General features: G+C 72.1%; 53 protein-coding genes and 2 tRNA genes. 15 read left to right on the top strand and 40 right to left on the bottom strand.

The window, feature by feature from the left end:
• Positions 1-209 precede the first annotated feature (209 nt).
• Positions 210-1,139 (top strand): sulfotransferase, encoded by a 930-nt coding sequence (locus ACFHWE_RS11915; RefSeq protein WP_416601180.1) that lies wholly within the window; start codon positions 210-212, stop codon positions 1,137-1,139.
• Here ACFHWE_RS11915 and ACFHWE_RS11910 read toward each other — a convergent pair.
• Both ACFHWE_RS11910 and ACFHWE_RS11905 read right to left on the bottom strand, forming a co-directional pair.
• Positions 1,130-1,741 carry a TetR/AcrR family transcriptional regulator gene (locus ACFHWE_RS11910; RefSeq protein ID WP_416601178.1) on the bottom strand — a complete coding sequence of 204 codons (612 nt, stop codon included), beginning with the start codon at positions 1,739-1,741 and terminating at the stop codon, positions 1,130-1,132. The genes ACFHWE_RS11915 and ACFHWE_RS11910 overlap by 10 nt on opposite strands.
• An 82-nt stretch (positions 1,742-1,823) precedes the next feature.
• Positions 1,824-2,348, bottom strand: coding sequence for a RidA family protein (locus tag ACFHWE_RS11905; protein WP_416601175.1), 525 nt, complete (start codon positions 2,346-2,348; stop codon positions 1,824-1,826).
• An 82-nt stretch (positions 2,349-2,430) separates the two neighbouring features.
• On the opposite strand from ACFHWE_RS11905, the gene ACFHWE_RS11900 reads away from it, so the two are divergent.
• Entirely contained in the window at positions 2,431-2,592 is a 162-nt protein-coding gene (locus ACFHWE_RS11900; RefSeq protein ID WP_416601172.1) for a hypothetical protein, read from the top strand.
• 22 nt (positions 2,593-2,614) lie between these two features.
• On the opposite strand, the gene ACFHWE_RS11895 is transcribed toward ACFHWE_RS11900, so the two are convergent.
• Positions 2,615-3,442, bottom strand: coding sequence for an aldo/keto reductase (locus tag ACFHWE_RS11895; RefSeq protein WP_416601269.1), 828 nt, complete (start codon positions 3,440-3,442; stop codon positions 2,615-2,617).
• Between the two features lie 328 nt (positions 3,443-3,770).
• Between ACFHWE_RS11895 and ACFHWE_RS11890 the strand changes: the two genes are divergently transcribed.
• Positions 3,771-4,364 carry a Dps family protein gene (locus ACFHWE_RS11890; RefSeq protein ID WP_416601169.1) on the top strand — a complete coding sequence of 198 codons (594 nt, stop codon included), beginning with the start codon at positions 3,771-3,773 and terminating at the stop codon, positions 4,362-4,364.
• A gap of 52 nt (positions 4,365-4,416) precedes the next feature.
• Here ACFHWE_RS11890 and ACFHWE_RS11885 read toward each other — a convergent pair whose 3' ends face one another.
• The 3 genes from ACFHWE_RS11885 to ACFHWE_RS11875 are packed head-to-tail and all read right to left on the bottom strand — an operon-like array spanning position 4,417 to position 7,101.
• Complete coding sequence (locus ACFHWE_RS11885; protein ID WP_416601166.1) at positions 4,417-5,286, bottom strand: ABC transporter permease; 870 nt, start codon at positions 5,284-5,286, stop codon at positions 4,417-4,419.
• Positions 5,279-6,049: an ABC transporter ATP-binding protein gene (locus ACFHWE_RS11880; RefSeq protein ID WP_416601163.1), complete on the bottom strand. Its 771-nt coding sequence runs from the start codon at positions 6,047-6,049 to the stop codon at positions 5,279-5,281. Before ACFHWE_RS11880 ends, ACFHWE_RS11885 begins: the two co-directional genes overlap by 8 nt.
• An 8-nt stretch (positions 6,050-6,057) precedes the next feature.
• On the bottom strand, positions 6,058-7,101 hold the full coding sequence (locus ACFHWE_RS11875) for an ABC transporter substrate-binding protein (RefSeq protein ID WP_416601160.1): 1,044 nt from the start codon (positions 7,099-7,101) through the stop codon (positions 6,058-6,060).
• 223 nt (positions 7,102-7,324) lie between these two features.
• Here ACFHWE_RS11875 and ACFHWE_RS11870 point away from each other — a divergent pair, with 223 nt between their 5' ends.
• On the top strand, positions 7,325-9,811 hold the full coding sequence (locus ACFHWE_RS11870; RefSeq protein ID WP_416601157.1) for an ATP-dependent Clp protease ATP-binding subunit: 2,487 nt from the start codon (positions 7,325-7,327) through the stop codon (positions 9,809-9,811).
• 22 nt (positions 9,812-9,833) lie between these two features.
• Here the strand turns inward: ACFHWE_RS11870 and ACFHWE_RS11865 are convergent, their stop codons facing one another.
• Positions 9,834-10,025, bottom strand: a complete 192-nt coding sequence (locus tag ACFHWE_RS11865) for a hypothetical protein (RefSeq protein WP_416601155.1) — start codon at positions 10,023-10,025, stop codon at positions 9,834-9,836.
• Positions 10,026-10,260: 235 nt separating this feature from the next.
• Here ACFHWE_RS11865 and ACFHWE_RS11860 point away from each other — a divergent pair, with 235 nt between their 5' ends.
• The 3 genes from ACFHWE_RS11860 (at position 10,261) to ACFHWE_RS11850 (ending at position 13,073) form a co-directional block, all read left to right on the top strand.
• On the top strand, positions 10,261-11,307 hold the full coding sequence (locus tag ACFHWE_RS11860) for an NAD(P)-dependent alcohol dehydrogenase (RefSeq protein WP_416601152.1): 1,047 nt from the start codon (positions 10,261-10,263) through the stop codon (positions 11,305-11,307).
• Positions 11,308-11,406: 99 nt separating this feature from the next.
• Positions 11,407-12,030, top strand: coding sequence for a hypothetical protein (locus tag ACFHWE_RS11855; RefSeq protein WP_416601150.1), 624 nt, complete (start codon positions 11,407-11,409; stop codon positions 12,028-12,030).
• Positions 12,027-13,073, top strand: a complete 1,047-nt coding sequence (locus tag ACFHWE_RS11850; protein WP_416601147.1) for a PrsW family intramembrane metalloprotease — start codon at positions 12,027-12,029, stop codon at positions 13,071-13,073. The genes ACFHWE_RS11855 and ACFHWE_RS11850 overlap by 4 nt, the downstream gene beginning before the upstream one ends.
• Here the strand turns inward: ACFHWE_RS11850 and ACFHWE_RS11845 are convergent.
• From ACFHWE_RS11845 to ACFHWE_RS11825, 5 genes are all read right to left on the bottom strand, one after another.
• Positions 13,070-13,840 (bottom strand): pyrimidine reductase family protein, encoded by a 771-nt coding sequence (locus tag ACFHWE_RS11845; RefSeq protein WP_416601143.1) that lies wholly within the window; start codon positions 13,838-13,840, stop codon positions 13,070-13,072. The two genes, ACFHWE_RS11850 and ACFHWE_RS11845, sit on opposite strands and share 4 nt — an antisense overlap.
• Positions 13,828-14,520 carry a hypothetical protein gene (locus ACFHWE_RS11840; RefSeq protein ID WP_416601141.1) on the bottom strand — a complete coding sequence of 231 codons (693 nt, stop codon included), beginning with the start codon at positions 14,518-14,520 and terminating at the stop codon, positions 13,828-13,830. Before ACFHWE_RS11840 ends, ACFHWE_RS11845 begins: the two co-directional genes overlap by 13 nt.
• A complete protein-coding gene (folP, locus tag ACFHWE_RS11835; protein ID WP_416601138.1) occupies positions 14,517-15,377 on the bottom strand; it encodes a dihydropteroate synthase in 861 nt (286 codons plus the stop codon). The genes ACFHWE_RS11840 and folP overlap by 4 nt, the downstream gene beginning before the upstream one ends.
• 72 nt (positions 15,378-15,449) lie before the next feature.
• The gene (locus ACFHWE_RS11830) at positions 15,450-16,469 is read right to left on the bottom strand and encodes a glutathione S-transferase family protein (protein WP_416601135.1); all 1,020 of its coding nucleotides are present in this window, start codon (positions 16,467-16,469) and stop codon (positions 15,450-15,452) included.
• A 138-nt stretch (positions 16,470-16,607) separates the two neighbouring features.
• Entirely contained in the window at positions 16,608-17,276 is a 669-nt protein-coding gene (locus ACFHWE_RS11825; protein ID WP_416601132.1) for an esterase/lipase family protein, read from the bottom strand.
• A gap of 452 nt (positions 17,277-17,728) precedes the next feature.
• Here ACFHWE_RS11825 and ACFHWE_RS11820 point away from each other — a divergent pair, with 452 nt between their 5' ends.
• Together ACFHWE_RS11820 and ACFHWE_RS11815 are read left to right on the top strand one after the other, a co-directional pair.
• The gene (locus ACFHWE_RS11820; RefSeq protein WP_416601129.1) at positions 17,729-18,346 is read left to right on the top strand and encodes a class I SAM-dependent methyltransferase; all 618 of its coding nucleotides are present in this window, start codon (positions 17,729-17,731) and stop codon (positions 18,344-18,346) included.
• Positions 18,343-19,650, top strand: coding sequence for an alkene reductase (locus tag ACFHWE_RS11815; RefSeq protein WP_416601126.1), 1,308 nt, complete (start codon positions 18,343-18,345; stop codon positions 19,648-19,650). Before ACFHWE_RS11820 ends, ACFHWE_RS11815 begins: the two co-directional genes overlap by 4 nt.
• On the opposite strand, the gene ACFHWE_RS11810 is transcribed toward ACFHWE_RS11815, so the two are convergent.
• The 4 genes from ACFHWE_RS11810 to ACFHWE_RS11795 form a co-directional block, all read right to left on the bottom strand.
• On the bottom strand, positions 19,592-19,879 hold the full coding sequence (locus ACFHWE_RS11810) for a LapA family protein (RefSeq protein WP_416601123.1): 288 nt from the start codon (positions 19,877-19,879) through the stop codon (positions 19,592-19,594). The genes ACFHWE_RS11815 and ACFHWE_RS11810 overlap by 59 nt on opposite strands.
• A gap of 275 nt (positions 19,880-20,154) precedes the next feature.
• Positions 20,155-20,421, bottom strand: a complete 267-nt coding sequence (locus ACFHWE_RS11805; RefSeq protein ID WP_416601121.1) for a hypothetical protein — start codon at positions 20,419-20,421, stop codon at positions 20,155-20,157.
• 548 nt (positions 20,422-20,969) lie between these two features.
• Positions 20,970-21,043, bottom strand: a tRNA-Pro gene (locus ACFHWE_RS11800).
• Between the two features lie 71 nt (positions 21,044-21,114).
• Positions 21,115-21,774, bottom strand: a complete 660-nt coding sequence (locus ACFHWE_RS11795) for a dienelactone hydrolase family protein (protein WP_416601118.1) — start codon at positions 21,772-21,774, stop codon at positions 21,115-21,117.
• Between the two features lie 180 nt (positions 21,775-21,954).
• Here ACFHWE_RS11795 and ACFHWE_RS11790 point away from each other — a divergent pair, with 180 nt between their 5' ends.
• Positions 21,955-22,560: a class I SAM-dependent methyltransferase gene (locus tag ACFHWE_RS11790; protein ID WP_416601115.1), complete on the top strand. Its 606-nt coding sequence runs from the start codon at positions 21,955-21,957 to the stop codon at positions 22,558-22,560.
• Positions 22,561-22,598: 38 nt separating this feature from the next.
• Here ACFHWE_RS11790 and ACFHWE_RS11785 read toward each other — a convergent pair whose 3' ends face one another.
• From ACFHWE_RS11785 to ACFHWE_RS11775, 3 genes are all read right to left on the bottom strand, one after another.
• Positions 22,599-23,591 carry a coiled-coil domain-containing protein gene (locus ACFHWE_RS11785; protein WP_416601112.1) on the bottom strand — a complete coding sequence of 331 codons (993 nt, stop codon included), beginning with the start codon at positions 23,589-23,591 and terminating at the stop codon, positions 22,599-22,601.
• 322 nt (positions 23,592-23,913) lie between these two features.
• Complete coding sequence (locus tag ACFHWE_RS11780; protein WP_416601109.1) at positions 23,914-24,900, bottom strand: NADPH:quinone oxidoreductase family protein; 987 nt, start codon at positions 24,898-24,900, stop codon at positions 23,914-23,916.
• A 68-nt stretch (positions 24,901-24,968) separates the two neighbouring features.
• On the bottom strand, positions 24,969-26,186 hold the full coding sequence (locus ACFHWE_RS11775; RefSeq protein WP_416601106.1) for an acetyl-CoA C-acetyltransferase: 1,218 nt from the start codon (positions 26,184-26,186) through the stop codon (positions 24,969-24,971).
• A gap of 155 nt (positions 26,187-26,341) precedes the next feature.
• Here ACFHWE_RS11775 and ACFHWE_RS11770 point away from each other — a divergent pair, with 155 nt between their 5' ends.
• Positions 26,342-26,944 carry a TetR/AcrR family transcriptional regulator gene (locus ACFHWE_RS11770; protein ID WP_416601103.1) on the top strand — a complete coding sequence of 201 codons (603 nt, stop codon included), beginning with the start codon at positions 26,342-26,344 and terminating at the stop codon, positions 26,942-26,944.
• A gap of 11 nt (positions 26,945-26,955) precedes the next feature.
• On the opposite strand, the gene ACFHWE_RS11765 is transcribed toward ACFHWE_RS11770, so the two are convergent.
• Both ACFHWE_RS11765 and ACFHWE_RS11760 read right to left on the bottom strand, forming a co-directional pair.
• Positions 26,956-30,159 carry a carboxyl transferase domain-containing protein gene (locus ACFHWE_RS11765; RefSeq protein ID WP_416601100.1) on the bottom strand — a complete coding sequence of 1,068 codons (3,204 nt, stop codon included), beginning with the start codon at positions 30,157-30,159 and terminating at the stop codon, positions 26,956-26,958.
• Between the two features lie 161 nt (positions 30,160-30,320).
• Positions 30,321-31,601 (bottom strand): ROK family protein, encoded by a 1,281-nt coding sequence (locus ACFHWE_RS11760; RefSeq protein WP_416601097.1) that lies wholly within the window; start codon positions 31,599-31,601, stop codon positions 30,321-30,323.
• A 193-nt stretch (positions 31,602-31,794) separates the two neighbouring features.
• On the opposite strand from ACFHWE_RS11760, the gene ACFHWE_RS11755 reads away from it, so the two are divergent.
• From ACFHWE_RS11755 to ACFHWE_RS11745, 3 genes are all read left to right on the top strand, one after another.
• Positions 31,795-33,285, top strand: a complete 1,491-nt coding sequence (locus ACFHWE_RS11755; protein WP_416601094.1) for a C-glycoside deglycosidase beta subunit domain-containing protein — start codon at positions 31,795-31,797, stop codon at positions 33,283-33,285.
• Between the two features lie 173 nt (positions 33,286-33,458).
• Entirely contained in the window at positions 33,459-34,991 is a 1,533-nt protein-coding gene (locus ACFHWE_RS11750) for an MFS transporter (RefSeq protein ID WP_416601091.1), read from the top strand.
• Entirely contained in the window at positions 34,988-36,556 is a 1,569-nt protein-coding gene (locus ACFHWE_RS11745; RefSeq protein WP_416601089.1) for a GMC oxidoreductase, read from the top strand. Before ACFHWE_RS11750 ends, ACFHWE_RS11745 begins: the two co-directional genes overlap by 4 nt.
• 183 nt (positions 36,557-36,739) lie before the next feature.
• Here the strand turns inward: ACFHWE_RS11745 and ACFHWE_RS11740 are convergent, their stop codons facing one another.
• From ACFHWE_RS11740 to ACFHWE_RS11685, 12 genes are all read right to left on the bottom strand, one after another.
• Complete coding sequence (locus ACFHWE_RS11740; RefSeq protein ID WP_416601086.1) at positions 36,740-37,744, bottom strand: sugar phosphate isomerase/epimerase family protein; 1,005 nt, start codon at positions 37,742-37,744, stop codon at positions 36,740-36,742.
• A gap of 41 nt (positions 37,745-37,785) precedes the next feature.
• Entirely contained in the window at positions 37,786-38,940 is a 1,155-nt protein-coding gene (locus tag ACFHWE_RS11735) for a Gfo/Idh/MocA family protein (RefSeq protein WP_416601083.1), read from the bottom strand.
• Positions 38,937-39,335, bottom strand: a complete 399-nt coding sequence (locus ACFHWE_RS11730) for a C-glycoside deglycosidase beta subunit domain-containing protein (RefSeq protein ID WP_416601080.1) — start codon at positions 39,333-39,335, stop codon at positions 38,937-38,939. Before ACFHWE_RS11730 ends, ACFHWE_RS11735 begins: the two co-directional genes overlap by 4 nt.
• A 39-nt stretch (positions 39,336-39,374) precedes the next feature.
• Positions 39,375-40,403 (bottom strand): sugar phosphate isomerase/epimerase family protein, encoded by a 1,029-nt coding sequence (locus ACFHWE_RS11725; protein ID WP_416601078.1) that lies wholly within the window; start codon positions 40,401-40,403, stop codon positions 39,375-39,377.
• Between the two features lie 16 nt (positions 40,404-40,419).
• The gene (locus ACFHWE_RS11720) at positions 40,420-41,520 is read right to left on the bottom strand and encodes a sugar phosphate isomerase/epimerase family protein (RefSeq protein WP_416601075.1); all 1,101 of its coding nucleotides are present in this window, start codon (positions 41,518-41,520) and stop codon (positions 40,420-40,422) included.
• Positions 41,517-41,906, bottom strand: a complete 390-nt coding sequence (locus ACFHWE_RS11715; RefSeq protein ID WP_416601073.1) for a C-glycoside deglycosidase beta subunit domain-containing protein — start codon at positions 41,904-41,906, stop codon at positions 41,517-41,519. Before ACFHWE_RS11715 ends, ACFHWE_RS11720 begins: the two co-directional genes overlap by 4 nt.
• A 75-nt stretch (positions 41,907-41,981) precedes the next feature.
• Positions 41,982-43,526, bottom strand: a complete 1,545-nt coding sequence (locus ACFHWE_RS11710) for a GMC oxidoreductase (RefSeq protein ID WP_416601071.1) — start codon at positions 43,524-43,526, stop codon at positions 41,982-41,984.
• Positions 43,523-44,338, bottom strand: coding sequence for a TIM barrel protein (locus ACFHWE_RS11705; RefSeq protein WP_416601070.1), 816 nt, complete (start codon positions 44,336-44,338; stop codon positions 43,523-43,525). The genes ACFHWE_RS11710 and ACFHWE_RS11705 overlap by 4 nt, the downstream gene beginning before the upstream one ends.
• A gap of 125 nt (positions 44,339-44,463) precedes the next feature.
• Complete coding sequence (locus ACFHWE_RS11700; RefSeq protein WP_416601068.1) at positions 44,464-45,300, bottom strand: carbohydrate ABC transporter permease; 837 nt, start codon at positions 45,298-45,300, stop codon at positions 44,464-44,466.
• Between the two features lies 1 nt (position 45,301).
• Positions 45,302-46,264: a carbohydrate ABC transporter permease gene (locus tag ACFHWE_RS11695; protein WP_416601065.1), complete on the bottom strand. Its 963-nt coding sequence runs from the start codon at positions 46,262-46,264 to the stop codon at positions 45,302-45,304.
• A gap of 43 nt (positions 46,265-46,307) precedes the next feature.
• Positions 46,308-47,597 (bottom strand): ABC transporter substrate-binding protein, encoded by a 1,290-nt coding sequence (locus ACFHWE_RS11690; protein ID WP_416601062.1) that lies wholly within the window; start codon positions 47,595-47,597, stop codon positions 46,308-46,310.
• A gap of 130 nt (positions 47,598-47,727) precedes the next feature.
• Positions 47,728-49,017 (bottom strand): C-glycoside deglycosidase beta subunit domain-containing protein, encoded by a 1,290-nt coding sequence (locus ACFHWE_RS11685; protein WP_416601059.1) that lies wholly within the window; start codon positions 49,015-49,017, stop codon positions 47,728-47,730.
• Between the two features lie 256 nt (positions 49,018-49,273).
• On the opposite strand from ACFHWE_RS11685, the gene ACFHWE_RS11680 reads away from it, so the two are divergent.
• Positions 49,274-50,215 (top strand): LysR family transcriptional regulator, encoded by a 942-nt coding sequence (locus tag ACFHWE_RS11680; protein ID WP_416601056.1) that lies wholly within the window; start codon positions 49,274-49,276, stop codon positions 50,213-50,215.
• An 86-nt stretch (positions 50,216-50,301) separates the two neighbouring features.
• On the opposite strand, the gene ACFHWE_RS11675 is transcribed toward ACFHWE_RS11680, so the two are convergent.
• From ACFHWE_RS11675 to ACFHWE_RS11645, 7 genes are all read right to left on the bottom strand, one after another.
• Positions 50,302-50,375, bottom strand: a tRNA-Pro gene (locus ACFHWE_RS11675).
• Positions 50,376-50,466: 91 nt separating this feature from the next.
• Complete coding sequence (locus tag ACFHWE_RS11670) at positions 50,467-50,964, bottom strand: DUF523 domain-containing protein (protein ID WP_416601053.1); 498 nt, start codon at positions 50,962-50,964, stop codon at positions 50,467-50,469.
• A gap of 76 nt (positions 50,965-51,040) precedes the next feature.
• A complete protein-coding gene (gene der, locus ACFHWE_RS11665) occupies positions 51,041-52,480 on the bottom strand; it encodes a ribosome biogenesis GTPase Der (RefSeq protein ID WP_416601050.1) in 1,440 nt (479 codons plus the stop codon).
• A 173-nt stretch (positions 52,481-52,653) separates the two neighbouring features.
• Positions 52,654-53,349: a (d)CMP kinase gene (gene cmk / locus ACFHWE_RS11660; RefSeq protein ID WP_416601047.1), complete on the bottom strand. Its 696-nt coding sequence runs from the start codon at positions 53,347-53,349 to the stop codon at positions 52,654-52,656.
• Positions 53,350-53,424: 75 nt separating this feature from the next.
• Positions 53,425-54,561: a prephenate dehydrogenase gene (locus ACFHWE_RS11655; protein ID WP_416601044.1), complete on the bottom strand. Its 1,137-nt coding sequence runs from the start codon at positions 54,559-54,561 to the stop codon at positions 53,425-53,427.
• A 66-nt stretch (positions 54,562-54,627) separates the two neighbouring features.
• The gene (gene aroH, locus ACFHWE_RS11650; protein ID WP_416601041.1) at positions 54,628-54,990 is read right to left on the bottom strand and encodes a chorismate mutase; all 363 of its coding nucleotides are present in this window, start codon (positions 54,988-54,990) and stop codon (positions 54,628-54,630) included.
• Between the two features lie 119 nt (positions 54,991-55,109).
• On the bottom strand, positions 55,110-56,100 hold a 991-nt coding region (locus tag ACFHWE_RS11645; protein ID WP_416601040.1), incomplete at its 5' end, for a pseudouridine synthase.

Raw genomic sequence — 56,100 nt, 5'->3', positions numbered from 1 at the left:
CCGTGCCGGGCCGACCCGCACCGGACCGATGACGGAAGCCCACCGCGCCCGAAACATCCGGTTCGGGCCGGCGTGCGGCATTCGTGACCCAGGGCACACCCCATCGTTGCCGCGGGCACCGTACTGTCTCCTTCCGCGCCGCCTCCGGGCGGTGCGGCGCGTCCGAGGGGTCGGGCGTGGACGAGACACGTGTGCGAAATGCCCTACCGATGCACACCACATGCCCCAAAGGTGCGAAAATCGACACTGCCATGAAGCAGCAGCCGTCCTACATCCTCGTGGTCAACGGGACCAAGGTGGAGCGCCCGGTGTTCGTCCTGGGCGCGCCCCACTCCGGAGTCCCCGAGATCGCCAGCACCCTGTCCCACGCACCGGGGTTCCACCTCGGTTCCGGATCCCCCGGGGTGCTCAACGCCGTCTACGCCGTCGCCCGGCGCCCCTCCCTGGCCCAGGAGAAGGTCTCGGGGACCGCGAGCCTGCTCCGCGAGGCCTACGCCGAGGCCTGGCAGTTGACCCCCCTGACCTGTCCCCGGTGCCCCGGACCGGGTGCGGGTGTGCCCGCCAACACCTCCGGGGAGCCCTGCGAGCACAGCGCCGGGGTCCGGCGGTACGGGGACGCCGGGCCCGATCTGCTGTTCTGTGCCAGCGCCCTGCACGAGGCCTTCCCCGACGCCCTGTTCGTCCAGGTCATCCGGGACGGCCGGGACGCCGTCGCGGCCATGCTCGACGACGAGGTCGCCCTGGCCTGGCTCAACCCCAGCGCGGCCAGGATCGAGCACGAGTTCCCCAACCACTTCTTCGGTCTGGGGGAGGAGGCCGACCTGGCCGCGTTCCGGGACGGCTCCAACGCGGTCAAGTGCGCGATGCGCTGGCGCGGTGCCGTGCGGATGCACGCGCGCCTGCGCGGGGAGATCGGCGAGGACCGGCTCATGACCCTGCGCTACGAGGACGTGCGCGGCGGGGAGGTGGCCGCCGCGCAGCGGCTGCGGGAGTTCACGGGGGCGCGTGTGTCGGCCACGGACCTGGTGGACCCCGCCTCGTGGGGGTCGGGTGCCTGGCGCGACCGCCTGACCCGCCAGGAGGCCGGGGAGGTCGGGGAGGTCGCGGGTACCGAGCTGTCCCGGCTCGGCTACACCTGAGACGGGACTTCGACGGCGATCCCGTGGGCGCCCATGAGGGTCTCGGCGGCATCGCGGGCCGTCCGTGTCGCGTCGGTGTCGCCCAGGACGCTGCGGGCGACGACCGCGCCCTCGTGCAGCATGGCGAGGGCCTCGGCCAGGCGCTCGGGGGCGGCGGCACCGGCCTGTTCGACGAGGTCGGTGAGGAGCGCTCGCAGCCGCAGCTTCTGCCCCACGGCCACCTCCCGGCCCGGGTGGTCGGGGTCGGACAGTTCGGCGTAGGCGTTGACCATGGCGCAGCCGCGCGGGTTCTCCCCGTCCATCCAGGCGTAGAGGGCGTCGAAGGTGGCCAGCACCCGGGCGCGCGGGGTTCCGGCGCCCGCCACATGGCGGGCGAGGTAGTCCTGCCACCGCTCGTCCCGGGCGCGCAGGTAGGCGACGACCAGGTCCTGTTTGGAGCCGAAGCGGTCGTAGATGGTCTTCTTGGTCACGCCCGCCTCCTCGGCGAGCAGTTCCATGCCGACGGTGTTGATGCCGCGCGTGTAGAAGAGCCGGCCGGCCACGTCGAGGACCCTGCGCGCGGCGGGTGTCAGCGGTCTGGCTTCGGCGGCGGTGGCGGTCATCGGGGCCGTCCTTCGAATGGTGCTGGTGGTGCCCGGTGACTATACCAATCGGTATACGCCGCTACCGTCCCGCCCCCGCAGGTCAGGCACGGCTGCGCTCGGGCACCCGCTCCGCGGGCGGCTGCGCGACCAGGGTCTCCTCGACCGCCTCCACCATCCCCAGGGCCTCGGCGTCCTCCTCCAGCACCTCGTCCACGTCCTCGGGCACCACCGCCGTGCACACCAGCTCCACGAGGGCGTCGGCCTCCAGCAGCTCGGTGACGCCCACCACGCTCATCGGCGGGTAGTAGCGCCCCATGTGGCGGCGGTAGACCGAGCCCAGGGTGGGCAGGTTGGCCCGGTAGGCGGTCATGGACGTGGTGTACACGCACATGTCGACCACGTGACCGGGCTCGGCCCCCGCCGAGCGCAGCGCCTCCACCATGTTGGCCAGGGCCTGGTCGAACTGCTGCACCACCGTCTCCCCGACCACCGAGCCCGAGGGCCGCAGCGGAAGCTGCCCACCCACGTGCACGGTGCGGCCCGGCGCGGCCAGGAGCGCGTGTGAGAAGCCCACCGGCTCCGGGAGGGACATCGGGTTGACGATCCTGTGCGGTGTGCGGTCCATCGCGGTCCTCCGTGGTCCGGCGCCCCGTCCGCCGCCGTGGACCGGCCGGACCGCGGCCGTCCGCAGCCGCTACGATGGGCGCATGTCGCTTACTTTCCTGCTGTCGGCCGCCGCCCTGGTCGCCGTGCTCGCCGTCTTCGCCGCGATCCTCGTCGGGGGCGCCGTCTACGTCGGCCGGATCCGCCGCAGGGGGCCCGAGACCGTGCTGGTCGGCGCGCGCAAGCGGCGCGACCTGCGCGACTGACGCTCCGCGCGGCCGGTCGGCCCTACCGCCCGTCGAACTCGTCGGGGTGCGGGCCGAACCTCTTGTCCTCGTCGATCCCGTCGATGCGGTCCATGTCCGCCTGTGAGAGTTCGAAGTCGTCGATCCGGAAGTTGGACTCGATCCGCTCCGGGGTCACCGACTTGGGGATGGCCACGTTGCCGAGCTGGATGTGCCAGCGCAGCAGCACCTGGGCGGGGGTGCGCTCCATCTGTTCGGCGATGTCCACGATCACCGGGTGCTCCAGCAGGTAGCCCCGGCCCAGCGGGCTCCACGCCTCGGTGGCGATGCGGTGCTCGGCGTGGAACTCGCGCAGGGCCCGCTGGTCGAGCAGCGGGTGCAGTTCGATCTGGTTGACCATGGGGATGATGCCGCCCTCGTCCATGACCCGCTCCAGGTGCGGGCGCTGGAAGTTGGACACCCCGATGGCGCGGACCCTGCCCTCGGCGTACAACCGCTCCAGGGCCCGCCACGTGGGGACGTACAGGTCCCGCGCGGGCAGCGGCCAGTGGATGAGGTACAGGTCCAGGACCTCCAGGTGCAGGTTCTTCATGGTGGTGTCGAAGGCCCGCAGAGCGTTGTCGTAGCCGTGGTCGTCGTTGGCCAGCTTGGACGTGACGAACACGTCCTCGCGGTCGAGTCCGGCCCGGCTCAGGGCCTCCCCCACCCCCCGCTCGTTGCCGTAGCCGGCGGCCGTGTCGATACTGCGGTAGCCCGTCTCCAAGGCGACCGCGACCACGTCGACCGCGTCCTCGTCCGACACCTGCCATACCCCAAAGCCCAACTGCGGCATGCGAACGCCGTTGTTCAGCGTCACGTCGGGAAGCGTCATCTTCAATCCCCCGTCGGCCCTGGCCTGTCCCGGCTCCTCCAGCGGCGGCACCACCGTGCCCTGTCCGCATCCTGCCACGCCGTACCCTGCCAGGCGTTGAGGCTGCGCCGCGCCGGAGCGGGGTTTTTCGGCTCCGCCCCTCCACCGCCCCTCCCGGCGCGCCGACGACACGCCCGGGAGCGCCCGCAGGCCACGGCCTCGGAGAAGCCTTGCCCGCCGATGGCGCGCGCTTTCTCCTCCCGCGAAGGTCGGTGTCCGACACTGGCGTGTGGGGTGCGTGCCCGCGCACTCCGAACCGGTCCACCGACGACGGAGGGGGAGGTCCGCAGTGACCACAGCGGAGAACACCGGTACGGCGCCCAGACCGCGCAGCAGCCAGCCCTGGCTGCACCAGAAGGGGAGGGAGATCCAGGAGTTCGGCACCGTCCGCCAGCTCCCGATCGGCCTGTCCTACAACACGCGGATGTACTCGTGCCAGCGGCTGAACCAGGTCCTGGCCGACACACAGATCCTGCACGGCCTGTACAAGAAGCACCACTGGCTCATGCGCGGGCACACGTTCTACCAGTTGCACCTGCTCATGGACAAGCACGCCGACGAGCAGACCGGGCTGATCGACGACATCGCCGAGCGCGTCCAGACCCTCGGCGGGGTCGCCATCGGCGACCCCAGGCACGTCGCGGAGATCACCCGTATCCCGCGTCCGCCGGACGGTGTCGAGGAGGTCCCCGCGATGCTCTCCCGGCTGTTGGAGGCGCACGAGGCCATCCTGGAGGACTGCCACGAGGCGGCGGCGCGCTGCCAGGAGGCGGGCGACGACGGCACCAACGACCTTCTGGTCTCCGGTGTCATCCGCCGCAACGAGCTCCAGGCCTGGTTCCTGGCCGAGCACCTGGTGGACACGCCGCTCGTGCACTCGTAGGCACCGCGCCGGGTCCGCGCCCCGCTGCGGGGCGTGGACCCGGCGAGTCCCATCAGGCGGTGGCCAGGCCCCACCGTCGGCGCAGGGAGCGGTCGGCCCAGTTGAAGAACACGTCGATGACGATGCCGATGGCCAGGACGATGATGACGTAGCTCAGCAGCAGTTCGGCGTCGTTGAGCTGCCGGGCCTGGCTGAGCGCCCATCCGATGGAGTTCTGCTGGTCGATGATCACCAGCAGCTCGCCGGCCATGAGGGAGCGCCAGGCGAAGGCCCACCCCTGTTTGAGGCCGCTGACGAACATCGGCAGCGCGGCGGGCACGATCAGCAGCCGGTACCACTGGAGGCCGCGCAGCCCCATCGCCTGCCCGGCGCGTTTGAGCGAGGGCGAGACGTAGTCGATCCCGGTGACCAGGCCGCCGGCGATGGACGGGGCGGCCCCCAGCACGATCACGAACATGATCGCCGACTCGCTGATGCCGTAGAGCAGCATGGCGAACGGGAACCACACGATCGAGGGCATGGTCTGCAGGCCGGTGATCAGCGATCCGATGGCAACGCGCAGCGGCTTGATCTGGGAGACGGCGAGCCCGAGGACCAGGCCGATCGCCAGGGCCAGCGCGAACCCGGTGAGGGCGCGCCGCAGGGTGACGCCCACCGCGGCCCAGAACTCGGCGCCGGTGACCTCCTGGAACAGGACGGGCAGGACCCGGTCGGGCCCCGGGAAGACCCACTCGGAGCGCCATCCCGACCACACGACCAACTGCCAGGCGGCCAGGACCACGGCGACCGCGAGCAGTTTGGGCCAGGCGGCGGCCCAGACCCGGCGGGCCGTGTGGGCCGCTCCGCGTTGGGCGCTCTCGGGTCTGAGTTCGAGGGCGTCCAGGCCCTGGACCTGCCGGTCCCGGGTGTCGGTGTCAGGCATGGCGCGAGACCTCCTGGCGGAGCCGGTCGGTGATCACGGCGGCCTGGGTGGCGATCGGCGCGGAGTCGATGCGCCGGGGGCGCTCGGCCTCGATGGCGAACTCGTCGATGACGCGGCCGGGGCGGCTGGAGAGCAGCACGACGCGGTCGCCCAGGCGCACTGCCTCGCGCACGTTGTGCGTGACGAACAGGACGGTGAGGCGCTTCTCCCTCCAGATGCGCTCCAGTTCGTCGTGGAGGATGTCTCGGGTCATGGCGTCCAGGGCGGCGAAGGGCTCGTCCATGAGCAGCACGTCGGCGTTCTGGGCGAGGGCGCGGGCCATGGCCACGCGCTGGCGCATGCCGCCGGACAGTTCGTGGGGGCGCTTGCGCTCGAACCCGGTCAGCCGCACCAGGTCCAGGAGTTCGGCGACACGCCGCCTGCGCTCGGCCCTGGGGACGCGGTCGACCTTCATGGGGACCTCGATGTTGGCGCCCACGGTCAGCCACGGGAACAGTGCGGACTCCTGGAACATCATCGCCACCTTGTGGCCGCCGGCGTCCACGCTGCCCGTGGTGGGGCGGTCGAGTCCGGCGACCATGGAGAGCAGGGTGCTCTTGCCGCACCCGGAGGCGCCCACGATGGACAGGAACTCGTGTTCGGCGACGGAGACGGACATGCCGTCGATGGCGGTCACGGCCGCCGGTCCCCGTCCGAAGACCTTGGAGATCGTGTCGACCTCCACGGCGCTGGTGCGCAAGGGTGCCTCGGTGGTGATGGTCATGGGCCGTTTCAACCTTCCAGCACGGAGACGGGGTCGCGGCCGTCCTCGGCGAGGATGGCGTTGAGCGTGTCCAGGGCGTAGATTCCGGTGAGGTCGACGGGGTCGAGCAGGCCGACCGCCTCGGCGCGCTCGGCGCCGGTGTACAGCGACGGAGCGACGGGGTCCACGGTGAAGTCGATCCGCCCGAAGGCCGCCTCGGTGACCTCGGGCGACAGCCGTGATCCGGTGATCGCCTCAAGGTGGTCGTCGACGGCCGCCCGCACCTGCTCGGGGTGGCCGTTGATCCAGTCGACGGTGTCGATGTGGCCGCGCAGCAGGTCCTCCGCCAGGTCGGGGTGGTCCTGGAGGAACGCGGTTCCGGCGATCAGGTGGGCGGTGACGAACGCGCCGCCGCTCCAGGTGTCGGCCTCGTCGACGAGCAGGTGGGCGCCGGTCTCGGTGAGCAGGCGGCTCAGGTGGGGCTCGGGGACCCACGCGCCGTCGATCTCGCCGAGTTCGAGGGCGTTGACGATCTCGGCCGGGGTCTGGGGGAGGATGGAGAGCTCTCCGCCTCCGGCCGCGTCGGTGTCCCAGCCGCGCTCGCGGGCGAACCAGCGCAGGGCCACGTCCTGGGTGTTGCCGAGCTGGGGGCTGGCGACGGTGCCGCCGCGCAGGTCGTCGACGCCCTCGATCCCCTCGGCGGCGACGAGCCCGGCCCCGCCGGAGGCCGCTCCGGCGATGATGTGCAGGGCCTGGCCCTCGGACTGGGCCCAGCCGTTGACGGCGGGGTTGGGACCGACCAGGGCGACGTCGACCTCGCCGGAGAAGACGGCGTTGATCGCGTCCGGGCCGGCGTTGAAGACGCGGGTGTCGAAGGCGACGCCCTCCCCCAGGGCGTCGGCGTAGGCGCCGGTCTCGACGCCGACCAGGGCGGGGGCGTGGGTGAGGGTGGGGAAGTAGCCGAGGGTCACGGAGGGGCCGTCGTCCTCGCCGGGCGCTCCGCAGCCGGCCAGGGCCAGTGCCAGGACGGCGCACGCGGCGAGCGCGCGCGTGGCGGGCGCGGGCGGTCGCATCAGTGGTGGCCCCTTTCCGGTTCGGACGTCCGCCTGAAACTCTACTTAATGAGTAGGTTTTGTGGAAGCTGAACGCGGACCCCCGCGCACCCCGAAGGAGTGATCCCTGTCACCCGGAGCCCGCGAACCGTCCGGCAACGGGCCGCACCGCCACCACCGGCAACACGCAGATCATCACCTAAAGTGATCATACGACCACTTCACGTACAGGGAGCGACGCTCGATGACCAACGACCCCTCCGGCGGCGAGGCCGGATCGTTCGACGAGTTCCTGTCCCGCTTCTTCGGGGCCCGGGGCCCGATCCACCGCGTGGACCTGTCGAAACTGATGAGCCCCGAGGCCCGCGAGGTCACCGACGCCGCCGCCCGGCGGGCCCTGAACTCCGGCGGCGCCGACGTCGACAGCGCCCACCTGCTCTGGGCCCTGCTGCACTACGAACCCACCCGCGTACTCGTGCAGAGCACCGACGCCGACGTCCAGGAGCTCACGGCCGTCATCGAACAGGCCGTCTCCCAGGCACCGAGGGCGGTCCGCGGATCGGCCCGGCTCACCCCCGCGGCCAAGCGCACCCTCCTCGACGCCTTCCAGATCGCCCGCGCCGCCGAGAGCCCCAGCATCACGCCCGAAACCCTGCTGTTCGCCCTCGCCGTCAACGCCGACAGCCCGGTCGGGCAGGTCCTCCACGACTCCGGGGTCACCCCCCGCAAGCTCCAGGCGGCGGCCGGAACCCCCGCCGCCCCCGCCGAGCAGGAGGCCGAGCCCTCGGAGACCCCCACCCTCGACGAGTTCGGCACCGACATGACCGCGATGGCGCGGGAGGGGCGGCTGGACCCGGTCGTGGGGCGCGAAGACGAGGTCGAGCAGTGCATCGAGGTCCTGGCCCGCCGCCGCAAGAACAACCCCGTCCTCATCGGCGACCCCGGAGTGGGCAAGACCGCCATCGTGGAGGGCATCGCCCAGAGCATCGTCGACGACGACGTGCCCGAGACCCTGCACGGGCGCCGCCTAGTCCAGCTCGACCTGGCCGGAGTGGTGGCCGGAACCCGCTACCGGGGCGACTTCGAGGAGCGGCTGACCAAGATCGTCGACGAGATCCGCGAACAGGCGGGCCGCCTGCTCGTGTTCATCGACGAACTGCACACGATCGTGGGCGCAGGCGCGGGCGAGGGGGCCGTCAACGCCGGGAACATGCTCAAGCCCGCGCTCGCCCGCGGAGAGCTGCACATCATCGGCGCGACCACCGTCGACGAGTACCGCAAGAACCTGGAGAAGGACGCGGCCCTGGAGCGCCGCTTCCAGCCGATCCTGGTGCCCGAGCCGTCGGTGTCGGACACCGTCGAGATCCTGCGCGGCCTGCGCGACCGCTACGAGGCCCACCACCAGGTCCGCTTCGGGGACGCGAGCCTGGTGGCCGCCGCACAGATGTCGGACCGCTACGTCACCGACCGCTTCCTTCCCGACAAGGCCATCGACCTCGTCGACCAGACCGGGGCCCGCGTCCGGCTGCGCGCCAAGGGCTCCGGCTCCGCGCTGCGCGAATTGGAGCACAAGGTCAGGAAACTGGAGGAGCGCAAGGACAAGGCCGTCCAGGACGAGGACTACGAACTGGCCTCCTCCCTACGCGACGAGATCACCCGGCACAGGGGCACCGTGCACCAGGCGCGCGGCACCGGATCGTCGGTGCCCGAGGTGGGCGCCGACGACATCGCCGAGGTGGTCTCCCGCAACACCGGGATCCCCGTCGCCCAGCTCACCCGGGAGGAGCGCGACCGGCTCGTCCACCTGGAGGAGGACCTGCACCGGCGCGTCATCGGCCAGGACGAGGCGGTCACCGCGGTCTCGGAGTCGATCCGCCGCTCACGCGCCGGGCTGGCCGACCCCACCCGGCCCGTGGGCAGCTTCCTGTTCCTGGGGCCCACTGGCGTGGGCAAGACGGAACTGGCCCGGGCGCTGGCCGAGAGCCTCTTCGGCAGCGAGGAGTCCATGGTCCGCATCGACATGAGCGAGTTCCAGGAGCGGCACACCGCGAGCCGCCTGGTCGGCGCGCCCCCCGGGTTCGTGGGCTACGAGGAGGCCGGGCAGCTCACCGAGGCGGTGCGGCGGCACCCGTACTCGGTGCTACTGCTGGACGAGGTGGAGAAGGCCCACCCAGACGTGTTCAACCTGCTGCTCCAGCTCCTAGACGACGGCCGCCTCACCGACGGGCAGGGGCGCACGGTCGACTTCAGCAACACCGTGGTGATCATGACGAGCAACCTCGGGTCGGAGACGATCACCGGCGGCGCCCCGATGGGCTTCACCGATGAGGGCCTGATGGACACCGAGACCGAGCAGCGGGTGCTGCGGCGGCTGCGCGAGGAGCTGCGGCCCGAGTTCATCAACCGCATCGACGAGGTCATCGTGTTCAAGCCGCTGGAGTCCGGAGAACTCGCCCAGATCACCCGGCTGATGCTCAAGCGCACCGAGGAGCGGCTCGCCGAGCAGGACATCGCGGTCCGCTTCACCGACGCCGCGGTGGACTGGATCGCCCAGCACGGGTACCAGCCCGCCTACGGTGCCCGGCCGCTGGCCCGCACGATCCAGCGCAACGTCGGCAACGAGCTCTCGCGCCGGGTCCTCGACGACCGGATCGCCCCCGGGGACAAGGTCCTCGTGGACGCCGACACCGAGGACGAGCGGCTGCGGATCGCGACCGTCGACGCGTTCTGACCGCGCGGCGCGCCCGCGGGCCTCAGATGGGTTCCGGTTCGGGCTCCGGGGTCGGCCCCGGCGGCGGAGGGACCGGTTCGGGGATCGGCGGCTCCGGATGGGGCGGCGGCGGGTCCGGTACGGGCGGCGGGTCCGGCATCGGCGTCGGGGGGAACGGGTCCGGCGGCATCGGATCCGGCTCGCGGAGGGTGCCGTCCCGGGTTCGGGCGGTCATCTCCGTCCTCCTTCCCTGCGCGGGCGGGGCGCGGCCCGCGGCCGAGACGGTCGGCCACGGGCCGGATGTCAATGCATCTACCCGGCATGAGCCTGTGGAACCGTGCACCACCGACACAGGCGCCCCGGCGCCGCAAGGTCAAGGACAAAAGCACCGGTGCGGGGTCGTGCGTTGGTGCGAACGGGGGCACGCCCTACCCGACGCACAGGCAACCGACGTGTGCAGGGGGTCGCCGATGCAAGCCGTGGTCTTCGAGAACTACCAGCGCTTCCCCGTCCTGGCCGACGTCCCCGTGCCCGAACCGGGCCCGGACGAGGTCCTGCTCCGCGTGGCCGGGGCGGGGGCCTGCCACTCCGACGTCAGCGTCTACCGGCACTTCGAGCAGGGGCAGCCCGGCGCGCAGAAGCCCCCGTTCGTCCTCGGACACGAGACCTCGGGGTGGGCCGAGCGGCTCGGGGACAACGTCTCGGGCATCGACCCCGGGGCCGCCTACCTGGTCTACGGGCCGATCGGCTGCGGCCACTGCCGTGCGTGTGCGCGCGGCGAGGAGACCTACTGCGAGAACGCCGCGTCCCTGCCCTACCTGGCGGTCGGCCTGGGCCGCGACGGCGGCATGGCCGAGTACGTGACGGTCCCCGCCCACCACCTCATCCCGCTGGGAGACGCCGACCCGGTGCACGCGGCCCCGCTCGCCGACGCCGGACTGACCCCGTACCACGCGGTCAAACAGGCCCTGCCGCACCTGGCCGGCGGCGGACGCCACGCCCTGGTGATCGGCCTGGGCGGCCTCGGCCAGATCGGCGTGCAGATCCTCAAGGCGCTGACGGGGGCGACCGTCATCGCCACCGACCTCGACGCCAAGGCCCGCGACCTCGCCGAACGGTACGGCGCGGTCACCGTCGCGGGAGGCGAACGGCAGGTCGAGGAGGTCCGCGAGATCACCGGTGGGCGGGGCGTCGACGCGGCCTTCGACTTCGTGGGCACGACCGGCACCATCGCCGCCGCGGCCTCCTCGATGGCCCCCAAGGGCCGCCTGAGCGTGGTGGGGATCGCGGGCGGCACCCACGAGTTCTCGTTCTTCAGCAACCCCTACGAGTCCTACGTGACCAACACCTACTGGGGCACCGTCGGCGACCTGTGGGAGGTCGTGGACATGTACCGGGCCGGGCAGATCCGCCCGGAGCTGGAGCTGTTCGCCATGGACGACGCCCTGGACGCCTACCGCAGGCTGGAGGAGGGTGAGCTGTCTGGACGCGCCGTGGTGGTTCCCGACCCGGACTGACCGGGGTGAAATCCCGGCAAAAACCCGCCAAGACCTCCTTTCCTGCACACTTCGCACCGGTACGGGTGCTTCGCTTGGGGTGAACGAGGGGGAGGCGCGTTGAGCGGAGGAACCGAGCCCGCGACGGGCGCCGGGACACGGAGAGACCACCAGGCCGTCGGCCGGTGGGCCGCCCTGGCCGCGGCCACCGGGGTGGCGGCCTTCCTGGTCGTGGCCTGGCCGGTCGCCAACTGGATCCTGCCCGGGTCCGAGCCCGTCCCGGAGGGCAGCGCGATGCCCGTGGGGGCCTACGGCGGCTACGAGGCCTCCCTGACCTTCGACCAGGCCGGGTGGGCGCTGCACCCCGGGGCCAGCACCGCCGACCGGACCTACTACTTCACCCGCGGGCCGGTGGAACTGACCCTGAACTCGGTCGTCCCGACCGAGCAGGAGCCCCCCGACGAGACCGAACTGTGGGACGGCATGGGCCGGATCATGCGCGCCGAGGACCCGTCCGCACGGCTCGCCGCCCCCGACCCCACGACCTCCGACGACGGGACACCGGGCCTCACCGGCACCCTGCACAGCGACGACGGGCCGGGGATCGCCTCACTCTTCCCCTCCCCCGGCGGCGACTTCGCCGTGGAGGTGGTCCTGGGCGGGGAGGACACCACCCCCGCCGACCTGGCCGCGGTCGGCAGCGTGGTCCGGTCGGTCACCTTCACCGAGGAGGGCGACCGTTGAGCCCCACCCGCCGCGAGAGGCACGCCGACACCGGTCCGGCCGCCAAGCACAGAGCCGTCCCCGCACCGCGCGAGCCCGGCGACACACCGCCCGGCTCCGCGCCCCGGCACGCCCTGCCTTCCCGTCTCCGGCCCCGCGCCTACCCTCCCGGCACCCGGCTTCCCGCCCTCACCGCGGCGGCCGTGCTGGCGGCGGCGTGCGCGGTCGGCTCAGGGTTCCTCCTCTACCAGCTCTTCGGGCACGCCCGTGCCTTTCCCGCCGCGACGGCGCTCGCGGCCGCCCTCGGCCTGGCGACGCTGGCCTTCGGCTTCTGGATCCTGCGCCGGATCCGGCCGGGGGGCGCCCCCGACACACCGGCCGCCGCCGTGGCGGTCGCGACCGGACTGACCGCCGCGACGAGCGCGGGGATCGTCGCCAACGGCGGACTCGGCGCCCTCTGGTCGACACTGCTGGGCCTGGAGTTCAGCGGGGTGTGGGGGGCCTCGCTCACCGCACCGCTGAACGAGGAGCTCCTCAAACTCTCGGGGATCGTGCTCGTGGCGCTGGTGTTCCCGCACGCGCTGCGCGCTCCCGTCGACGGGTTCGTGCTGGGCGCCCTGGTCGGGCTCGGTTTCGAGGTCACCGAGAACCTCATCTACGCGCTCCAGTCCGTGACCTGGTCGGGGGCGACCGACCCGGTACTGACCGCCCTCCAGTCCACCGTCGTACGGGTCGGGCTCACCGGGCTGGGCTCGCACTGGGCGATGTCGGCCGTCGCCGGAACCGCCGTGGGCCTGCTCGCCGCCGCCGACTGGCGTCCGAGCCGCCGCCGCGCCGCCGGGGCCGCCCTGCTCGTGCTGCTCGCGATGGGCCAGCACTGGCTCCTGGACTCCCCCTTCCTCCAGGGCGGCGTCCTCACGGTCCTGGTAAAGGTTCTGCTGATCTTCGCCGCCACGATGGCCGTCTACGCGGCGGCGCGCACCGCCTACCTGCGGCGCGTCCGCCGCATACCGGCCGCGGAGGCCCCCTCGGCACCCGAACGCGAGCGGGACGACACAGTTTAGGGGCGCATCCAGCGGTGCAGGAGGGTGCCGTCCCGCTCGACGACCAGGCGCGGCACCAGGGCCCGGTCCACACCGGCGCCCACGGTGATGCGCTGCTCCACACCCGCGGTCAGCCGGGGCACGACGGTCAGGCACAGCTCGTCGAGCACGTCGGCGGCGGCGGCGTCGCGCAGCAGGCGCGGACCGCCCTCGCACAGGACGCGCGGCAGGCCCCGCGCGCGGAGTTCGGCGACGGCGGCGGGTAGGTCGACACCGGTGTCCCCGGCCACGATCACGCGTTCGGGGCCGACGGTGCGCCGCGCCCGCTCCAGCGCCTCCCCGCCCGCGCCCGCGCAGGTCACCAGCAGGACGTCGCCGTGTCCGGGGACGTCCGCGGCGAGCAGGGGCGGCACCCGGGCGGCACCGCTCACCACGGCCGTCACCGGGCACTCCGTCCGCCCCTCGGCGGCGGCGCGCTCACGGAAGGCGGGCGAGCGCGGTTCGGTCCGCCGGTAGCCCTCGGTCCGGGCCGTTCCCGCACCCACCAGGACCACGTCCGCCAGATCGCGCAGGAGCGTGTAGACGACCAGGTCGGCGGGGGTGTTGATGGAGGCGGTCCTGCCGTCGTTGCCCGCGGCCGCCCCGTCCAGGGTCGCCACCATGTTGGCGCGCGTCCACGCCCGGGCCGTCGTGTCGGGGTAGGCGTAGAGCCGTTCCAGAGCGCGGCCGTCCAGGACGTCGCCGGGGGCGGCCACGCCGGGGGCGATGTCATTCATCAGCAGTCGCACGACCACACCGCCACGAAGTAGGTGATGCCGAAGGGTGCGTCGTGGTAGAGCGGTTCCGGGCGGGGCACGGCGGTCCCCTCGGCCACGGCGGCGGCCATCACCTGGAGCGCGGCGCGCCCGCCCACACGCTGCTCATCCGCCTGCCGGGGGTCCACGTCCAGCAGGGCACGGGCGTCCCCGGCGGCCAGGGCCTCGCCCACGACCCGGTCGACGTCGACGGTGGCGCCCTCCAGGTGCCCGGGGGCCATGACGCCCCAGCGGGTCCCGCCGTCGCCCATGACGAGCAGGCCGACCCGGGGCGCGCGCCGGGCCAGGGTGCGGCCCAGCGCGGCGATCTCCCCGGCGGGGGCGTCCCAGGCCACGGTGGCCGTCTCCACGGGGACGCCGTGGTCGACCGCGCGCAGGAGCCGGTGTGCGACCGCCAGGCTCAGGGGGAGGAGCCGCTCCCCCTCCGCCCGGGGCCGGGCCGCGTACAGGTGCGCCGGGTCGCCGCCGGAGGCGCCCTCGCCGGAGGCGTCGCCGCCCCCCACCACCACGACCACGTCCAGGTCGGGGACGGACAGGAGCGAGGACACCGCCGACACGCACACCCCGCGCAGATCGGCCGCGGCGTCCTGGATTCCGGTGAGCTCGCGCATGAGCAGCGGCGGATGCGGGCACACGGCGGTCGCGACGATCACGCGAGCCCCCGTACCGCCCGCGCGGGGGGCCGCACTCCGCGGATCGAGGCCACCATGTCGAGGACCTGGCGGGTCTGGGCGACCTCGTGGACGCGGTAGACTTGTGCTCCGTGCCAGGCGGAGACGGCGGTGGCGGCGAGCGTGCCGGGCAGCCTCTCCCCCAGCGGGGCGTCGAGCGCCTCCCCCACGAAGTCCTTGTTGGACAGGGCGACGAGCACCGGCCAGCCGGTCGCCGTCATCTCGTCGAGCCTGCGGGTGAGCTCCAGCGAGTGCCAGGTGTTCTTGTTGAAGTCGTGGGCGGGGTCGATGAGCACGGAGGCGGGGTCGACCCCCAGGGACACCGCGCGTTCGGCGAGCCCGACCGTCGCCTCGATCGCGGCGCGCACCACGTCGTCGTAGACGGGACGCACCGGGCCGGTGCGGGGTGTGAGGCCGCCGGTGTGGGTGCACACCAGGGCGGCCCCGTACTCGGCGGCGACCTCGGCCAGGCCGGGGTCGTAACCGCCCCAGGAGTCGTTGAGCAGGTCGGCGCCGGCCTCGATCGCGGCACGCCCCACCGGAGCGCGCCAGGTGTCGACGCTGATGACCAGGTCGGGGAACTGGGCGCGGACGGCCGCCACGAAGCCGACCGTGCGGCGCATCTCCTCCTCGGCGTCGACCTCCTCGCCGGGTCCGGCCTTGACGCCCCCGATGTCGACGATGTCGGCGCCCTCGGCGACCGCTCGGCGCACCCGCGCGAAGGCGGGCGCGTCCTCCCAGGTGGCACCATGGTCGTAGAAGGAGTCCCGGGTCCGGTTCACGATCGCCATGACCAGCGTCTCGTCCGGGCCGTACTCGCGCCCCCGCAGTCTCAGCACTCGGTATCCGCCTCCCTGGCGCCCACACTAGGCCACCGCCTCGCCGGAGCGCGCCGGGGGCCGCGGGGACCGTCAGCCGAGGTCGGGGACGCGCTCACCGGCGGGCACCGGGCCGGGGGCGGTGCCGTCGCCGAAGGGGGTTCCGCCGAGTTCCTCCCGGTGGTGCGGGGTGAGCCAGTTTCGGGGGTCGGGGCCGACGGCGACGATGCCGGACGGGTTGATGGCGGTGTGCACGTGGTAGTAGTGCACGCGGATGTGGTCGAAGTGCGTGGTGTCGCCGAACCCGGGCGTCTGGAACAGGTCGCGCGCGTAGGCCCACAGCGCCGGGTACTCGATGAGTTTGCGCCTGTTGCACTTGAAGTGGCCGTGGTAGACGGCGTCGAAGCGCACCAGGGTGGTGAAGAGCCGGATGTCGGCGATCGTGACGCGGTCCCCGACGAGGTAGCGGCGGCCGGTGAGCCGCTCCTCCAGGGCGTCCAGGCGGGTGAAGACGGCACGGACCGCGCGGTCGTAGCGGGCCTGGTCGGGGGCGAACCCGGACCGGTAGACGCCGTTGTTGAGGTCGCGGTAGACACCGCGGCCGACCTCCTCGATCTCCTCGCGCAGCGCCTGCGGGTACAGGTCCGGCGCCCCGGCGCGGACCAGGCCGCCCCACTCGGTGGCCATGTCCAGGCCGAGCCGGTCGTAGTCGTTGGAGACCAGGTGGCCGCTGGGCACGTCCACGAGGGCGGGGACGCTGACACCGCCGTCGTATCCGGGGTCGCGCGCCAGGTAGGCCTCGCGCAGCGCGTGGATGCCCAGCACCGGGTCGCGGTCTCCCGGGCTCCCGGTGGCCTCGGTGAAGACCCAGTGGGGGTCGCCGTCGATGATCTCCTGCCTGGGGTCGGTGACCGCCAGTGGCAGGGCCTGCTCAAGGCCCGTCAGTCGGCGCACGATCGCCACCCGGTGCGCCCAGGGGCAGGCCCGGTTGACGACCAGGCGGTAGCGGCCCGGTTCGGCGCGGCGGCCGTAGCGGCCGTCTGCGGTAACCCGGTCGTCGAAGGCCGCCGGGTCGCGCTTGATCTCCTCGGTGGGCATCCTGTTGGCGCGCATGTCCGTCCCCCCGTCGTTCACGGCCCGGCCGGAGCCGGGCTCACGGCCCCACAACCGTACACACCGGGCGGGCACGGTACGGGCCCCGGACCCGGCAGCACTCCGGATCCGGGACCGTCCGCCGAGGGGCGGGACCGGTCAGGCGAGGGTGTCGCGCACGTCGTCGGACACACCGTTGTCGCTGACGAACGAGATGTGGCTGACGCAGCCGACCGAGTTGTTGTCGGCACCGGTGATGCTGACGCTGGCGGAGGGCAGGACGATGAAGTCGCAGAAGGACCGGAAGGTCGTGTAGGAGACGTCGCCCGGGGTCGGGTCGCCGCCGTTGAGCTGGTCCAGGAAGTCCGAGCCGCGGACGACCTCGGCGCAGCCGGGGGCGGTCTGCACACAGGGCAGCTCCACCCAGGAGCCCTCGTTGGGGCCGGCGAGCGAGACCCAGTTGTCGACGGTCTCGGTCCCGCCGAGGAACTTCACGTACCAGCGGGAGGACAGGCTGCCCATGGAGTGGGCGACGATGTCGACCTTCTCGGCGCCGGTCTCGTCGAGGATGTCGTCCACCTCGTCGGCGATCAGTTCGGCGGTGGTGACGTTGGAGGCGTTGTAGTCGTAGGTAATGGCGTAGAGGCGGTCGCGGTCCCAGCCGTCGTCGACGAAATCGTCGATCATCTCGTCCCAGTTGCTCGCGTTGCCGCTGTAACCGTGGACGAAGAGGACGGGGTTCCGCTCATCGGCCTGGGCCGCCATCGGGGTGAGGACGGCGAAGGCCAGGGCCAGGGCGGCCGCGACGGGCGCGAGGGGAGAGCGCATCGTCGAATCCCTTCTTCACTGGGGGGTTGGGGCGCTTTGAGTATCCGTGGCGGGTTCGCACCCGCGCATCCGGTGAGTGACGGGCCGTGTCGCGGCCAGACGTGCCAGGGGGTCGACCGGGAGCGCCCCCCGAACCGGACAGTTCGGCGTCCGGATCGGTGGTTCCACGGGTCCAGGCGCGCGAAGGGCGCACCGGTGTACCCGATGCGCCCATTACGTCTCCGGCCGACCCTATCGATAGAGCGGCCCGCCTCCGCGTTGCGTGCGAAGCGGGCGGCCGGTGAGCAGCGGACCTCCCGATTGTGGTACTCGCGCATATCCCTCATGGCGTACCGGCCTCCACGGTTGCCATAACCGCAACCCAGCTCGTACTCCCGTACCTCCCTGCCGAATCTGGAGGGGACTGGCGGTACAGCCGCGGACGTGTAATAGAACGGATACTCCGAATGCCGGTGTACGACGCAGACTTCTGGGAGAACCACTACCGGGCCCTGGACCCGGAGTGGGGCACCACACCCAACGAAGCGACCGTATCCACGATCCGGACGCTCTTCACCGAGCCCGGCCACGCACTGGAACTGGGAGCCGGCCATGGAGGGGACGCGCTATGGCTGGCCGACGAGAAGTGGACGGTCACAGCGCTGGACGTGGCACAGACCGCAGTCGACCGCATCGCGGCACGCGCCGCCGGACGGGGCCTGTCGAACCGGGTGAGGGCCGCCCAGTGGGACGCCACAGTTCAAGCGGTGCCGACCGGTCCTTTCGACCTCGTGCTCAGCAGCTTCTTCTACGCTCCCGACCGGAACGACATCTGGCGGCATGCTGCCGAGACGGTCAAGCCTGGCGGCGCGCTCGTCATCATCGACCACGGTTCGAGCGCTCCGTGGTCATGGAGCACGCGCTCGCATGTCCATCCGACGCCGACCCGACTCGCGCAAGCCCCTGGCCTCGGCCCCGCTTGGAGCACTGCGCTTCTCGATTCGGCCACGCGTAAGGCCAACGGACCGGGCGGCCAGCAGGCCGAAGTCATCGACACGATCGTGGCGATGCGCCGGGAGGACTCGCGATGACCAAGGCGTCGGCCTCGAAACTGTGGCAGCCGCTCACCATGGGAGGCACCACGCTCCGGAACCGTCTCGTGCTGTCTCCGATGACCCGGCGGCGTGCCGCAGCAGACGGAACGCCCACAGCGCTCATGGCCGAGTACTACACCCAGCGCGCGGGGTTCGGCCTGATCGTCACTGAGGGCCTCTACCCCGGCCCGGAAGGTCGCGACCCGAACCAGCCCGGACTCACCGGCAGCACCCACACGCATGGCTGGTCAGCGGTCACCCGATCCGTGCGGGCCCACGGAACACCGGTCTTCGCGCAACTCATGCACGCGGGCCGAGTCACGAGTCCCAGCATCACCGGCATCGACACGGTCCTCGCTCCCTCAGCCGTCGCCTACGACGACCACCACGGCCACCACCCCGGGCGCACGATGCCGGAGGCCACGGCAGCCGACATCACCCACCTCGTCCAAGCGCACGCCGAGGCTGCACGCCGCGCTCGCAGGGCCGGCTTCGACGGTGTCGAGCTGCACGCCGCCAACGGGTACCTCCTGCACCAGTTCCTCGCCCCATCGACGAACCTTCGCACCGACAAGTACGGCGGCTCTCCCCGGCGCCGAGCCCGATTCGTCACCGAGGCCGTCGAGGCGGTCGCGGATGCGATCGGCGCGAATCGAGTCGGCATCCGCATCTCGCCGGGAGCGAACATCCAAGGCTCCCTGGAGACCGATGAACAGGATGTCTCGGCCACATACACGGCACTGCTCGAAGGCCTCGAAAGCCGACCGCCCGCCTACGTCAGCATGATCCATCCGACGGTCAAAAGCGGGTTCGTCCAGGAACTGCGGCGTAGATCAGGCACCCACATGATCGCCAACACCGGGTTCTCACAGGTCACCGACCGCCATACCGCCCTCGAAACCGTGGATGCCGGACACGCCGACGCGGTCGCCGTCGGGCGACCCGCGATCTCCAACCCCGATCTCGCCCAACGCCGGCGTCATGACCGACCGGAGACCGCGCCGATCACGGAGACCTTCTACACCGGTGGTGCACGTGGGTACACCGGCTACCCGACGGACGGGGTCGGCGAAGCGCGTCCGGTGAGACGGCCCAGCAGTGAACACCCACGCCATCGGCTTCGGGCCGCCGGAAGCCCGGGACTCGAACCTGGACGTCGTCTCGACGCCACGTGCCGCGAACGCCTCCCGGCATGTGTGCGGCCGGACGCGGATGCCGCCGGCCCAGCACCCGGCCAGAGCTTCAGCGCTGGGCGGCCTTGCGCTGCTTGCGGGCCGAGGGGCGCAGGAGCAGCCCGATGACCAGGCCGACCAGGACGGCACCGCCCAGCGTGGCCCACAACGGAGCGGACAGGGACACGACCAGGACCTGGATCTGCACCGCGTCCCGATTCTGCGCCACGAAGATCACGGCCAGGATCAGCAGGATGAGCGCCACCCACAGGCGGGTGGGGATCGACCCCAGAGAGAAGCGCTTCGCGGGTGCGCCCGCCCCGGCGGCCGTGCCGTCCGGTGGTGTTCGTGAGTCCATCTGCGCCTCCCGGCCCGGGATCGGTGGTGCCTGCCCGGGCCGGGCGGGATGCGCGCCCCGGGTCCGTAGGCATTCCCCGATCCGGCCGCCGCCGGGGCAGGGGAGGGTCAATTCCCGTTCCGGATCCGGCAGGCCCGGTCACCCCGCTCTGCGGTCGCCGGACGGTCCGCCCCCACCTTCAAGGGGGCGAAGAGGGCGCTCCACATCGCCCGGGTACCGGTGGAGGCAGGGAGCAGCCAAAGCAGAGCACACAGAGTATGAGGCCCCGCCGATGATCAACTCCCACGCCCGACGAACGCCGAGATGTTGCGCAGGAGGTCCGTCATCCTCCGGTAGGAGTCCGCACCCCACTCGGCCATGATCAGCTTTTTCGTCCAACCGGACGATGTCGCTTCGATCCACACATGGGGTCCGTACTTGCGCGGATACTTCCACTCGCTTTTGTATACGAACTCGACGTCGCCCATCTGCGCATAAGGAAACACAACCAGTTCGGTCTTCGCGCCGGCGTAGTACTTGGTGGTGTCAATTCGTTGAAGCAACGCCCTCGCCCTGGCCCTCCAACAGCTGCTTGTGGAACACCTCTTGCGGTGTTGCTACGACGGTATGACACCACCGAGTACTCACCGACACATGCACCAAATCTGGCACCGATGCTACAGGAAACACTTTTCCTTCTACTTCGCAGAATGAAAAACGGGTGCCTTCCCCGTATCCTCACTGTCCGCCAGAAGGAAAGCCAGGGTTTCGTTCCCCGCCCTGTCGGGAAACGTCTCTGACCGGGCCAACCGGCAGTGGCTGGGAGAAGGCCGTGAGGCCGGGCCAGGGGCAATATCACTAAGGTAAGCGGCGGGTATCAGCACGGGGCGGGGTGTCCTCTCACGCCGTACCCCTCGACTCGCGGTGCGAAGACCGGGGCGCGAGCGCCGGTCCCGCCATGGCGTGTGGCGGTGGCCCGAGGTTCGCCTTGAGGCGAACCTCGGGCCATCGGGTTCTCCCTGGGACGAACCTCGACGGCAGGGCGGAGCCTCGGCGCACACACCCCGAATACACGAAAGGGCGCTCACCCGAGTGAACGCCCTTCCTTCTGTCGGGACGGCGGGATTTGAACCCACGACCCCTTGACCCCCAGTCAAGTGCGCTGCCAAACTGCGCTACGTCCCGTGCGGCGGCGCGCTCTCGCGCCGCCAACAGGTGAAACCCTATCGCATCCGCGAGCGCACTCGAACCGGGCCTCAAACCGGCTGACGGGTGCCCAGGGTTCGCGTGAACCAGCCCGCGGCGGCCTCGGACACCTCGTCCAGCGCTCCGGGCTCCTCGAACAGGTGGGTCGCCCCCGGCACGACGTGGATCCGGTGCTCCCCCGCGAGGCGCCGTGCGGCGATCTCGTTGAGGGCCAGCACCTGGCGGTCCGCTCCCCCGACGACCAGCAGCACCGGCGCGCGGACACGCGACAGCGCCGTCCCGGCCAGATCGGGGCGCCCGCCCCGCGAGACCACCGAACCGACACTCTCAGACAGGTCGGCCGCCGAACACAGTGCGGCGGCGGCCCCCGTGCTCGCGCCGAACAGGCCGACCGGCAGCCCCCGCGTCCCACGGTAGGCGGTGATCCACAGGACGGCCCCGGACAGGCGCCGCGTCAGCAGGCCGATGTCGAACCTGTGCTGCGCGGTGACGCGGTCGATCTCCTCCTCGCCCGTGGTCAGCAGGTCGAACAGCAGGGTCGCGAACCCGCTCTCCCCCAGCACGGACGCGACCCTCCTGTTTCTGGGGCTGTGGCGCGAACTGCCGCTGCCATGGGCGAAGGCCACCACCCCCACAGGGTCGGGGGGCAGCACCAGATCGCCCTCCAGTGACACGCCCGCCGTCTCCACGGCCACCCCGTACTCGGCCATGGCGAGTCGCCCCCTTCGGAGGTCGGTCCGTGTTCGCCCTTGTCAAGGGACTACCCGTGCCCGGGGACGCCACACCCGCCCCGGGAGGGCACCGCGGCTTTGCGGCTTCGGCAAGGAACGTTGCCGCCCCGGCCGGGGCGGGACAGATTGGTCCGCGAGCACGAGCGAAGGGAAGCGACGATGGACGACGCCCGGATCTGGGACGAGAGATACAGCAGCAGCGAGCGACTGTTCAGCGGCAACCCGAACGGGGTGCTGGTCACCGAGGTCTCCGACCTGCCGCCGGGGCACGCGCTGGACCTGGGGTGCGGGGAGGGCGGCGACGCGCTCTGGCTGGCCCGGCGCGGGTGGAGGGTCACCGCGGTCGACGTCTCGCGCGTGGCCCTGCGGCGCGCGGCCGCCGCAGGGGCGGACGTGGCCGACCGGGTGGCGTGGACGCAGACCGACCTCGCCACGGCGCCTCCGCCGGCCGGCCGGTTCGACCTGGTGTCGGCCCAGTACTTCCCGCTCCGGCGCGAGCCGGGCCACACCGCACTGCTCGGCCTGCTCTCGGCCGTGGCCGTGGGCGGCACACTCCTCTACGTCGGGCATGACATCGCCGACCTGCCGCCGGAGCACGAACGCGACTTCGACCCGAACGACTACTACCACCCGGCCGACGTGGCCGGGCTCCTGGACGGGGACTGGGAGGTGCTCGCCGACGGGGCCCGCCCGCGCACCGCCCCCGCGCCGCCGGGCACGCACCACGCCCACGACACCGTCCTGCGGGCGCGGCGCCTGCGGTGAGGGGACGAATCCCGCAACAGACGGGATTCGTCTCCCTATCAGTACGAGCTGATGTGGACGTGGTCGTAGTGGTTCTCGGTGACGCTGCCCCGGTCGTTCATGTACACCCACTGGCGGTTGGTGGAGTGCCAGATCCGCTGCTTCCAGATGACGTACTTGACGTTGTAGCGGTCGGCGTTGTCGATCGCCCACTGCGCGATCGCGTTCCCCGAGGCCTCGCCCGACCCACTGGAGTAGGAGCCGATGGGCGCGGTCATGAAGTCGCAGGCCTTGCCCACCCCGTGGTCGTCGGCGCTGTTGCGTGCGCAGCCGACCTCGTAGGGGACGCCCACGTCGAGGATGACCGCGTCGCGGATGGCGGCCATGGTGTTGGTGGCGCCGTAGAAACCCCAGCCCTGCTTGCTGGCGGGGATGCTGCCGGCGGGTGCGGGCTGGGGCACCTGGGCGAGCTCCCACTCCTCGATCCGGGCCTCGACCTCGTCCCGTTCCTCTTCGAGCGTCTCGATGAGCTCCTCGGCCTCGGTGAGCTCCTGCTCGGCCTCCTCAGCGATGACCTGGCGCTCCTCCTGGAGCTGGACGAGGTCGGCGATCCGCTCGGCCTGGCTGGCGGTCACCTTCTGCGCGGTGGAGGCGTCCTCGACGAGCCTTTCGGGTTCGCTGCTGAACACGATCTCCAGGGTCGGGTCCACCCCGCTGCTGGTGTACTGGCTGTGCGCGATCCGGGCGACGGAGGGCCGGACCTCGTCCAGTTCCTCCTCGACCTCGGCGAGGTCCTCCTGGGCGGCCTCCGCGCGGTCGGAGATCTCGGTGAACTGGAGGAGCTCACCGTCGTAGGTCTCCTCCAGCTCCTCGGCCCGCGCCCGGAGCTCCTCGATGTCGACCTCTTCCTCCTCGCCGTCCCCGGGTTCGGCCTGGGCGGCCTGGGGAAGGGTGCCGAGCAGGGCCGCGCACAGGGTGAGCGCGCCGAGTCGGGCCCGCTTCCGGCGGCGCGGTACGGGCGCGCCGAAGGAGGGTCCGGAGGTACGAGTCATGTATGCCAGCTCCATAGAACATGCCGGGAGCGGGTCCGTGCTACGCGAGGGGGCCCTGTGGCCCGGAACCGGCTCGCTCGGCGCACGGCACCCTGGAAACGGTGCCCGTGGGGCGACGGTTACAGAGAAGACAATACGAGATTTTGCGGGGGAACGCCTAATTCCAGGGATTTTCTCACCGGGAGCGTCCGCATCGCCCACGGCCGGGAACGATACGGACGAATTCAGCCCCCCTTCCCGCCCGGGGCGAACCCCGCGACACGTCGGCCGCGCCCAAAAGGGGCGCGGCCGACACGCGTCACGGCCCCGGCGGGGCCACGGCTCATCCTGCCTGGTATACCACCCGTCCGACGGTGGTGCCGTCGGCTAGGCGCTGCACCCCGTCGGCGACGTCGGCCAGCGGCAGGCGCTCGCTGATCAGCGGCTTGACCTCGCCGCGGTCGGCCATCGCACTCAGGTCACGGTGGCACTCGGACACGGCCTCGGGGTCGTAGGTGTTGTACAGGCCCCAGTGCAGGCCCACGATGGAGTAGTTCTTCACCAGGGCGTGGTTGAGCTTGGCGGCCTGGATCTCGCCGGCGGCGAAGCCGACGATGAGGATCCGCCCCTCGAAGGCGATGCACTTGGTGGAGCGCTTGTAGGTGTCGCCGCCGACCGGGTCGTAGACGACGTCGGCGCCCCGCCCCCCGGTCTCGGCCTTGACCACCTCGACGAAGTCCTCCTTGTGGCGGTCCACCACCACGTCGGCGCCGAGTGTGCGGGCGACCTCGGCCTTGTCCGGGCCGCCCACGACGCCGATGACCTTCGCCCCGGCGGCCTTGCCGAGCTGGATGGCGGCGCTGCCGACGCCTCCGGCCGCGGCGTGGACGAGCAGCGTCTCGCCCGAGCGCAGCCCCGCCCGGCGGTGCAGGCCAAACCAGCCGGTCTGGTAGCCGATGTAGAGCGAGGCGGCCTCGGCGTCGTCGAGTGAGGCGGGCGCGGGGAAGGTCTTGGCGGACTCCATGAGCGCGAGCTCACCGAAACCTCCGCAGGGCAGCACGGCACCGCCCAGGACCCGGTCGCCGACGGAGAAGCCGGTGACGCCCTCGCCGAGGGCGACCACCTCGCCGCACAGCTCCACCCCGGGGGTGAACGGCAGCTCCGGCTTGACCTGGTATATCCCGCGGCACATGAGGACGTCGGGGAAGTTGGCGGGGCTGGCCAGCACCTTGACCACGAGCTGTCCCGGCCCCGGCTCGGGGTCGGTGACGTCGACGAGCGTGAGTACGTCGCGGGGCTCGCCGAGCTCCGCTACCTGCCAGGCCTTCATGCGGTCCTCTCCTTAAGTGTGTCGGCCGGTCGTTCCTGCGGGGGCTGTGACCCCGTCGCCCTCCTGGTTCAGGAGAGGCGCTCGATGACCATGGCCATGCCCTGGCCGCCGCCCACGCACATGGTCTCCAGACCGAACTGCTTGTCGTGGAAGCGCAGCGAGTTGATCAGGGTGGTGGTGATGCGCGCGCCGGTCATCCCGAAGGGGTGGCCGACCGCGATCGCACCGCCGTTGACGTTCAGCCTGTCCTCGTCGATACCCAACTGGCGGGCCGAGGGCACCACCTGGGCGGCGAAGGCCTCGTTGATCTCCACGAGGTCGATGTCGCCGATGGACATGTTGGCGCGGGCCAGGGCCCGCTTGGACGCCTCCACCGGGCCCAGGCCCATGATCTCCGGGCTCAGGCCGCTCACGCCGGTGGAGACGATGCGCGCCAGCGGGGTCAGGCCGAGCTGCTTCGCCTTGGTGTCGCTCATGACGATCAGGGCGGCGGCACCGTCGTTGAGGGGGCAGGCGTTGCCCGCGGTGACGGTGCCGTCGGGGCGGAAGACCGGCTTGAGCTGGGCGACCTTCTCCAGGGTGGTGCCGGGGCGGGGGCCGTCGTCGGCGCTCACCACGGTGCCGTCGGGCAGCGTGACGGGGGTGATGTCGCGCTCCCAGAAGCCGTTGGCGATGGCCTTCTCCGCCAGGTTCTGCGAGCGCACGCCGAAGGCGTCCTGGTCGGCGCGGGTGGTGCCGGTGAGCTGGGCGACGTTCTCCGCGGTCTGGCCCATGGCGATGTAGACGTCGGGCAGGTTCCCCGCCTCGCGCGGGTCGGCCCAGGTCCGGCCGCCCTCGGCGAAGGCCCCGGTGCGGTCCTGTGCCTGGGCGAAGACGGGGTTGCGGGTGTCGGGCCAGCCGTCGGCGCTGCCGCGGGCGTAGCGGCTCACGGTCTCCACGCCGGCGGAGACGAACACCTCGCCCTCCCCGGCCCTGATGGCGTGCATCGCCATGCGGGTGGTCTGCAGGCTGGAGGAGCAGTACCGGTTGACGGTGGTGCCGGGCATGTGGTCGAACCCTGCGAGCACCGCGGTGGCGCGGGCGATGTTGAACCCGGCCTCACCGGCGGGCTGGCCGCAGCCCATGAGCAGGTCGTCGACGTCGGCCGGGTCCAGCTCCGGCACCTGGTCCAGGGCCGCGCGCAGCATCTGCGAGGCCAGGTCGTCGGGCCGCATGTCCTTGAGCGAGCCCTTGTTGGCGCGTCCGATCGGGGAACGGGCGGCGGCGACGATCACGGCTTCCGGCATCGGGGGTCCTTTCGTCCATACTAAGCGGTTGCTTAGTCAAGGGTCCTGAATCACACTGTGCCAGAGCCGGTCCGGCTGTCAAGCCCCGACCCCACCGATAACCTGCTCCCACCGGCTGGGAGACCGCAGACCCCGAGAACGACGGAGGGCCCCACATGACCAGCACGGAGGAGCGCTCCCGTGCCGACCAGACGCGCGCGCGGCTCTTCAGCGCCGCCCTCACCGCGTTCTCCGAGCACGGCTTCCACGGCACCACCACCCGTGACATCGCCTCCGCAGCCGGGATGAGCCCGGCCGCGCTGTACGTGCACCACAAGTCCAAGGAGGAACTGCTCTACCTGATCTCCAAGGACGGGCACGAACAGGTCCTGGACACGGTCCGCACCACCATCGCCTCGGCTGAGGACCCGGGCGGCCAGCTCGCCGCCGTCGTCCGCGCCCTCGTCGTCCACCACGCCCGGGCGCACACCGGTGCGCGCGTGGTCAACTATGAGCTCACCTCGCTCAGCGACGAGCACCTCACCGAGGTCCTCGGTATCCGCAGGGGGATCGACTCCGAGATCCGCCGCCTGGTGGAGCGGGGGGTGGCCGAGGGGGCCTTCGACACGCCCGACCCGCACATGGCCTCCGTGGCCCTCTTGTCCCTGAGCATCGACATCTCCCGCTGGTACCGCGACGGCGGGTCGTGGTCCCCCGAGGAGGTCGCCGACTTCTACGCCGATCTCGCCCTGCGCATGGTGGGCTGCCGCCGCGGCTGAGCCCGCCGCGCTCACCACGTGTCCACGAACCGGTGGCCGTCCCCCTGGTCGGAGCCGACGGCGGGCAGCGCCGAGGTGATCCACCGGCGCGTGTCGGCCGGGTCGATGACGGCGTCGAGTTCGAAGACGGCGGCGGCACTGGCCGCCCGGCCGCGCTCGTAGGCGTCGGCGACCAGGTCGGCAAAGGCCCGCTCGCGCTCGCCCGGGTCCTCGATCGCCTCCAGTTCGCGGCGGAACCCGAGCCGCACCGACCCCTCGATGCCCATGGCGCCCACCTCGCCGCTGGGCCAGGCGACGGTGGCGTCGGGGCTGTGGAATCCGCCGCCCGCCATGGCCTGCGCACCCAGCCCGTAGGCCTTGCGCAGCACGACGGTCAGCACCGGCACCCGCAGATGGGCACCGGTCACGAACAGGCGGCTGAAGTGGCGGACGGTGGCGGTGCGCTCGGCGTCCGGGCCGACCATGAACCCGGGTGTGTCGCACAGCGACACCACGGGCAGGCCGTGCGCGTCGCACAGTTGCAGGAACCGCGCGAGCTTGTCCGCCGAGTCCGCGTCGATCGCCCCGCCCAAGTGCGAGGGGTCGTTGGCGACCAGGCCCATGGGACGGCCCTCGACCCGCACCAGCGCCGTGACCACGCTCCGGCCGAACCCGGCCCGCAGCTCCAGCACGGAGTCGTCGTCGGCCAGCAGCCGGACGCCCTCGCGCACGTCGTAGACGCGGACCCTGTTCTCCGGCACCACGTGCCGCAGCCGCCGCTGGTCGGCGCAGGCCCACTCGTCGACCGGCCCCTGGAAGTAGGACAGGTAGCGGCGGACGGTCGCCACCGCCTCGGCCTCGTCGGCGACCAGGACGTCGACGACGCCGTTGGGCACCTGGGTGGAGACCGGGCCGACCTCCTCGGGCCGGTACCGGCCCAGTCCGCCGCCCTCGATCATCGCCGGGCCGCCCATCCCGATGGTGGCGTCCTCGGTGGCGATGACGGTGTCGCAGCAGCCCAGCAGCGCGGCGTTGCCCGCGAAGCAGCGGCCCGAGGCGATGCCGACGGTGGGGACCCGCCCGCTCAGCCGCCCCATCGACGAGAACGTGGGGACGTGCAGCCCCGACACCGACGCGGTGTCGGTGTCGCCCGGGCGGCCGCCCCCGCCCTCGGCGAACAGCACGACCGGGATGCCCTGGCGCCCGGCCAGGTCGAGCATCCGGTCGGTCTTGCGGTGGTTGATGTGGCCCTGCGTCCCGGCCAGGACGGTGTAGTCGTAGGACATCACCACGCACCGGGAGGCGTCCCCGAACAGGGAGCCGTTGACCCTGCCGATACCGGTGACCATGCCGTCTGCGGGTGTGTTGGCGACCAGGTCCTCCATGGACCGGCGGCGGCGCTGGGCGGCCACGGCCAGGGCGCCGTACTCGGCGAAGGATCCCTCGTCGCACAGGTCGTCGATGTTCTCCCGCGCGGTCCGGTGGCCGATGCGCCGCCGCTTGGCCACCGCCTCGGGACGGCCCCCGTCCAGCCCGGCGGCGTGCCGCTCCAGGACGGCGGCCAGATCGGGACGGATCGCGTCGAGGTCGATCTCCTCCGCCTCGGCGGAGGGTCCGCTCTGCTCCGCGTCCGGTTCCAGACGGGCCAGGACCTGCCCTTCGGTGACGGTTTCGCCGACGGCCGCGCGCACCTCCCGAACGGTTCCCGACACGCGGGCGGCGACCACGTGCTCCATCTTCATCGACTCCAGGACCACCAGGGGCTCCCCGGCCTCGACGCGGTCGCCCGCACCCGCCGGCACGGAGACCACGGTTCCGGCGCAGGGCGCGGCCGCGCGGTCGGTGTCGGCGGCGGGTGCGTCTGCCTCCTCGGGCACCAGTTCCGCCAGGTGGGTGTCGAGGAAGGCGGTGGTGGCCCGCCCCTCGCGCAGCTCCGGGCGCCGCAGGATCGCGCGGAGCAGGTCGATGTTGGTGCCGGGTCCCTCGACGGCGAACTCGGCGAGGGCGGCCTCGGCACGGTCGGCGACCCGGTCGAGTCCGCCCAGGGGCTCGGTGAGCACGACCTTGGCCAGCAGGGAGTCGTAGCGGCCGTCGGCGACCAGGCCGGTGTGGCCGTGGGTGTCCACGCGCACGCCCGGTCCGGTGGGGACCTCGAAGGCCTCGATCCGGCCAAAGGTGGGGCGGGCGGTGCCGTCGGCGCTGAGGCGTTCGAGGTTGACCCGGGCCTGGAGGGCGGTGCCCCGGGGCTCGGGGATCCGGCCCTGGGTGAGGCCGAGGTCGTCCAGGGTGCGTCCCAGGGCCACCCCGAGCTGGGCGGCGACCAGGTCGATCCCGGTGACCTCCTCGGTGACGGTGTGCTCGACCTGCACGCGCGGATTGGCCTCCAGGAAGAACCAGCGCGCGGGGTCGCGGGCGTCGACGAGGAACTCGACGGTGCCCAGCCCCCGGTAGCGGACGGCGGCGGCCATCGACCGGGCGGCCTCCAGCAGCGGGGCGCGTTCGGCGGGTGCCAGGGTGGAGGGCGCCATCTCGATCAGCTTCTGGTTGCGGCGCTGGATCGAGCACTCACGGTCCCACATGTGGGCGACCGCGCCCGTACCGTCACCGATGACCTGCACCTCCACGTGCCGGGCGGCGGTGAGGAGCTCCTCGGCGTAGACAGCGCCGTCGCCGAACGCCCGCTCGGCCTCGGAGGCGCAGCGCTCGAACGCCTCGGCCAGGTCCTCGGGGCGGTGCACGGCGCGCATGCCCCGGCCGCCGCCCCCGGCCACGGCCTTGACCATGACCGAGGAGCCCGGCCCCAGACCACGCAGGAGGTCCGCGGCCTCGGCCGCGGTGGCTCCCGCCCCGGTGGCCCGCAGGACCGGTACGTCCAGGGAGCGGGCCAGGGCGCGTGCGGCGGCCTTGTCGCCGAGTTGGGTGAGCACCTCGGGCGGGGGGCCCACGAAGACCAGGCCGGACTTCTCACACAGGCGGGCGAAGGCGGCGCTCTCGCTGAGGAAGCCGTATCCGGGGTGGACGAGCGCACACCCGGTGTCCCGGGCGGCGGCGACCAACTGTCTCGCGTCCAGGTAGCCGTCGCCGGAGAGCTCCTTGGACCGGTCGGCGAGGCGCACGTGTCGGGCGGCACGGTCGTCGGGGGTGTGCACCGCGACCGTGCCCAGCCCGAGCACCCGGGCCGCGCGGACGATGCGGACGGCGATCTCGCCGCGGTTGGCGATCAGGACACTGGTCACGTGATGAGGTTCTTCCCGGTGAGGAGCGTGGAACCGGAACATACCACCCGGTCGGTATGCACTCTGCCCGCCAGCGGAGCGGCCCGTCAAGGGTGGAGGGGCGGCCGGGTCAGAACCCGCAGGTACCCGAATCGGGCGTGGTACGGGCCGAGGCCCCGGGGTCAGAGGGGCGCGGTCTCCGGGTCACGGACGCCCTCGATCGTCGGACGCCCGTCGGCGAACCATCGGGGAAAGGTGACGTCGAAGAGCTGTTCGCGCACCATTTCCGCGCCGCCCCGCAACGGCTCGCGCTCGTCGCCCACCGAGCGCACCAGTACCAGGTCCCGCGTGGCCAGGGGCAGCGACAGCTCGTAGACCCGCTGGCGCACCTCGGCCAGGAAGATCTCACCGGCCGAGGACACCGCGCCGCCGACGACGATCACCCCCGGGTTGAACATGTTGACCAGCCCCGCGAGCGACTCCCCGACCAGACGCGCGGAGCGCTGCACGAGTTCGATCGCGAGCGCGTCGCCGTTCGTGGCGGCGAGCGCGACGGCCTCGGGGGTCAGCGCCCCTAAGCCCTGTACCGCGTCGGACAGCGACGTCGGCCTGCCCTCGGAGACCGCGTGCTCGGCGTCGCGCACCAGCGCCCAGCCGGAGGCCTCCGCCTCCAGGCAGCCCGTCTTCCCGCACCGGCACACCGTCGTCGAACCCGCGACGCGCTCGTGGCCGATGTCGCCGGCGGCGCCGTTGGCCCCCCGGTGCAGGTTCGACTGCGAGAGGAAGCCCGCACCGATCCCGGTGCCGACCTTGCAGAAGATCAGGTCGAGCCGTTGGCCCCCGCGGCGGCTGCGCTCGCTCAGCGCGAGGAGGTTGACGTCGTTGTCGACCCAGACCGGCACGCCGAAGCGCTCCTCGATCTGCCGCCTGACGTCGAAGCCGTTCCAGCCGGGCATGATCGGCGGCGCGACCGGGCATCCGGTGGAGAAGTCGACCGGCCCGGGGACACCGACGGCGCACCCCCAGACCGGCCGGTCCTCGTCGGCGCGCGCGATCAGCTCCCCGGCCATCGACACCGCCTCGCGCAGGGTGGCGACCGGGCCCCGGGTGATGTCCCACAGGCGGTGCAGCCCGTCCTCGATCCTGCCGTCGAGGGAGGCCAGGCCCACGCGGATGTGCAGGGCGCCGAGCGCGATGACGAGCAGGCGCCCCTGCTCGGAGCGGAACCGCAGCGACCTGGGCGAGCGTCCCCCCGTCGACGGTGCGAAGTCGCCGTCCTCCAGGTAGCCGAGCCTGATCGCCTGGTCGACGCGCTGCGTCACCACCCCCCGCCCCAAGCCGGTGGCCCGCCCGATCTCGGGCCGGGTCGTGGCCTGTCCGGTGCGGACGAGGTTCACCACGGCCAGCAGGCTCGTCATGATGTCGCTCTGCGCGGCGAAGCGGAGTGACGATTCGATAGCCATGCCCAGATCATGGCACAGGACGACGCGGACTTACGCCGGGTGGCGCCTCAACTACTTCCACTCCACACCTTCTTAAGATACTTTTCTACTTAAGTGTGCTTCTTATTGGCATAAGATCCTGCGGCGGCCCGCCGGGGACCACCGCCGGTCCCGCACCGCCGCCGACCCGCCCCGACCACGGAAAAGGTGGAGCATGGCCACCCACGACAGCCTCGTCAACGACCACAGCCTGCGGGTCCACCCCGAAGGACTCGCCCTGGCCCTCCAACTGCCCTGGTACCGCAGCCTGTGGCTCTCGTCGGTGAACGAGGTCCGCCTGTCCGTCGACGGCGAGCCCGTCCCGGCGGAGGCGGTCACGCTCCGGCTCGGCGACCGGAGCTTCGCTCCGCACGAACTGGAGCGGGCGTGGGACACGCTCTGGTTCCTCCAGGACCGGGCGCTCCTGGTCGTGGAGCGCGAACCGATCGCGCTGGGCGACGAGCACGAGATCGACATCACCGTCGACATGAGCATCCCGTACATGCAGATCCGGCCGGGCGAGGACGGCGGGCCGGGGGTGTACGTACCCAACCGCGTCCGCATGGTCCGCCGCCTGACCGCCACGGAGACCGAGGGCCCCACACCCCCCGCCCCCGCCCGCACCGGCCCGCTGGCGGACGCGCCGGAGCCGCGTGAGGAGGAGCCGTTCCGCCTGGGACTGACCCTGTACTGCGCGACCGCCGAACTCGCCGCCGGGTGGTACGACCTCGACTCGCTCCTGGCGCGCGTCGACGACGCCGGCGTCGGCCCGGGCATCGAGATCGTGGCCTCGCAGACGCTGCCCTCCTACCCGCACGTCACCGACGGCTTCGTCCGCACCTGGCGGAGCGCGTTCGACAAGTACGGGTTCGAGGCCAGCTCCTTCGGCGCCAACCTCGACATGGGGCGCCGCCGCGACCGGGACATGACCCCGGACGAGGAGTACGAGTTCACCCGGGTCCTGTTCGAGGCCGCCAAGACGCTCGGCTTCCCGCTGGTGCGGATCCAGAGCGCCAAGCGTGACCTCATCCGGCGCCTGCTGCCGCTCGCGGAGCGGCTCGACCTGAGGATGGCCTACGAGATCCACGCACCGCTGGGGCCGAACTCCCCCGAGATCATGCGGGTGCGCGAGGTCTACGACGAGTTCGACTCGCCCCTGCTGGGATTCGTCGCGGACTTCTCCTCGACCATGCACGCGATGTCGCCGACACTGCTGCGCGCCGTGCGGCGCATGGGCCTGGACGAGGAGGCCGTGGACCGCATGCGGCGGATCTGGGCGACGGACGAGCCGATGCGCGCCCGCCAGGAGGAGTTCATCGCCTACCTGAGGGGGCGCGGTATCGACCCCGCCTCACTGGGGCCGCTGGCCCACCTGGCCTTCAACATGCACGGCCACGTCGACCCCGCCGAGTGGGCGGACATCATGCCGCAGATCCTGCACGTGCACTCGAAGTTCTACGACATCGACGAGAGCGGGCTGGAGCCGGCCATCGACTACCCCGAACTGGTCCGGGTGTTCGTCGAGGGCGGCTACCGGGGCTTCTGGTCGAGCGAGTGGGAGGGCCACGCCTTCGCCGACCTCGGAGACACGGACCCCATCGTCCTGGTGCAGAAGCAGCACGCGCTCATCCGGCGCACGATGCACCGGGTGGCCGCCCGCCCCTGAGCCCGGCCGGGCCCGACGGGCACACACGCCCTTACTTTTGTTGATTTCAGACATACTTATGTAGTAAATTGACATTTGACGAGGGGTCGGACACCTCCGGCCCGTCGGGTCCGGCGACCGGCCGGCCACCGCACCCCCTCGGTCTCGTCGCCGACCGGAGTCCGCACACACCCATGACCACGCTCCCGCCGATGAGGCTGCGCCTCATGCTCGCCTCACTGCTCACCGTCGCCTTCCTCGGAGCCCTGGACCACACGGTGGTCGCCACCTCCCTGGCCACGATCGCCGGCGAACTCGGCGCACTGCCGCAGATGGGCCTGGTGGTCGTCTCCTACACCCTGGCGAGCACGGTCGCCACACCCGTGGTCGGCAGGCTCGGCGACCTCATGGACCCGCGCCGGGTCTACCTGGTCGGCGTGGTGGTCTTCGTCGCCGCCTCACTGGCGTGCGGTTTCGCCCAGAGCATGGGCACGCTCGTGGCCGCCCGCACCGTCCAGGGCATCGGTGCCGCCGGGATCCAACTGACCGCACAGACCCTGGTCGCCGCGGTGGCCGCCCCCCGCCTGCGCCCCCGCTACCTCAGCATCGTCGGCGCCGCCTTCCCGATCGCGATCGTCGTCGGCCCCGTGCTGGGCGGGATCATCACCGACACGCTGGGGTGGCGCTGGGTCTTCTGGATCAACGTCCCCCTCGGCGCGGCCGCGCTCCTGGCGGCGGCGGTCGCGGTCCCGAGACTGCGCCCCTCCGCGCGGGGACGCCTGGACCTGCTCGGCGCCGCGGCCTTCGCGGCGGCCGCGGTCCCCCTCGTCCTGGCCGTCTCCTGGGTGGGCGAGGACGGCGGTGCCTCCCCCCGGGTGGCCGCGGCGGCGGCCTTCGCGGCGGCCGGCTCCGTCGCGTTCCTGGCGTCCCAGGCCCGCGCGGCGCAGCCGCTCCTCCCCCCGCGCTTCCTGCGCGACCGCACGCTGGCCTGCTGCCTGGTGCTGTCCGCCTCCATCGGCGTCGGGCTGCTCTCCGTGGTGTCGTACATACCCACCTACGTCCAGATGGTGTTCCAGACGACCGTGACCGTCTCCGGCCTCGTGCCGATCGCCACCGTCCTCGGCATGCTCGCCGCGTCCCTGACCACCGGCTGGCTCGCCGGCCGCAGCGGCCGGTACCGGGCCGTCACCGCCGCAGGACCGGTCGCGGCCGCCGTCGGACTGCTCGGTGTCGCCTACGTCCCGGTCGGCGCACCGCTGTGGGTGCCGATGGCGCTCATGGCACTGGTCGGGGTCGGTGCCGGCGCCTACATGAACCTCGTCGTGGCGGTCGTGCAGTCCTCGGTCCACCCGGCTGAGACGGGAGCGGCCACCTCCGCCGTCAACCTCGTCCGCCAACTCGGGGTCTCCGTCACCGCGGCGGTGGTGGGCACCGCGGTCGGGTCGGGGGCCGCAGCCGCGCTGCCCGCTGGCGTGGACGCCGGGGGCCTGACCCCCGACGCGCTCCGCGCACTGGCGCCGGCGGCGCGGGCAGGGGTCGCTGACGCCTACGCGTCCGCTTTCTCACCGGTCTTCCTCTGTCTGGCCCTCGTCTTCGTCCTGGCCACCGCCGCCGCGGCGCTCATGCCCGCCGGACGCCTCCCGGACGAGGAGCGAGGCCGCGGCGAGGCCCCGGCGCCGCTGGGCGGGGACCCGCCCGAACCACCCACGACAGGAGTCCGACCATGAGTCAGCCCACCCGTATCGTCGTCGTCGGCAGCGGCCCCATCGGTGCCGCCTACGCGCGTCTGCTCCTCGAAGGGCTGCCCCGGGCCCGCGTCCTCATGGTGGAGGCCGGGCCGAGACTCACCGAGCGCCCCGGGGTCAACGTCCGCAACATCGCCGACCCCGACGAACGGGCGCGCGCACGGGAGAGGTCGCAGGGGCCGGGGGCGGCCGGGTTCCGCTCCGAACTGGGCATCCCCGAGGACACGGTCGTGGAGGGCACCTTCACCGCCCGCCAGGGAACCCACCTCATCGACTACGGCGGACGCGGTTCCGGGCACGCCGAGGAGTTCCCCGCGGCCGCGGTGTCCACCAACGTCGGCGGCCAGGGGGCGCACTGGACCTGCGCCGTGCCCCGCCCCGGGTTCAGCGAGCGGATCGGCTGCGTCCCCGACGGCGAATGGGACGATCTGGTCGCCACCGCCGAGGGGCTCCTGCACGCCACGGCGACGGCGTTCGCCGACTCGCCGGTCAGCTCCGCGATCCGTGCCCTGCTGACCGAGGAGTTCGCGGGTTCCCTGCCCGAGGGGTACGGGCCGGGCGTCCTGCCGGTGGCAGGCGACGAGAACCCCGACGGGACCATGACGTGGGCGGGGACCGACTTCGTGTTCGGTCCGCTCATCGAACCGGGCTCGCCCGAGTCCGCGCGCTTCACCCTGCTCGACCTGACGCTGGCGCGCGGACTCGTGCACCGGGACGGGACCGTGACCGGCGTGCGCGTGGAGGACCTGCGGACCGGGGAGACCCGTGTGGAGGACGCCGACCTCGTCGTCGTCGCCGCGGACGCCCTGCGCTCGCCCCAACTGCTGTGGGCCTCGGGGATCCGGCCGCGCGCCCTGGGCCACTACCTCACCGAGCACCCGGTCATCGTCTCCACGATCGCCCTCGACGGGGACAGGGTGGGCCGCTTCGCCACCGAGGAGGACCTGGAACGGGAGCTGGCGCGCCGCGCGGTGAACCCCAGCGATCCGGTGTCGGCGGTCAACCGCATCCCCTTCTCCGAGCCCGGCCACCCCTTCGCCGCCCAGGTGATGTACTCCGAGTCCGCTCCGATGCCCCTGGGGGCGGACCACCCGCACGCGAACAACCGCTGGGGCTACGTCAACATGGGCTACGGCCTGCGCAAGCGGCCCCGTTTCGAGGACGCGGTCCTCTTCGACGACACCGAGCCGGACTACCGGGGCCTGCCGAACACGACGATCCGCTACGGCCTGGGCGAGGCGGAGGAGCGCGAGGTCGAGGAGGCCACCGCCCTGCTGCGGCGGGCCGGCGGGGCGCTCGGCACGTTCGTGGCCGAGCCGAGGCTGATGCCCGCCGGGTCGAGCCTGCACTACCAGGGGACCATGCGCATGGGCGGGAGCGACGACGGCACGAGCGTCACCGACCCGTGGTCGAGGGTGTGGGGCTTCACCAACCTGGTGGTCGGCGGCAACGGCCTCATCCCGACCGCCACGGCGGTGAACCCGACCCTGACCAGTGTGGCGATCGCCGTGCGCGGGGCCCGCAGGATCATCGCGGACCTGGCCTGACGCCCCGGCTCCGGCCCCGGCCCGACCGCTTCCCCGGTCGGACCGGGGCCGTTCGCGTGCCTGTCCGCGCACACCGCGGCCGCCCAGAGCGAACGGGGCGGGCGGGGCGCCGGCCGAGCACACGGCACAGGAAAGAGGGGCCGCCCGGTGGCACACACCGGGCGGCCCCTCGGCCGGGCTCGGTCAGCGGGTGGAGAAGGCGGCGTCGAAGGCGGCGTCGGAGGGCTCGTAGCGCGACAGGTCGCGGACGAACCGCAGCGCTTCGGGCGCGCCCACGAGCCGGTCCATGCCGGCGTCCTCCCACTCGACGGAGAGCGGGCCGTCGTAGCCGATGGCGTTGAGCATGCGGAAGGAGTCCTCCCACGGCACGTCACCGTGGCCGGTGGAGATGAAGTCCCAGCCGCGCCGGGGGTCGGCCCAGGCCAGGTGCGAGGACAGGCGGCCGTTGCGGCCGTTGTGCAGGCGCTTCTTGGTGTCCTTGCAGTGCACGTGGTAGATGCGCTCGCGGAAGTCCCACAGGAACGAGACGGGGTCCAGGTCCTGCCAGACCATGTGGCTGGGGTCCCAGTTGAGGCCGAACGCCTCCCGGTGGCCGATCGCCTCCAGGGTGCGCTGCGTCGTCCAGTAGTCGTAGGCGATCTCGCTGGGGTGCACCTCGTGGGCGAAGCGCACACCGACCTCGTCGAAGACGTCGAGGATGGGGTTCCACCGGTCCGCGAAGTCCGTGTAACCCGCCTCGACCAGGTCGGCCGAGACCGGTGGGAACATGGCGACGTACTTCCAGATGGAGGAGCCGGTGAACCCGGTGACCGTCTTCACGCCCATCCGTGCTGCCAGGCGGGCGGTGTTCTTCAGCTCCTCGGCGGCGCGGAGGCGCACGCCCTCGGGCTCGCCGTCGCCCCACACCCGGTCGGGGAGGATGCCGCGGTGGCGCTGGTCGATGGGGTCGTCGCAGACCGCCTGGCCCTTGAGGTGGTTGGCGATGGTCCACACGGACAGCCCGTGCTCGTGCAGGAGGTCGAGCCTGCCCTGGACGTAGGCGTCGTCGTCCCAGCGCCAGGGGTCGAGGTGGTCGCCCCAGCAGGCGATCTCCAGGCCGTCGTAGCCCCACTCCCCCGCGAGGCGGACGACCTCCTCGAAGGGCAGGTCCGCCCACTGGCCGGTGAACAGGGTGATCGGTCGTGCCACAGTCGTCTTCCTTGTCGTCGTGGTCGGATCCGGCTACAGGGCTACACGTCGGCCCAGGCCGCGTCCTGGGCGGCGCTGCGCTCGACGGCGTCCAAGACGCGCTGTACATGCAGTCCGTCGGTGAAGGAGGGGTGCGGGGGCTCCCCCGAGGCGACGCCCTCCACCAGGTCCTTCACCTGGTGGGAGAAGCCGTGCTCGTAGCCGAGCATGTGCCCCGGCGGCCACCACCCCGCGAGGTAGGGGTGCCCGGGCTCGGTCACCAGCACGCGGGTGAAGCCCTGCCGCTCCTCGGGGGCGGTGCGGTCGTAGACCCGCAGGGTGTTGAGGTCCTCCAGGTCGAAGGCGAGCGCGCCGCGGTCGCCGGAGACCTCCACGGTCAGGGCGTTCTTGCGTCCCGTGGCGAACCGGGTGGCCTCGAAGGCGGCGAGGGCCCCGGAGTCGAGGCGGCCGGTGAACAGGGCGACGTCGTCGACCGTGACCCGGCCGGTGCGCCTGCCGTCGGGACCGTCCTGCTCCTCCGGGGGCAGGGGGCGCTCCTCGACGATGGTGTCGACCACACCGGTGGTGCGCCGCACCCGCTGGCCGGTGATGAACTGCACCATGTCGATCGCGTGGGCGCCGATGTCGCCCAGCGCGCCCGAGCCGGCGTGCTCCTTGCGCAGGCGCCAGGCCAGCGGAGCCCCGGGGTCGACGAGCCAGTCCTGCCGGTAGCAGGCGCGCACCTGCTGCACGCGCCCGATCTCCCCGCGCGCCACCAGGTCGCGGGCGAGGGTGGCGGCGGGCACCCGGCGGTAGGTGAACCCCACCATCGACAGCACGCCGTCGGCGGCGGCGCGCTCGGCGGCGGCGGCCATGCGCTCGGCCTCGGCCACGGTGTTGGCGAGCGGCTTCTCGCAGAGGACGTGCTTGCCGGCCTCCAGGGCGGCGACGGCGATCTCGGCGTGCGAGTCGCCGGGGGTGACGATGTCGACGACGTCGACATCGTCGCGGCCCACGGCCTCGCGCCAGTCGGTGGCCGACCCGGCCCAGCCCCAGCGCTGCGCGGCGTCGGCCGCGGCGTCCGCCCTACGGCCGACGACCACCGACATCTCGACGGCGGCGGGCAGGTCGAAGACCCGCGGCGCGGTGCGCCAGCCCTGCGAGTGCGCCGCGCCCATGAAGCCGCACCCGATCATGGCGATCCTGAGCGGTCTCATACCGGCGCCACCTCCTTGCGCACCGTGACGCGGTTGCCGACGTAGCGGCCCGGGGCGATCTGCATGTAGAGCAGCCGCAGGTCGAGGACGACCTCCACGGTGATGCTCTCACCGGGCTCGGGCCGGGGGTCGAGGGCCGCGACGACGTCGGCCCGGTCCTGGAGGAACCAGAGGGTGTCCCAGCGCTCGGGCAGTTCCTCGATCCGGTGGTCGCGGCCCTGGAGGCGGAAGGTCAGCTCCTCGCGCGGGACCTCCCTGCCGTTGACCGTTACGGCGACGTCGCGAACCGCGGAGAGCCACAGGCTGCGGTACCAGGGGATCTGGATGGAGACCGCGATGCCGCGGTCGTGGAGGCGGACGTCCGACTCCTGGAAGAGGGTGTTGTGGGTCGCCATGGCGGTGTCCTCACGTACGTGGCGGTGGTGCCGGATGGGTCAGAGGTCGGCGGCGGCGCCCTCGACGGCGCGGCGCATGAGATCGTGCTGTGCCGCGACGAGGGAGACCGGGTCCGACTCCCCGAGGTCGGAGAAGGCGTGGCCCTCCCACTCGCTGGACAGGTAGCCGCTGAACCCGCCCTCGACGAACTGGCGGACGATGCGGGGGATGTCCATCGCGGGCTCACTGCCCTCGTCGTCGATGTCCCAGAACTTGGCGTGGACGTGGAAGATCTGCGGCATGATGTCGAGCCACTCCTCGGGCGGCACCAGGCCATGCATGTTGAACGCCAGCCGGGAGAACGGGCCGAGGTCGGCGGGGTCGACGCCCTCCGAGCGCAGGTAGTCCTCGAAGGCCTCGTTGCGCTCGTGCATCGGCAGGGGCTCGCGCCAGAAGTCCTCCATGGCGGCGAGGTGCCGCTCCTCCAGCCCCATCGTGCGCAGGGTGCGCAGGAGTGTCGGGGACAGGCTGTGCATCGTCGAACTGAAGTCGGCGGTGAACCCGAGCCGTTCGGAGCCCAGCCGCTCGTACATCTCGCGGATCGCGACGACCTTGGGGTCGTTGGGCCCGGAGGGGGCGTGGATCTCGTACCCCAGGTACTGGTCGTAGCGCTCGGCGAGCGGCAGCAGGCGGCGGAGCAGCTCCTGGTCGGCCGACCGGATGACCACGCGGCGGCAGCCGAGGCGGTGCGCGGTGCGCAGTTGGACGGAGAGGAACTCGAACTCCTCGTCCGGGGTCATGTCGCGGTCGTGGCGGCGCCCCATGTCCAGGTTGGTGCCCATGGCGATGGGTTCCAGGCCCAGGCGGTCGAGTGTGGAGTGCCACATGCGCACGAAGTCGTCGTCGACGTCGGGGTAGGTGCGCAGCATCTGGGCACCGTTGAACTCCACACCGGGCCCCAGGCCCCGGTCGGCGACCTCCTGGAGGAGGCTCTCGAAGGAGTAGTGTCCGGCGGCCCACTCGGCGGTGAGCGAGTAGAGGGTGAGGCCGAGGTCGATGCCGGTTCCGGCGATCCCGGAGGCGGTCATGGTCGCTCCTTGCTGTTCAGCGGCGGACGGGGGCGGAGAGGTGGCGGGACAGGGCTGCCCCCGCCTCGGCGGCGTCGGTCAGCATGCGCGATCCGGCGGCCTCGGCGGCCGCGCGCTGGAGGGCCTGCTCGCCGCGGACGATCGTGAAGGGGTCCTCCCAGTGGTTCCAGTGCCAGCCCTCGTACTCGCTGGAGACGGCACCCGAGTAGCCGTTGGCGACCAGTTGGGCGATGAGGTCGCGCACGGGCACCGAGGGCTCCTCCCCGGCGGCGTCGATACCGAAGAACTTGGCGTGCACGTGGCGGATCCACGGCATGATCTCGTTCCAGGTCTCGACGGGCGCGGGACCGAAGAGGCCGGTGCCGTTGATGGCGAAGTCCACGCCCAGCTCGGGCCGCCCGTGTTCTGCGGCCAGGCCGATGAAGGCGCCGAAGCGCTCGCCGTGCGCGGCCTCGGTGGGCGGCGGGCCCTGTGCGCGGAAGCGGTGCCACAGGTCCTGGACGGCCGTGAGGAGTTCCTCTCCCACGCCGCGGCGCCGGTAGGCCTCGATGAGGGAGGGCGCGAAGCCGCTCACGGTCGATCCCCAGTCGGCGGTGAAGCCGAGCAGGGGCGAGCCGAGCCGCTCGTAGCGGTCCCGCAACCGCAGGATGTGCTCGTTGGTGGCGTAGTGGTGGGCGTGCACCTCCAGGGCGAGGGTGACGCCGTAGCGCTCGGCGACGGGCAGCAGCCGTTCCATGGAGTCGGGGGTGAGGGAGATCTGCACTCGGGCGATGGGGAAGCCCAGGCGGGCGGCGGCCTCGATCTGCAGACGCATGTACTCCACGAGTTCGTCGTCGGTCATGAGCCGGTCCCGGCGCAGGCCGACGTCGGTGTTGATCGCCAGCGACGTGGGGACCAGCCCGCTCTCCGCGACGAGGTCGCGGAACCAGCCGGTGTAGGCGTCGTCCAGGTGGGGGAAGCCGCGCAGGCTGGAGAAGCCGATGACCTCCAGGCCCGGGCCGAAGCCGTCGCGGCCCACACGGCGGACGAGCCCTTCGAGGTCGTACTCGCGGCCGTGGAAGGCCCGGGTGAAGCTGTAGAGGGTGACGCCCTGGGCCGGTGTTCCGAGCTCGGTCACTGCTTCGCCTCCATGGTCTTGGTGTCGCGTTCCTCGATGCGCAGCACGCCGTGGTCGGTGACGATGTAGGGGATGTAGAGCTTCAGCTCGACCGTCACCTCGTGTTCGGCCCCGGGGACGACCGGGAGGTCCCCGGACAGGACCGCCGAGTCGAGCGGGAACCACCACTCGTCCGTCCTGTCCACGAGCTCGGGCAGGGCGTAGGTGCGCCCGTTCATCTCCCAGCGCACGGAGTCGGCGGGCGCCGGGACGCCGTCGACCGTGAGGACGGCGTCGTCGATACACGAGCCGGGCAGGGCGCGGTACCAGGGGATCCGGACCTCGACGGAGGCGCGTGCGCCGTCGGTCGAGAGCGTGCCCGCCTCGATGATGCGGTCGGGGATCATCGCTGACCTTCCTTCGGGGTGCGCACGGCGGCCGCGCGCACCCTCTCCACTGTCTTCTTCATTATTTCAGCAATCTTATGTCTGAATAAGACTAAAGTCGATGCCTGCGGAGAAGCGGATCACGTCGCGCGCCCCGCGGATCGCCAGCGCCACCGAGGTCAGCGTGGGGTTGCAGGCCGTGGACGTGGGGATGACCCCGTTGCCCGCCACGTAGAGGCCCTCCCGCCCCCACACCCGCGAGTGCGGATCGCAGACCGAGGTGCCGTCGTCGTGCCCGCCGAGCCGCACGGTGCCCTGGTAGTGCAGGGACGAGCCCAGCGGCAGCAGGAACGGCTCGTCACCGATCGGGTCGCCCAGGGCCTCGGCCGCACGCCGCACCTCCTCCCCTGCCCGGGCGATGGTCTCGCGGTCGCGCCCCGTCAGGCGGTAGCGCACACGCATCGCCGGCATCCCGTAGGGGTCCCGTTCCCCGTCGAGGAACTCGACGCGGTCCTCCGAGCTCAGGTCCTTGGCGCAGAACCACCCCAGGCCCACGATCGACCCGGGGACGGGGTCGTCCGTCCCGGCCAGCGGGATCGGAGAGGCGTCCATCTGCATGACCTGTCCGTGGAAGGGCGCGGCGTCGGTGTAGGGCACCCACGACACACCGCTCTGCTCCTCCAGAGCGCCCGCACGGGCCCCGGCCCGGGCGGCGTCGGGATGCTCGGCCGCACCCCTCAGCCGAGCGGCGAAGACCACCTGGGCCTGGTCGTTGAGGTAGCGGCCCAGGGCACGCGGGCGCACGCCCGAGGCCCACAGCAACTGCGGGGTACGCAGGCTGTCGGCGGCCACCACGACCGCGGGGGCCGCGATCCGGTGGAGGCTCCCGTCCCGGCGGTCCTCCACCTCCACACCCGCCGTCCGCGTCCCCTCCGTCACGACGCGCCGCACGAGGGCCTCGTCGAACAGGCGGACACCCCTCCGCAGGGCGTTGCCGAGGACGGCGTCGGCGCCCGACCAGACCAGCGATCCGTCACCGCGGCGGCGGACCGCCAGCGGCATGGGGCCCACCCGCCGGTCCGGGCTCCGCCCGGCGTCGAACGCCCCGGACAGACAGCGCCGCACCTCGTCGGAGAACGGGGCGCCCGCGAAGGCGTCCGTAGTGACCCCGAGCAGCCGCTCGGCCTCGGCCAGCAGCCCGTCGAACCCGTCGACGGCGCCGATCCGCTCACCCTCCCCCGGCCGGGGGCACGCCCCCGTCCAGTGCGCGCCCATACCGCCGACGTTGCTGGACAGTGCGGCCACGGGCAGCCCGTCCTCGCCCTCCACCCGCGCTCCCCCCGGCAGAAGCCATGTCCCGGGGCGGGCCCTGCGCATCCCGGCACGCACCTGGCCCGGGTCGTCGACCGTCTCGCCCCCGGGCAGCGGCCCCTCCGAACGGCGCTGGGAACGGGCGCGCTCGGAGGGGTCGGCGATGTTCTTGACGTGGGAGCCCGGCGGGTCGGAGACCGTGGGCCCCGCTTCGAGGAGGGCGACCCGCAGCCCGGGGGCCTCCTCGCTGAGAACGCGCGCGTACGCCGCACCGGTAGGCCCGCTGCCGACGATGACGGCGTCGACGCGGTCGGGAAAACGTCCGCTCACCTGTGCTCCTCCCCTCGGACCGCCGCCGCGACGGCGGTGATGGCACGGACCGACGCGGCCGAGTCCGTGGTCGGGTAGTACTCCAGGCCGATCGGCCCGTCATAGCCGGTCGCCCGGAGCCGCCCGAGTCGCTCGGCCCAGTCGATCCCCCCGCTGCCGGGCTCCCCGCGTCCCGGTGCGTCGGCGATCTGGACATAGCGGATGAGGTCGCCGGCCGCGCCGAGTTCGGCGGCCACGTCCTCTCCCTCGGTGACCGAGTGGTAGAGGTCGTAGAGGATCCCGAAGTCGGGGGAGCCGACCCCGCGGGCGACGTAGGCGGCGTCGGCGGTGCGGTCCAGGAGCGCGCCGGGGTGGTCCACCCGCGTGTTGACCGCCTCCAGGACGAGCGTGACGCCCGCCCCGGCCACGCGCTCCACGGCCCGGCCGAAGATCTCGACGAGCTCGTCGAGCTGGTCCTGGCGCTTGCGGCCGCCGAACCCGGTTCCGCTGCCCACCACGATCCGCGGGCAGCCCAGCTCCCGGGCGATCCCCACACCCTCCTCCAAACCGGCGAAGAATGGCGCGTGGTCGCGCGGGGGGATCATGAACTGCGTCCGCGGCTCGGCCAGTTGGGCGGTCAGCACGACACCGGTCTCCTCCAGGGCCGCTTTGAGGGCCGGCACGTCCTTGGGGCGCGCCGGCGCGTCCTTGCCGGTGGGGCCCCACATCTCCACGGCCGTGAACCCGGCGGCCGCGGCGGCGCGCACGCGGTCGGCGTAGTCGTCGCCCGCTTCGGTGAAGAGCAGCTCGATATTGGGTGCGAGCGTGTACATCGTCCGTCCTTGCTTGAGGCACCGCGCGGTGCGCGGTGGCGGATGGTGCGGCGGCGTGGGCGGTCCCCGCCCGCGCGCACGGCAGCGGCGCGCGGGCGGCGCGGCCGACGCGGTACCGACGGCGGTCAGCCCTTGAGACCGCCGGAGAAGCCCTGCATGAACCGCTTCTGCGCCACGAGGTAGAAGCCGAGGATGGGGATCATCGAGATGATGACCACGGCGAAGATCTGGTTCCACTGCGAGACGAGCGAACCGACGTAGTAGTACATCGCCACGGGCAGTGTCTGGGTCTCGGAGCCGCCGAGGAAGATCAGCGCCGAGAAGAAGTCGTTCCAGACGATCAGCCCGGTGAGGATGGCGACGGTGCCCGTGGCGGGCGCCATCAGGGGGAACACCACGCGGAAGAAGATCTGCGCGCGCGAGGCCCCGTCGATGGTGGCCGCCTCCTCGTACTCCGTGCCCAGCCCCCGGAAGAACCCCGAGTAGAGGAAGATCGCCAGCGGCAGGAGCATGCCGGTGTAGAGCACGATCATGCCCCAGAGCGAGCCCGTCAGCCCCAGTGCCCGGGCTCCGATGTAGAGCGGGACGGTGCCCAACTGTGTGGGGAGCACGATCGCGACGAGGAACAGCAGGTAGGCACCGCGGCTCCACCGGCTCGTGCGGCGGGCGATCACGTACCCGGTGACCGAGCCCAGCAGTACCATCCCCAGGATGCTGCCGCCGGTCAGGATGACACTGTTGAGCAGGCCGAGCAGGACGTTGGACTGCCCCTGCTGGCCGAGCACCTCGACGAAGCTGCTCAGGTCCGGCGACGAGGGGAGCGCGATCGGGTCGGTGCTGAACACCTCCTGGTCAGACTTGAGCGCGGTCGTGACCAGGAAGTAGAAGGGGAGCAGGAAGACGAGGGCCACGATCCAGGTGAGCACTTCCCGCAGTGCGGTCGCCTTGGTGTAGCGGAACATGTCAGCTCTCCTTCGAGCGGTCGCGCGTCACGTACTGCTGGAGCAGCGCGCTGGCGAGGATGACGGCCGTCAGCAGCAGGGCGAGCGCGGCGCCGTAGCCGAACTGACCCAGGGAGAAGGCCTCCTTGTAGACCTCCGTCGCGAGGTTCTCCGTGGCCCCGGCCGGCCCGCCCGCGGTGAGGGCCATGATCTGGTCGAAGATGCGCAGCCCGTTCACCAGTCCGAGGGTGGTGGCGATGGCGATCGCGGGCCGGATCGAGGGGACCGTCACGGCGAGGAAGCGCTGCCAGTGCGAGGCGCCGTCGATGGCCGCGGCCTCCTCGATCTCGACGGGGACCGAGGCCAGTCCAGCCAGGTAGATCACCATGGCGATCCCCGTCTGCTGCCACACGATCACCCCGAGCACAGCCCAGATGGCCAGTTGGGGGTCGGCCAGCCACGCCCGCTGCATCTCCTCCAGGCCGACCGCCGCGAGCGCCTGGTTGAGCGGCCCGTTGTAGTCGAAGACGAACTTCCACACGTAGGCGACCGCGAGTGGGCTCAGCACGACCGGCATGAAGAACAGGACCCGCAGCGTGTACCGGGTGCGCAGCCCCCGGTTGAGCGCGAGGGCGAGCGCGAGCCCGAAGACGTTGGTGAGGAGCACCGAGCCGAAGGCCAGGAACAGGGTGTTGCCCAGCGCCCTGAGCTTCTGCGGGTCCTGGAAGATCTCCCGGAAGTTCTCCAGGCCGATCCACTCGAAGGACCCGATCCCCGACCAGTCGGTGAACGCGAAGAACCCGCCGACGGAGGTCGCCCCGTAGTGGATTCCCAGCACCAGGAGTACCCCGGGCAGGATCCACCACCCGCGCCCGTAGCCGATCAGGGAGCGGCCCCGCGGCGGGGCGGAGCGTCCCCCCGAGGGCCGGGGGCGTCGAGCGCGCCGCTGCTCGGCCGCGCTCGGTCTCTGCGTCGTCACTGTCATGGATTCCTCCGACATCGGTGCACCTGTGTCCGGACCGGGCCGGTCACTTCTCCCAGGCGTCGTCCATCGCGGCCAGCACGTCGTCGACCGTGTTCTGACCCGTGAGCAGGCCCTGGACGCCCGTCGAGAGCTCGTCGTAGACGGACTGGTTGGGCCAGGAGGCGTTGGGCAGGGCCGTGTAGGACCCGCTCTGGACCAGGTCGGCGACGGGCTCGTAGGCCGTGCCGGACAGGTCGAGGCCGTCCACGCCGGTGACGGGCAGGACACCGGAGAGGTCGGCGAAGAGCTGCGCCTGCTCGGGCTCGGCCGCCCAGTCGAGGAAGTCCTGGGCCGCCTGCTTGCGCTCGGAGGAGGCGTTGAGCGAGAGCGAGTAGTTGGAGCTGGCGAGAACGAACGGGTCGCCGCCGTCGGCGGGCGGGAACGCCTCGATGACGAACTCCTGGTCGGGTGCGGCGCTCTGGAGTTCGGAGGCCGTGCCTCCGGGGACGAACGCCCCGAGGGAGGTGCCCTGGACCAGGCCGTTGGTGATGGCGTCGAAGCCGCCGCCCTCGGCACCGGGCTGGAAGCAGCCCGAGTCGTTCAGTTCTACGACGGTCTCCAGTGCGTCCTTCCAGCCGGCGCTGTCGGCGAAGGTGACCTCGCCGTCGGCGCGCTGCTGGTTCCAGTCCGGGGCGTCGGCGTAGACGCGCGTGGCGGCGACGGACATGGCGGTCATGCCGGTGTTGGGCGGCGCGGCGCCGGCCAGGGCGATGACGGAGGCGCCGTCGTCGGTGAGCGTCCCGCACAGGTCGAGCAGGTCCGAGGTCTGCTCGGGGAACGTGCCGACCTCCAGCGCGTCGGCTGCGGTGGCGTTGTAGACGAAGCCGGTGACCGTGAGGTCGACGGGCTGGCCGTAGAGGACGTCCTCGTAGTAGAAGAGGGCCTCGCTGCCGGAGGCGACCAGGTCGGCGGCGACGCCGTCGAGCGGTTCGAGGAACCCGGCCTCGGCCAGGGGCAGGATGCCCCGGGACTGCCCGCTGCCCGGGGAGGTCTGGACGATGTCGGGGGCGTTGCCCGCCTGGAGCTGGGTGCGCAGCGTCTCGCCGTAGCGGTCGTTGGGCTGGGGGGCCAGCTCGATGGTGACGTCGGGGTTCTCCTCCATGTAGGCCTCGGCGAGGAGCTCGTAGGGGGAGTCGAGGTTGTTGGAGGTGGCGTAGGTGAGCGAGAAACCGTTCTCCGTGTCGCCGCCGCCGTCACCGCCGCCGGAGCAGGCGGCGGTGAGCAGCAGAGCCCCGACCGCCGGGAGGGCGAGGACCCGGCCGTGGTAGGGGAGGAACCGTCCGTGCTGTGTCATATCGGACCTCTCTGACGTGGTCGTTCGCGCCTCTCCGGGGGATCCGGCGCGGGAAGTATGGTCAGTATCACAGAGATATGTCATAAAAGCACATAAGTTATGTCTATGTAAGACATAAGTAGCGTTCCGGCTACAGTTCCGACTCCAGGCGGCGCAGCAGCGCGTGATGGCGGCGCACCTGCTCGATCGACCGCCAGGGCGAGCGATCGCCCTCGTACGCGCTGGACAGGTAGCCGCTGTAGCCGATGTCGGCGAGCGCGCGCAGGACCGGCTCCCAGGGGATGTTCCGGTCCGTTAGGTCCTCGTCGATGTCGTGGAACTTCGCCTGCACGAAGACCACGTGCTCGGCGACCAGGGCCAGGTCGGCCGGGTCGGTGGCGATGCCGTCCAGGAAGGCCGGACGGCTCTCCCTGGTCTCCCCCTCGCGCAGGGGGATCGGCCGGTCCTGGAAGATCCCGGTGTCGATCAGCAAGCCGAAGTGCTCGGTACCGGTGCGCTCGATGAAGGCCACGTAGTCCTCCACCACCCGGTGCCGGATGGGGGTCGGGGCGTGGATCTCCGGGCAGATGACGATGCCCAGGTCCTGGGCCGTCTCCAGGCAGCGCTCGACGACGCCCTCCCAGATCGGGTCCGGGACGAGGTCGGAGGAGACCACGCCGATCTTGGGCCGGACGAAGCCGAACCCGAGCCGCGCCGCCAGCCGCAGATCGCGCCCCAGGAGGACCGCCCCCTCCTCGACGGTCATGGACCGCCCCGGACGCAGACGCGTGTCGATCCAGGAGCCGTAGTTGGTCGGTTCGAGGCCGTGGCGCTCGATCCCGGCGAACCAGGCGTCGATCCACTCGGCCGACGGCTCGGGGTAGCCGGGGACGTGCCCCTCGCCGAGGATCTCGACGCCGGTCGCACCGACGTCGGCGATCGAGGCCAGGGCCGCGTCCAAATCCAGTACCGTGCCGTAGTCGTGCATGTGGCTGTACAGCGAGACGCCGTACCGGAAGCGCCCGTCGCCGGAGGTCTCGGGGGACAGGGTCAGGCGCTTGGCCGAGCGCACGACCGTGGGCTGGTGTTCGAGGGGGATGTAGGACATGCGCAGCCGGATCTCGACCGCGAGTTCGTGGGTGCCCGGGGCCAAGCCGCCGGGGCAGGGCACGGTGACCACCGCCGCTTCCTCCAGCGGCCAGCGCACGCCCTCGGAGGCCCACAGTTGTTCGAGCGTGTAGGTCCGCCCGCCCAGGGTCCAGGTCGGTACGTGGGCGGGCACGGGCTCGGCGCCGTCGACCGCGACGCTGATGCCGTCGATGAGCGAGGCGCTCATGCCCCGGTAGGAAGGAATGCGTACCCGGAACCGGTACCCGGTGGCCTCGCCGTCCGAGACGACGTTGCGGAAGCCGACTGACTGGATGAGGTCTCTTTCGAGCAAGGGGATCCCTCCACGAGAACACCGGCCGCCCGCCGCGAGGCATCGCGGCGGGCGGCCGGTTCGGGTGTGACGGCCCCGAGAGTACGGTGATATACAGCTCAATGGGCTATTTCACCCATTAAACATACTGATGCCCTTTATCAAGGTCGCTGCTACGCCCCTGGAGCATCAGTGACACGGATGGCGTGACCCAGGCCATCATCCCAAGTGATAGATTCACCCAAGCACGCCTTCCACCAGCAAGGATCACTCCGCGTTGCCCGACGACCCACCGCTCTCGCGCCTGGACCTCAACCTGCTCGTCGCGCTGGACGCCCTACTGAGGGAACGCAGCGTCACCCGCGCAGCCGAACGGCTCCACCTGAGCCAACCCGCGCTCAGCGCCTCGCTCGCACGCCTGCGCAAGCACTTCGACGACCCGATCCTGACCCGGCGCGGCAACTCCTACGAACTCACTCCGCTCGCCCTGCGCCTCATCGAGCGCACGGCCACCGCGCTGGACGCCACCCGCCGCGTGTTCGAGAGCCAGGCCCTGTGGGACCCCCGGCAGTCGACACGCGAGTTCCTCGTCTACGGCTCCGACCACGCCTTCGCCACCATCGCCCACCGGGTCAGCCGCCTGGCGCGCACCAAGGCCCCCGGGGTGCGGTTCCGCTTCCAACTGCACACCCCCGCGGTCGTCGAGGACGCCGAGAACCGGCTGCGCTCGGCCGACGCCATGGTCCTCCCCCACGGGTTCCTCACCGACCTCCCGTTCGCGGACCTGTGGCGGGACCGGTGGGTCGTCCTGGCCGACGAGAACAACACGGCCGTGGGCGAGAGCGTCACGATGGACGACGTCGCCGAGCTGCCCTGGGTGCTCAGCTACCAGTCGCGGTCGGCCTTCACCTCGGCCGGACGCCAGATGCGGGAACTGGGCGTCGAACCGCGTGTGGAGGCCGTCGTCGAGAGCTTCCTGACGCTCCCGTACTTCGTCCTGGGCACCGACCGCCTCGCGATCGTCCAGGCCGGGCTGGCGCCGGTGATCCGCCGCATCGGCGGCATCCGCGTCCTGGAGCCGCCCTTCGACGCCACTCCCGTACTGAACGCCCTGTGGTGGCACCCCGTCCACACCCGCGACCCCGAACACGAGTGGATGCTCGGCGTCTTCGCCGAGGCCGCCGCCGAACTGGCCGGCGACCAGGAGGGGCACGGTTAGGGGCCGCGTCCCGCGCGGGCGGCACGCCCCCGGAACGGCGTAGGGGCCCTGCCGATGGCAGGACCCCTACGGACCCGGTTCCTCTGTCGGGACGGCGGGATTTGAACCCACGACCCCTTGACCCCCAGTCAAGTGCGCTGCCAAACTGCGCTACGTCCCGTGCTGCGGCACGCCCGGCGCTCCGTCAACGGGTGAAACCCTACCGCACTTCCCGGGCCGCTCGCACCACGGCAGCGGTCCGCACGCGGCCCTCAGCCGCCCTCCAGGCCGCGCAGGTACCGGTCGGCGAGGTCGATCTCGTCCTCAGCGAACACCGCGATCCCGTGCCCGGCCAGCAGGTGCGCGGTAACCCCCTCCCCCGGGACCTTGGCGCCGGTGAAGGTGCCGTCGTAGACCTCGCGGGAGCCGCACGAGGGACTGCCCTGCTTGAGCAGCGCCACCGCCACACCGCGTTCGCGCGCGGTGGCCAGGGCGGAGCGGGCCCCGGCGACGAAGCAGGCGGTGACGTCGTCCCCGTCGGGGGTCAGGATCCGTGCGCGACCCGCGAGGACGTCCCCGGCGCGCGCGCCGGGTTCGATCTCGGCGGGCGGGCGCGGCACGGGCAGCCCCCCGGCGACCTCCGGGCAGTGCGGGACGAGGCGCCCCTCCTCCCGCCACACCCGGAGGACGTCGTCGGAGACGGTCTTGGCGCGGCCGTCATAGCGGACCCTGCGCCCCACCAGGCACGAACTGACCAGCACCCTGCGCACGGCTCTCCTCCCCGCTCGCCCCGATTCTCGCACCCCGCGGCCCGGGCCGCCCTCAAGGGCGGCCCGGGAACCGGGGTCAGCGGCGGGCGCGCGGCTTGCGGTCCGGGCGCTGACTGCCCTTGGAGGCACGGCCCGGCGCGCCGTTCCTCTTCTCACGGATGCGCATACTGATGTGCACCGGCGACCCCTGGAAGCCGAAGTCCTCCCGCAGGCGCCGCTCGATGAAGCGGCGGTAGTTCTCCTCCAGGAACCCGGTGGTGAACAGGATGAAGTGCGGCGGGCGCGCACCGGCCTGGGTGGCGAACAGGATCTTGGGCTGCTTGCCGCCGCGCACCGGCGGCGGTGTGGCCGCCACCAGCTCCTTGAGCCAGTTGTTGAGCTGCCCCGTCGGGATGCGCTGCTCCCAGCCGCCCAGCGCGGTCTCGATCGCCGGGACGAGCCGCTCCACGTGGCGCCCGGTCTTGGCGGAGATGTTCACCCGCGGCGCCCAGGAGACCCGGGACAACTGGCGGTCGATCTCCTTCTCCAGGTAGATCCGGCGCTCGTCGTCGAGCACGTCCCACTTGTTGAAGGCCAGCACCAGGCCGCGCCCGGCCTCCACGACCTGTTCCACGACCCGGATGTCCTGCTCGGCGAGCGGCTCACTGACATCCACCAGGACCACCGCCACCTCGGCCCGCTCCAGCGCGGTGCCGGTGCGCATGGTCGCGTAGTAGTCGGCCCCCTGGAGCGCGCGGTACCGGCGGCGGATACCGGCCGTGTCGATGAACTTCCAGGTCTGCCCGCCGAGCTCGATGAGCTCGTCGACCGCGTCGCGCGTGGTGCCCGCCACCGAGTCCACGACCACCCTGTCCTCGTCGGCCAGGCGGTTGAGCAGGCTGGACTTGCCCACGTTGGGCCGACCCAGCAGAGCGATCCGACGCGGGCCGCCCTCCTCGTCCCCTCCGGCGTCGCCCTCGGAGCGGTCGGGGAAGGCCGCCACGACGGCGTCCAGCAGGTCGCCGGTGCCGCGCCCGTGCAGGGCGCTGATGGGGTAGGGCTCACCCATCCCCAGGTTCCACAGGGCCAGCGCGTCGGCCTCCTGCATCTCGCCGTCGACCTTGTTGGCCGCCAGCACCACCGGCCGCCTGGTGCCGCGCAGGACCCGGGTGACGGCCGCGTCGGCGTCGGCGATGCCCACTGTCGCGTCCACCACGAACAGGATGACGTCGGCGGTCTGCGCCGCGTACTCCGCCTGCCGGGCGACCATGGCGGCCAGGCCGCTCACACTCGTCTCCCAGCCGCCGGTGTCGACCAGGGTGAACTTGTCGCCCTGCCACTCGGCGTCGTAGGCGACGCGGTCGCGGGTCACGCCCGGCACGTCCTCCACCACGGCCTCACGGCGGCCGAGAATACGGTTGACGAGGCTGGACTTGCCCACGTTGGGGCGGCCGACCACGGCCACCACGGGCAGGGGCCCGGAAGCCCCGCCCCCGGTGTCCTCGTAGCCGACGTCGGAAACGTCGAATTCGCTCATGTGCTCACACTCCCGGTACTAGGCCCCCACGCGCCCAGGATGCGTGCCGTGGGGATGTGTCGGTCCGCCCCCTTAGCCGGTGTCGGCCCGGGGCGGTTCCGGTGCCGTCGGCACCCTCGGGGCCGCGGGCACCGCCCGCGACCGCTGTCCGCCCGGCGGCCGAGCCGCCGGGGCTACTGGCCGCGCGTCTCGTCGGCCAGCTTGACCACCAGGGCCACGACCTCGTCCAGGGTGAGCCCCGTGGTGTCGAGTTCGGTGGCCTCGTCGGTGCGTGTCAGGGGCGAGTGCACCCGGCTGGAGTCCAGCTTGTCCCGCCGTGCCAGGTCGGCTTGGGTGGCGGCGACGTCGCTGACGCGGACCTCCTTGCTGCGCCGCTGTGCCCGCGCCTCGGCGCTGGCGGTCATGTACAGCTTGACCGGCGCGTCCGGGGCGACCACCGTGGTGATGTCGCGGCCCTCCACGACGATACCGGCGCTGTGCGCCCGCGCGTCGGCGATGATCCGCCGCTGCACATCCACCAGCAGCTCACGCACCTCGGGGACCGCGGACACGGCCGAGACGTGGGTGGTGACCTCCTGGCCGCGGATCGCGGCGGCCACGTCGCGGCCGTCCACGGCCACGGCGGGCGCCGACGGGTCGGTGCCCATCTCGATCACCGGGCGGTCGACCGCGGCCGCCACGGCGGCGGCGTCGCCGGTGTCCACCCCGTGCTCCAGCATCCACCAGGTCAGCGCCCGGTACATGGCTCCGGTGTCGAGGTAGCGCAGCTCACGCGCCTTGGCCACACCCTTGGCCGTGCTGGACTTGCCCGACCCAGAGGGTCCGTCGATCGCGATGACGACGCCCTCGGTGCCACCCTGCGCACTCACTGCCTTGGACCCCCGACTGTTCGCTTCCACCAACGAACCAGGGTACCCGGGCGCCGATGTGCTCGGCCCCGCCGATCACCCCTCGGGGTGGTGCACCGACCAGCCCTGCCCCGCCAGCGCCTCGGAGAGCGTCTCCACGGCCGAGGGCAGCACGGACAACTGGGCGATGCCCAGGGGCAGTCCCGGCGTGTGCTCGATCCGCACGTCCTCGATGTTGACCCCGGCGTCGGCGGCCGAGGCGAACAGGCGGCCCAGGGCGCCCGGCTCGTCCGGGATCACCACGGGCACGACGGTGTAGTCGGGGCGCCGCACCACGCCGTGCTTGCCCGGCAGGCGTCCCTGGCCGTTCCGCCCCCGGACCAGCAGGTCGCGCACCGGAGCCGAGGCGAGGGCGGCGATCCCGCCCCGGTCCAGCGAACCCAGGGCCCGCGCGGTGGCCGCCAGGTCGTCGGAGATCGCGGCGAGGACCTCGGCGACCGGCGCGGCGTTGTGCGTGAGGATCTCCATCCACATGGCCGGATCCCCCGCGGCCACCCGGGTGACGTCGCGCACGCCCTGGCCCGCCAGGGCGAGGGCGGTGTCGTCCCCGTCGACCAGGCGGGCGGCCACGGCCGAGGCGGCGACGTGCGGCGCGTGGGAGATCAGCGCGACGGCGCGGTCATGGGCCGCCGCGTCCACGACGCGCGGCGTCGCCCCGCACATCCGGGCGAGTTCGGCGACGGCCGCGACCGTCTCGGTGTCGGCCTTGCCGGTGGGGCACAGCGCCCAGGAACGCCCCAGGAACAGGTCGGCGCGGGCCGCCCCGGGGCCGTGCTTCTCCCGGCCCGCCATGGGGTGTCCCGGGACGAAGGTGGCCGTGTCGCAGCCCAGCCGTTCGGCCTCGGCGAGCACGCTGGCCTTGACGCTGGCGGCATCGGTGTACACGTGTGCCAGGCCGCGGTCCTGGGCCCGGCGCAGGACCCCGGGGATGGCGGCGGGGGGAGCGGCGACCACCGCGACGTCGGCGGGCCGGCCCTCGCCTTCCTCCGGCAGGGGCCGACCGGCGCCCAGGTCACAGGCGAGGCGCAGGGAGTCGGCGTCGGGGTCGGACAGGGCGACGTCCACGTCGCGGGCGCGCAGGGCCAAGGCGATGGAGGTTCCGATGAGCCCGGTACCGATCACGGTGACACGGCGCACCGCCGGCCCCCGCACCGAGGCCCTGTCCCTGTCCACGCCCTCGCCCACGGTTCTCCCTGTCCCCTTGTGTCCCACGACTATCTCAGCGTACGCCCGCCGCCCCTACTGCGCGATGTCCAGGCGCAGGGCCTGGGCGCCCCGCAGGTACACGTGCTGAACCTCCGCACGCGACAGGCCGGTCTCCACGTGGGCCATGAGCCTGACCACGCGGGGCAGGGCGTGCGGAACGGCGATCTCGGTGGCGCACATCAGAGGGACGTCGGCGAACCCGATCCGGCGCGCGGCCAGCGCGGGGAACTCGCATGTCAGATCCGGGGTGGAGGTGAACAGGACGCTGATGACGTCGTCGGGCTCCAGCCCGTTGCGCCGCATCACCTCGGAGACCAATTCCGCCGTGGCCTCCAGCACCTGCTCGCGTTCGTCCGCGTCGACCTGCACCGCACCGCGGATGGCCCGTACCGTCACGTTGGTTCCCGTCTCGTCGTCGATCCGCGCCGTCCCGGGAAAGAGGGGACGGCGGCCCCGGCCCGCCGCGTGGGCGGAGGCCGGAGACCGCCGTCAACTGTATCCACAGGACGCGCCGGTCAGAGCCCGGCGGCCTCGTAGAGCTCGCTGACCTCACGCGAGGTCAGCGTCCGCATCGTGCCCAGTTTGAGGGCATTCAGGTCGATCGGCCCGACCTGGGTTCGCGCAAGATCGGAGACGGGGTGGCCGACGGCCTCCATCAGGCGGCGCACGATGTGCTTGCGCCCCTCGTGCAGGCGGATCTCCACCATCGCCTTGGGAGCGTCGTTGTCGACGACTCGGAAGGAGTCGACCTCGACCGGGCCGTCGTCCAGCTCGACGCCCTTGCGGATCTCGCGCGCCACGCCGTGGGGCACCGGTCCCGGCACCTTGGCGACGTAGGTCTTGACGACCTTGTAGCGCGGGTGGGTGAGCCGGTTGGCCAGGTCGCCGTCGTTGGTCAGCAGGATGAGGCCCTCGGTCTCGGTGTCCAGCCTGCCCACGTGGAAGATGCGCTCCTCGGTCTGGCCGGTGTAGTCGGCCAGGGTCGGGCGGCCCTCGGGGTCCCACATGGTGCTGACGACCCCGCGCGGCTTGTTGAGCGCGAAGTACAGCTTGTCGGGGGCCGTGACCACGCGCATGCCGTCGACACGGATCTCGGAGGTCTCCGGGTCCACCCGAGCGCCGAAGCGGCGCACGGTCTGCCCGTCCACGCTCACCCGTCCGGCGGCGATCATCTCCTCGCTGGCGCGCCGACTGGCGACTCCGGCCGCGGCCAGGGCCTTCTGGAGGCGGATCCCGCCGGGCACGTCGGTGTAGGAGTCGCGGTCCTCGCCGGTGTGGCGGTCCTCGTCCCGGGGGTCGTAGTCGGCGCGCAGGGCGTTGAGCCGCTCGCGCGCCGCCTTCGACAGCTGGGACTCACTGCGGATGCCCTGCGCCGGGCCCCGGCGCTCCTGAGCCGGTCCGCGCCGCTCGGCCGGGCGGGAGCGCCGGTCGTCGCGGCCACGGTCCCGGTCGTCCCGGGCGGAGGAGCGGCGGTCGTCCCTACGGCCTCCGCGCCGGTCGTCCCGG

This window comes from Nocardiopsis sp. LOL_012 (assembly GCF_048060475.1).
Taxonomy (GTDB): Bacteria; Actinomycetota; Actinomycetes; order Streptosporangiales; family Streptosporangiaceae; genus Nocardiopsis.
Note: the sequence above shows the minus strand (reverse complement) of the source record. Positions and strands in the feature narration are given on the sequence as shown.

Bases quoted from the DNA above. Each gene is read 5' to 3' on its own strand.
- ACFHWE_RS11915 (WP_416601180.1), top strand. From the start codon at position 210: ATGCACACCACATGCCCCAAAGGTGCGAAAATCGACACTGCCATGAAG.
- ACFHWE_RS11910 (WP_416601178.1), bottom strand. From the start codon at position 1,741: ATGACCGCCACCGCCGCCGAAGCCAGACCGCTGACACCCGCCGCGCGC.
- ACFHWE_RS11905 (WP_416601175.1), bottom strand. From the start codon at position 2,348: ATGGACCGCACACCGCACAGGATCGTCAACCCGATGTCCCTCCCGGAG.
- ACFHWE_RS11900 (WP_416601172.1), top strand. From the start codon at position 2,431: ATGTCGCTTACTTTCCTGCTGTCGGCCGCCGCCCTGGTCGCCGTGCTC.
- ACFHWE_RS11895 (WP_416601269.1), bottom strand. From the start codon at position 3,442: ATGACGCTTCCCGACGTGACGCTGAACAACGGCGTTCGCATGCCGCAG.
- ACFHWE_RS11885 (WP_416601166.1), bottom strand. From the start codon at position 5,286: ATGCCTGACACCGACACCCGGGACCGGCAGGTCCAGGGCCTGGACGCC.
- ACFHWE_RS11880 (WP_416601163.1), bottom strand. From the start codon at position 6,049: ATGACCATCACCACCGAGGCACCCTTGCGCACCAGCGCCGTGGAGGTC.
- ACFHWE_RS11875 (WP_416601160.1), bottom strand. From the start codon at position 7,101: ATGCGACCGCCCGCGCCCGCCACGCGCGCGCTCGCCGCGTGCGCCGTC.
- ACFHWE_RS11870 (WP_416601157.1), top strand. From the start codon at position 7,325: ATGACCAACGACCCCTCCGGCGGCGAGGCCGGATCGTTCGACGAGTTC.
- ACFHWE_RS11865 (WP_416601155.1), bottom strand. From the start codon at position 10,025: ATGACCGCCCGAACCCGGGACGGCACCCTCCGCGAGCCGGATCCGATG.
- ACFHWE_RS11860 (WP_416601152.1), top strand. From the start codon at position 10,261: ATGCAAGCCGTGGTCTTCGAGAACTACCAGCGCTTCCCCGTCCTGGCC.
- ACFHWE_RS11830 (WP_416601135.1), bottom strand. From the start codon at position 16,469: ATGCGCGCCAACAGGATGCCCACCGAGGAGATCAAGCGCGACCCGGCG.
- ACFHWE_RS11825 (WP_416601132.1), bottom strand. From the start codon at position 17,276: ATGCGCTCTCCCCTCGCGCCCGTCGCGGCCGCCCTGGCCCTGGCCTTC.
- ACFHWE_RS11815 (WP_416601126.1), top strand. From the start codon at position 18,343: ATGACCAAGGCGTCGGCCTCGAAACTGTGGCAGCCGCTCACCATGGGA.
- ACFHWE_RS11810 (WP_416601123.1), bottom strand. From the start codon at position 19,879: ATGGACTCACGAACACCACCGGACGGCACGGCCGCCGGGGCGGGCGCA.
- ACFHWE_RS11795 (WP_416601118.1), bottom strand. From the start codon at position 21,774: ATGGCCGAGTACGGGGTGGCCGTGGAGACGGCGGGCGTGTCACTGGAG.
- ACFHWE_RS11790 (WP_416601115.1), top strand. From the start codon at position 21,955: ATGGACGACGCCCGGATCTGGGACGAGAGATACAGCAGCAGCGAGCGA.
- ACFHWE_RS11785 (WP_416601112.1), bottom strand. From the start codon at position 23,591: ATGACTCGTACCTCCGGACCCTCCTTCGGCGCGCCCGTACCGCGCCGC.
- ACFHWE_RS11780 (WP_416601109.1), bottom strand. From the start codon at position 24,900: ATGAAGGCCTGGCAGGTAGCGGAGCTCGGCGAGCCCCGCGACGTACTC.
- ACFHWE_RS11775 (WP_416601106.1), bottom strand. From the start codon at position 26,186: ATGCCGGAAGCCGTGATCGTCGCCGCCGCCCGTTCCCCGATCGGACGC.
- ACFHWE_RS11770 (WP_416601103.1), top strand. From the start codon at position 26,342: ATGACCAGCACGGAGGAGCGCTCCCGTGCCGACCAGACGCGCGCGCGG.
- ACFHWE_RS11760 (WP_416601097.1), bottom strand. From the start codon at position 31,601: ATGGCTATCGAATCGTCACTCCGCTTCGCCGCGCAGAGCGACATCATG.
- ACFHWE_RS11755 (WP_416601094.1), top strand. From the start codon at position 31,795: ATGGCCACCCACGACAGCCTCGTCAACGACCACAGCCTGCGGGTCCAC.
- ACFHWE_RS11750 (WP_416601091.1), top strand. From the start codon at position 33,459: ATGACCACGCTCCCGCCGATGAGGCTGCGCCTCATGCTCGCCTCACTG.
- ACFHWE_RS11745 (WP_416601089.1), top strand. From the start codon at position 34,988: ATGAGTCAGCCCACCCGTATCGTCGTCGTCGGCAGCGGCCCCATCGGT.
- ACFHWE_RS11735 (WP_416601083.1), bottom strand. From the start codon at position 38,940: ATGAGACCGCTCAGGATCGCCATGATCGGGTGCGGCTTCATGGGCGCG.
- ACFHWE_RS11730 (WP_416601080.1), bottom strand. From the start codon at position 39,335: ATGGCGACCCACAACACCCTCTTCCAGGAGTCGGACGTCCGCCTCCAC.
- ACFHWE_RS11725 (WP_416601078.1), bottom strand. From the start codon at position 40,403: ATGACCGCCTCCGGGATCGCCGGAACCGGCATCGACCTCGGCCTCACC.
- ACFHWE_RS11715 (WP_416601073.1), bottom strand. From the start codon at position 41,906: ATGATCCCCGACCGCATCATCGAGGCGGGCACGCTCTCGACCGACGGC.
- ACFHWE_RS11705 (WP_416601070.1), bottom strand. From the start codon at position 44,338: ATGTACACGCTCGCACCCAATATCGAGCTGCTCTTCACCGAAGCGGGC.
- ACFHWE_RS11700 (WP_416601068.1), bottom strand. From the start codon at position 45,300: ATGTTCCGCTACACCAAGGCGACCGCACTGCGGGAAGTGCTCACCTGG.
- ACFHWE_RS11695 (WP_416601065.1), bottom strand. From the start codon at position 46,264: ATGACAGTGACGACGCAGAGACCGAGCGCGGCCGAGCAGCGGCGCGCT.
- ACFHWE_RS11690 (WP_416601062.1), bottom strand. From the start codon at position 47,597: ATGACACAGCACGGACGGTTCCTCCCCTACCACGGCCGGGTCCTCGCC.
- der (WP_416601050.1), bottom strand. From the start codon at position 52,480: ATGAGCGAATTCGACGTTTCCGACGTCGGCTACGAGGACACCGGGGGC.